The 56563-nt window shown below is 70.4% G+C and carries 56 protein-coding genes and 1 tRNA gene (2 of these 57 running past the window's edge); 24 read left to right on the top strand and 33 right to left on the bottom strand.

Annotation, left to right across the window (positions count from 1 at the left end):
• From xseA to K0817_RS14870, 7 genes are all read left to right on the top strand, one after another.
• A protein-coding gene (gene xseA / locus K0817_RS14900; protein ID WP_219982298.1) for an exodeoxyribonuclease VII large subunit crosses the window boundary here: on the top strand, nucleotides 1–663 show its 3' portion. The gene continues 642 nt to the left of window position 1, outside the view; the window shows 663 of its 1305 coding nt (coding positions 643–1305); the start codon falls outside the window, past its left edge; its stop codon occupies nucleotides 661–663.
• A 10-nt stretch (nucleotides 664–673) separates the two neighbouring features.
• A complete protein-coding gene (locus K0817_RS14895; protein WP_219982297.1) occupies nucleotides 674–916 on the top strand; it encodes an exodeoxyribonuclease VII small subunit in 243 nt (80 codons plus the stop codon).
• Nucleotides 916–1563, top strand: a complete 648-nt coding sequence (locus K0817_RS14890) for a DUF4245 family protein (RefSeq protein ID WP_219982296.1) — start codon at nucleotides 916–918, stop codon at nucleotides 1561–1563. Before K0817_RS14895 ends, K0817_RS14890 begins: the two co-directional genes overlap by 1 nt.
• Nucleotides 1560–2228, top strand: a complete 669-nt coding sequence (locus K0817_RS14885) for a carbonic anhydrase (RefSeq protein WP_219982295.1) — start codon at nucleotides 1560–1562, stop codon at nucleotides 2226–2228. Before K0817_RS14890 ends, K0817_RS14885 begins: the two co-directional genes overlap by 4 nt.
• Before the next feature lie 39 nt (nucleotides 2229–2267).
• Nucleotides 2268–3662, top strand: coding sequence for a class II fumarate hydratase (locus K0817_RS14880; protein WP_219982294.1), 1395 nt, complete (start codon nucleotides 2268–2270; stop codon nucleotides 3660–3662).
• Nucleotides 3663–3757: 95 nt separating this feature from the next.
• Nucleotides 3758–5266, top strand: coding sequence for a HAMP domain-containing sensor histidine kinase (locus tag K0817_RS14875; RefSeq protein ID WP_219982293.1), 1509 nt, complete (start codon nucleotides 3758–3760; stop codon nucleotides 5264–5266).
• Complete coding sequence (locus K0817_RS14870; protein ID WP_219982292.1) at nucleotides 5263–5919, top strand: response regulator transcription factor; 657 nt, start codon at nucleotides 5263–5265, stop codon at nucleotides 5917–5919. Before K0817_RS14875 ends, K0817_RS14870 begins: the two co-directional genes overlap by 4 nt.
• A gap of 77 nt (nucleotides 5920–5996) precedes the next feature.
• Here the strand turns inward: K0817_RS14870 and K0817_RS14865 are convergent, their stop codons facing one another.
• The 4 genes from K0817_RS14865 to K0817_RS14845 all read right to left on the bottom strand — a co-directional run bounded on the left by K0817_RS14865 (nucleotide 5997) and on the right by K0817_RS14845 (nucleotide 10607).
• Nucleotides 5997–6821 (bottom strand): hypothetical protein, encoded by an 825-nt coding sequence (locus tag K0817_RS14865; RefSeq protein WP_219982291.1) that lies wholly within the window; start codon nucleotides 6819–6821, stop codon nucleotides 5997–5999.
• Between the two features lie 149 nt (nucleotides 6822–6970).
• Nucleotides 6971–8326, bottom strand: coding sequence for a PhoH family protein (locus K0817_RS14860; RefSeq protein ID WP_219982290.1), 1356 nt, complete (start codon nucleotides 8324–8326; stop codon nucleotides 6971–6973).
• A 200-nt stretch (nucleotides 8327–8526) separates the two neighbouring features.
• Nucleotides 8527–9648, bottom strand: a complete 1122-nt coding sequence (locus tag K0817_RS14855) for an aminotransferase class V-fold PLP-dependent enzyme (RefSeq protein WP_219982289.1) — start codon at nucleotides 9646–9648, stop codon at nucleotides 8527–8529.
• Nucleotides 9649–9821: 173 nt separating this feature from the next.
• Nucleotides 9822–10607 (bottom strand): isoprenyl transferase, encoded by a 786-nt coding sequence (locus K0817_RS14845; protein ID WP_219982288.1) that lies wholly within the window; start codon nucleotides 10605–10607, stop codon nucleotides 9822–9824.
• A 75-nt stretch (nucleotides 10608–10682) separates the two neighbouring features.
• On the opposite strand from K0817_RS14845, the gene K0817_RS14840 reads away from it, so the two are divergent.
• The gene (locus K0817_RS14840) at nucleotides 10683–11426 is read left to right on the top strand and encodes a hemolysin III family protein (protein ID WP_253735413.1); all 744 of its coding nucleotides are present in this window, start codon (nucleotides 10683–10685) and stop codon (nucleotides 11424–11426) included.
• A 28-nt stretch (nucleotides 11427–11454) separates the two neighbouring features.
• Here K0817_RS14840 and K0817_RS14835 read toward each other — a convergent pair whose 3' ends face one another.
• Nucleotides 11455–11766, bottom strand: a complete 312-nt coding sequence (locus tag K0817_RS14835) for a hypothetical protein (RefSeq protein WP_219982287.1) — start codon at nucleotides 11764–11766, stop codon at nucleotides 11455–11457.
• Between the two features lie 103 nt (nucleotides 11767–11869).
• Here K0817_RS14835 and K0817_RS14830 point away from each other — a divergent pair, with 103 nt between their 5' ends.
• On the top strand, nucleotides 11870–12277 hold the full coding sequence (locus K0817_RS14830) for a DUF4307 domain-containing protein (RefSeq protein ID WP_219982286.1): 408 nt from the start codon (nucleotides 11870–11872) through the stop codon (nucleotides 12275–12277).
• Nucleotides 12278–12370: 93 nt separating this feature from the next.
• The gene (greA, locus tag K0817_RS14825; RefSeq protein WP_219982285.1) at nucleotides 12371–12862 is read left to right on the top strand and encodes a transcription elongation factor GreA; all 492 of its coding nucleotides are present in this window, start codon (nucleotides 12371–12373) and stop codon (nucleotides 12860–12862) included.
• Between the two features lie 21 nt (nucleotides 12863–12883).
• Here greA and ilvA read toward each other — a convergent pair whose 3' ends face one another.
• Together ilvA and K0817_RS14815 are read right to left on the bottom strand one after the other, a co-directional pair.
• Entirely contained in the window at nucleotides 12884–14134 is a 1251-nt protein-coding gene (gene ilvA / locus K0817_RS14820; protein WP_219982284.1) for a threonine ammonia-lyase, read from the bottom strand.
• Nucleotides 14131–15321, bottom strand: coding sequence for an AI-2E family transporter (locus K0817_RS14815; protein WP_219982283.1), 1191 nt, complete (start codon nucleotides 15319–15321; stop codon nucleotides 14131–14133). Before K0817_RS14815 ends, ilvA begins: the two co-directional genes overlap by 4 nt.
• A gap of 100 nt (nucleotides 15322–15421) precedes the next feature.
• Between K0817_RS14815 and K0817_RS14810 the strand changes: the two genes are divergently transcribed.
• Complete coding sequence (locus K0817_RS14810; protein ID WP_253735412.1) at nucleotides 15422–16699, top strand: winged helix-turn-helix domain-containing protein; 1278 nt, start codon at nucleotides 15422–15424, stop codon at nucleotides 16697–16699.
• Nucleotides 16700–16754: 55 nt separating this feature from the next.
• Here the strand turns inward: K0817_RS14810 and K0817_RS14805 are convergent, their stop codons facing one another.
• The 11 genes from K0817_RS14805 to K0817_RS14755 form a co-directional block, all read right to left on the bottom strand.
• Entirely contained in the window at nucleotides 16755–17861 is a 1107-nt protein-coding gene (locus K0817_RS14805) for a DNA glycosylase AlkZ-like family protein (RefSeq protein ID WP_219982282.1), read from the bottom strand.
• A 17-nt stretch (nucleotides 17862–17878) separates the two neighbouring features.
• Entirely contained in the window at nucleotides 17879–18445 is a 567-nt protein-coding gene (locus tag K0817_RS14800) for a LemA family protein (protein ID WP_168910826.1), read from the bottom strand.
• Nucleotides 18446–18527: 82 nt separating this feature from the next.
• A complete protein-coding gene (locus K0817_RS14795) occupies nucleotides 18528–19841 on the bottom strand; it encodes a D-arabinono-1,4-lactone oxidase (protein ID WP_219982281.1) in 1314 nt (437 codons plus the stop codon).
• Nucleotides 19838–21094 (bottom strand): alanine racemase, encoded by a 1257-nt coding sequence (locus K0817_RS14790; protein WP_219982280.1) that lies wholly within the window; start codon nucleotides 21092–21094, stop codon nucleotides 19838–19840. The genes K0817_RS14795 and K0817_RS14790 overlap by 4 nt, the downstream gene beginning before the upstream one ends.
• Before the next feature lie 55 nt (nucleotides 21095–21149).
• A tRNA-Leu gene (locus tag K0817_RS14785) sits at nucleotides 21150–21223 on the bottom strand.
• Nucleotides 21224–21285: 62 nt separating this feature from the next.
• The gene (locus K0817_RS14780) at nucleotides 21286–22707 is read right to left on the bottom strand and encodes an FAD-dependent oxidoreductase (protein ID WP_219982370.1); all 1422 of its coding nucleotides are present in this window, start codon (nucleotides 22705–22707) and stop codon (nucleotides 21286–21288) included.
• 33 nt (nucleotides 22708–22740) lie between these two features.
• A complete protein-coding gene (locus K0817_RS14775; RefSeq protein ID WP_219982279.1) occupies nucleotides 22741–24039 on the bottom strand; it encodes a S8 family serine peptidase in 1299 nt (432 codons plus the stop codon).
• Nucleotides 24036–24554, bottom strand: coding sequence for a DUF501 domain-containing protein (locus tag K0817_RS14770; protein WP_219982278.1), 519 nt, complete (start codon nucleotides 24552–24554; stop codon nucleotides 24036–24038). The genes K0817_RS14775 and K0817_RS14770 overlap by 4 nt, the downstream gene beginning before the upstream one ends.
• 83 nt (nucleotides 24555–24637) lie before the next feature.
• Nucleotides 24638–25180: a septum formation initiator family protein gene (locus K0817_RS14765; protein WP_253735411.1), complete on the bottom strand. Its 543-nt coding sequence runs from the start codon at nucleotides 25178–25180 to the stop codon at nucleotides 24638–24640.
• 24 nt (nucleotides 25181–25204) lie between these two features.
• Nucleotides 25205–26485, bottom strand: coding sequence for a phosphopyruvate hydratase (gene eno / locus K0817_RS14760; protein WP_219982277.1), 1281 nt, complete (start codon nucleotides 26483–26485; stop codon nucleotides 25205–25207).
• Between the two features lie 97 nt (nucleotides 26486–26582).
• Nucleotides 26583–27269 carry an O-methyltransferase gene (locus tag K0817_RS14755; RefSeq protein WP_219982276.1) on the bottom strand — a complete coding sequence of 229 codons (687 nt, stop codon included), beginning with the start codon at nucleotides 27267–27269 and terminating at the stop codon, nucleotides 26583–26585.
• 196 nt (nucleotides 27270–27465) lie between these two features.
• On the opposite strand from K0817_RS14755, the gene K0817_RS14750 reads away from it, so the two are divergent.
• Entirely contained in the window at nucleotides 27466–27939 is a 474-nt protein-coding gene (locus K0817_RS14750) for a DUF4442 domain-containing protein (protein ID WP_253735410.1), read from the top strand.
• A gap of 14 nt (nucleotides 27940–27953) precedes the next feature.
• Here K0817_RS14750 and K0817_RS14745 read toward each other — a convergent pair whose 3' ends face one another.
• Nucleotides 27954–28787 (bottom strand): helix-turn-helix domain-containing protein, encoded by an 834-nt coding sequence (locus K0817_RS14745; protein ID WP_219982274.1) that lies wholly within the window; start codon nucleotides 28785–28787, stop codon nucleotides 27954–27956.
• A gap of 87 nt (nucleotides 28788–28874) precedes the next feature.
• Here K0817_RS14745 and K0817_RS14740 point away from each other — a divergent pair, with 87 nt between their 5' ends.
• The 3 genes from K0817_RS14740 to K0817_RS14730 all read left to right on the top strand — a co-directional run bounded on the left by K0817_RS14740 (nucleotide 28875) and on the right by K0817_RS14730 (nucleotide 30766).
• Nucleotides 28875–29384, top strand: a complete 510-nt coding sequence (locus tag K0817_RS14740) for a glyoxalase/bleomycin resistance/extradiol dioxygenase family protein (protein WP_219982273.1) — start codon at nucleotides 28875–28877, stop codon at nucleotides 29382–29384.
• 84 nt (nucleotides 29385–29468) lie between these two features.
• A complete protein-coding gene (locus K0817_RS14735; RefSeq protein ID WP_253735409.1) occupies nucleotides 29469–29990 on the top strand; it encodes a hypothetical protein in 522 nt (173 codons plus the stop codon).
• Nucleotides 29991–30100: 110 nt separating this feature from the next.
• Nucleotides 30101–30766, top strand: coding sequence for a hypothetical protein (locus K0817_RS14730; RefSeq protein WP_219982271.1), 666 nt, complete (start codon nucleotides 30101–30103; stop codon nucleotides 30764–30766).
• On the opposite strand, the gene K0817_RS14725 is transcribed toward K0817_RS14730, so the two are convergent.
• A complete protein-coding gene (locus K0817_RS14725; RefSeq protein ID WP_219982270.1) occupies nucleotides 30685–31584 on the bottom strand; it encodes an SGNH/GDSL hydrolase family protein in 900 nt (299 codons plus the stop codon). The two genes, K0817_RS14730 and K0817_RS14725, sit on opposite strands and share 82 nt — an antisense overlap.
• Before the next feature lie 152 nt (nucleotides 31585–31736).
• Here K0817_RS14725 and K0817_RS14720 point away from each other — a divergent pair, with 152 nt between their 5' ends.
• Nucleotides 31737–32984 carry an APC family permease gene (locus K0817_RS14720; RefSeq protein WP_219982269.1) on the top strand — a complete coding sequence of 416 codons (1248 nt, stop codon included), beginning with the start codon at nucleotides 31737–31739 and terminating at the stop codon, nucleotides 32982–32984.
• Here the strand turns inward: K0817_RS14720 and hisS are convergent.
• From hisS to K0817_RS14705, 3 genes are all read right to left on the bottom strand, one after another.
• On the bottom strand, nucleotides 32968–34248 hold the full coding sequence (hisS, locus tag K0817_RS14715; protein WP_219982368.1) for a histidine--tRNA ligase: 1281 nt from the start codon (nucleotides 34246–34248) through the stop codon (nucleotides 32968–32970). The genes K0817_RS14720 and hisS overlap by 17 nt on opposite strands.
• Before the next feature lie 70 nt (nucleotides 34249–34318).
• Nucleotides 34319–34999 carry a MazG nucleotide pyrophosphohydrolase domain-containing protein gene (locus K0817_RS14710; protein WP_219982268.1) on the bottom strand — a complete coding sequence of 227 codons (681 nt, stop codon included), beginning with the start codon at nucleotides 34997–34999 and terminating at the stop codon, nucleotides 34319–34321.
• Nucleotides 34996–36192, bottom strand: a complete 1197-nt coding sequence (locus K0817_RS14705) for a Na+/H+ antiporter NhaA (protein ID WP_219982267.1) — start codon at nucleotides 36190–36192, stop codon at nucleotides 34996–34998. Before K0817_RS14705 ends, K0817_RS14710 begins: the two co-directional genes overlap by 4 nt.
• 264 nt (nucleotides 36193–36456) lie before the next feature.
• On the opposite strand from K0817_RS14705, the gene K0817_RS14700 reads away from it, so the two are divergent.
• Nucleotides 36457–39141: a phosphoenolpyruvate carboxylase gene (locus K0817_RS14700; protein WP_219982266.1), complete on the top strand. Its 2685-nt coding sequence runs from the start codon at nucleotides 36457–36459 to the stop codon at nucleotides 39139–39141.
• Nucleotides 39142–39202: 61 nt separating this feature from the next.
• The gene (locus K0817_RS14695; protein WP_219982265.1) at nucleotides 39203–39394 is read left to right on the top strand and encodes a hypothetical protein; all 192 of its coding nucleotides are present in this window, start codon (nucleotides 39203–39205) and stop codon (nucleotides 39392–39394) included.
• Nucleotides 39395–39406: 12 nt separating this feature from the next.
• Here K0817_RS14695 and K0817_RS14690 read toward each other — a convergent pair whose 3' ends face one another.
• Nucleotides 39407–40006, bottom strand: coding sequence for a gamma carbonic anhydrase family protein (locus tag K0817_RS14690; protein WP_219982264.1), 600 nt, complete (start codon nucleotides 40004–40006; stop codon nucleotides 39407–39409).
• Between the two features lie 49 nt (nucleotides 40007–40055).
• Nucleotides 40056–43700 carry a transcription-repair coupling factor gene (gene mfd / locus K0817_RS14685; protein WP_219982263.1) on the bottom strand — a complete coding sequence of 1215 codons (3645 nt, stop codon included), beginning with the start codon at nucleotides 43698–43700 and terminating at the stop codon, nucleotides 40056–40058.
• A gap of 80 nt (nucleotides 43701–43780) precedes the next feature.
• On the opposite strand from mfd, the gene K0817_RS14680 reads away from it, so the two are divergent.
• Nucleotides 43781–44446, top strand: a complete 666-nt coding sequence (locus K0817_RS14680; RefSeq protein ID WP_219982262.1) for a hypothetical protein — start codon at nucleotides 43781–43783, stop codon at nucleotides 44444–44446.
• A 4-nt stretch (nucleotides 44447–44450) separates the two neighbouring features.
• Here K0817_RS14680 and pth read toward each other — a convergent pair whose 3' ends face one another.
• Nucleotides 44451–45035 carry an aminoacyl-tRNA hydrolase gene (gene pth / locus K0817_RS14675; RefSeq protein WP_219982261.1) on the bottom strand — a complete coding sequence of 195 codons (585 nt, stop codon included), beginning with the start codon at nucleotides 45033–45035 and terminating at the stop codon, nucleotides 44451–44453.
• A 98-nt stretch (nucleotides 45036–45133) separates the two neighbouring features.
• Nucleotides 45134–45775 carry a 50S ribosomal protein L25/general stress protein Ctc gene (locus tag K0817_RS14670; protein WP_219982260.1) on the bottom strand — a complete coding sequence of 214 codons (642 nt, stop codon included), beginning with the start codon at nucleotides 45773–45775 and terminating at the stop codon, nucleotides 45134–45136.
• Nucleotides 45776–46035: 260 nt separating this feature from the next.
• On the opposite strand from K0817_RS14670, the gene K0817_RS18590 reads away from it, so the two are divergent.
• Nucleotides 46036–46158, top strand: coding sequence for a hypothetical protein (locus K0817_RS18590; RefSeq protein ID WP_277348799.1), 123 nt, complete (start codon nucleotides 46036–46038; stop codon nucleotides 46156–46158).
• A gap of 19 nt (nucleotides 46159–46177) precedes the next feature.
• Here K0817_RS18590 and K0817_RS14665 read toward each other — a convergent pair whose 3' ends face one another.
• Nucleotides 46178–46657 carry a gluconokinase gene (locus K0817_RS14665; RefSeq protein ID WP_219982367.1) on the bottom strand — a complete coding sequence of 160 codons (480 nt, stop codon included), beginning with the start codon at nucleotides 46655–46657 and terminating at the stop codon, nucleotides 46178–46180.
• Nucleotides 46658–46983: 326 nt separating this feature from the next.
• Here K0817_RS14665 and gndA point away from each other — a divergent pair, with 326 nt between their 5' ends.
• Nucleotides 46984–48432 carry an NADP-dependent phosphogluconate dehydrogenase gene (gene gndA, locus K0817_RS14660; protein WP_219982366.1) on the top strand — a complete coding sequence of 483 codons (1449 nt, stop codon included), beginning with the start codon at nucleotides 46984–46986 and terminating at the stop codon, nucleotides 48430–48432.
• Between the two features lie 96 nt (nucleotides 48433–48528).
• Here gndA and K0817_RS14655 read toward each other — a convergent pair whose 3' ends face one another.
• Nucleotides 48529–49854 carry an FAD-binding oxidoreductase gene (locus tag K0817_RS14655; RefSeq protein WP_219982259.1) on the bottom strand — a complete coding sequence of 442 codons (1326 nt, stop codon included), beginning with the start codon at nucleotides 49852–49854 and terminating at the stop codon, nucleotides 48529–48531.
• Between the two features lie 122 nt (nucleotides 49855–49976).
• Between K0817_RS14655 and K0817_RS14650 the strand changes: the two genes are divergently transcribed.
• The 3 genes from K0817_RS14650 (at nucleotide 49977) to K0817_RS14640 (ending at nucleotide 53381) form a co-directional block, all read left to right on the top strand.
• Nucleotides 49977–50966 carry an SDR family oxidoreductase gene (locus K0817_RS14650; RefSeq protein WP_219982258.1) on the top strand — a complete coding sequence of 330 codons (990 nt, stop codon included), beginning with the start codon at nucleotides 49977–49979 and terminating at the stop codon, nucleotides 50964–50966.
• A gap of 118 nt (nucleotides 50967–51084) precedes the next feature.
• Nucleotides 51085–51813 carry a response regulator transcription factor gene (locus K0817_RS14645; protein ID WP_219982257.1) on the top strand — a complete coding sequence of 243 codons (729 nt, stop codon included), beginning with the start codon at nucleotides 51085–51087 and terminating at the stop codon, nucleotides 51811–51813.
• Nucleotides 51810–53381 (top strand): cell wall metabolism sensor histidine kinase WalK, encoded by a 1572-nt coding sequence (locus tag K0817_RS14640; protein ID WP_219982256.1) that lies wholly within the window; start codon nucleotides 51810–51812, stop codon nucleotides 53379–53381. Before K0817_RS14645 ends, K0817_RS14640 begins: the two co-directional genes overlap by 4 nt.
• 11 nt (nucleotides 53382–53392) lie before the next feature.
• Here K0817_RS14640 and K0817_RS14635 read toward each other — a convergent pair whose 3' ends face one another.
• The 4 genes from K0817_RS14635 to K0817_RS14620 all read right to left on the bottom strand — a co-directional run.
• Nucleotides 53393–54958 carry an FAD-dependent oxidoreductase gene (locus K0817_RS14635; RefSeq protein WP_219982255.1) on the bottom strand — a complete coding sequence of 522 codons (1566 nt, stop codon included), beginning with the start codon at nucleotides 54956–54958 and terminating at the stop codon, nucleotides 53393–53395.
• Nucleotides 54959–54997: 39 nt separating this feature from the next.
• On the bottom strand, nucleotides 54998–55912 hold the full coding sequence (locus tag K0817_RS14630) for an FAD:protein FMN transferase (protein WP_219982365.1): 915 nt from the start codon (nucleotides 55910–55912) through the stop codon (nucleotides 54998–55000).
• 29 nt (nucleotides 55913–55941) lie between these two features.
• Nucleotides 55942–56403 (bottom strand): FMN-binding protein, encoded by a 462-nt coding sequence (locus tag K0817_RS14625; RefSeq protein ID WP_219982254.1) that lies wholly within the window; start codon nucleotides 56401–56403, stop codon nucleotides 55942–55944.
• Nucleotides 56404–56510: 107 nt separating this feature from the next.
• Nucleotides 56511–56563: the 3' end of a ribose-phosphate diphosphokinase gene (locus tag K0817_RS14620; protein WP_253735408.1), read on the bottom strand. 982 nt of this gene lie beyond the right edge of the window; the window shows 53 of its 1035 coding nt (coding positions 983–1035); its start codon lies off the right edge, out of view — the gene reads right to left on this strand; its stop codon occupies nucleotides 56511–56513.

The raw sequence follows: 56563 nt of genomic DNA, 5'->3' as shown, positions 1-56563 counted from the left end.
GCACCCGAGGTGGACGTCATCGTCATCGCCCGCGGCGGCGGCGACCCGCAGACCCTGCTGGGCTTCAGCGACGAGCGGCTGCTGCGCGCGGTCGCGGCGGCCACCACACCGGTGGTCAGCGCGATCGGGCATGAGAACGACCACCCGCTCCTGGACGACGTCGCCGATGTGCGCGCGTCGACGCCGACCGACGCGGCCAAGCGGGTGGTTCCGGATGTCGCCGAGCAGCGCGCGATCGTGGCGCAGCTGCGTTCGCGCCTGACTTCGCGCCTGACGCAGCGGCTCACGCACGACATCTCGCAGCTCGAGCAGCTGCGCTCCCGGCCGGTGCTGCGCGCGCCGGAGTCGCTGCTGACCTCGCGCTCGCACGAGATCGAGCTGCTCGCAGCCCGGGGCCGCGAGCGGGTGGACCGCGCGCTGGACGTCCAGGGGCGCCGTACCGCCGAGCTGCGCGCGACGCTCCGCGCGCTGTCTCCGGCGTCGACGCTGGCGCGCGGCTACGCCATCGCACACCTGGCGGACGGCGTCATCGTGCGCGATGCCGCGCAGGCTCCGGCATCCACGCCCGTCCTCGTGACCGTCGGCCGCGGTTCGTTCGCAGCACGTTCCGAGGGCCCGATCGAAGAGGCCGCCGCAGACGGACCCGCCGGAGCGCCGACGTAGGATGGAAGTCATGACCGAGACCAGCGGCGCCCCCACCGACGTCGCTTCGCTTTCGTTCGAACAGGCCCGCGACGAACTCGTCCGCGTGGTCGCCGAACTCGAGCAGGGATCGCCGACGCTCGAGCATTCCCTGGCGCTGTGGGAACGCGGCGAGGCTCTCGCGGCGCGTTGCGAGGAATGGCTGCTCGGCGCCAAGCGCCGACTCGAAGCCGCACGCGCCTCGACGCCTCGCGATGAAGGTGGCGAGGCCTGATGGCCCGCGATCCCCGCGTCGTCGCCGAGCTCGGCCGCCCGGAAACCCCGGACGAGACCGCCGCCCGCAAGGCCGAGTCCTCGCGGGTGTATCGGTCGAGCCAGAACACCCGCAACCTCGTCGCAGCGCTCCTGGTGACCCTCGCCGTGGTCGCCGTCGTCGTCTTCGCGGTGCCGCGTGGCACGCCTCCCGCACGCGAGCCGATCGACGTCGCCGCCGTCGCCGAACGTGTCGGGACCGCCGAGGGCCGCTCCCTGATCGCGCCGGAGCTGTCGGACGACTGGATCGTGAACAGTGCCGCTGTCGAAGACGAAGGCTCTTCGCGCGCATGGACCATCGTGATCGCCCCCGCTAACGAGGACGAGCCCGGTTTCCTGCGGGCGGCACAGGGCTTCGACGCCGATGAAGCCTGGCCCGCCCGCGTGCTGGCCGGTGCTGCGCCGGTCGACACCGTGACGATCGGCGGTGTCACGTGGGACCGCTACGAGCTGGAGCCGTCACGCCACGGCAAGCTCTCGGTCGCCCTGGCGGCGCCGGCGGGTGCTGACACCGTCCTGATCTACGGCACGGCCGACGACGACGCGCTTCAGGACGTGGCCGCCGCCGTCGCCGACGAGGTCACCGCGTTGCGAGAGGAATCGGAATGACCTCACCCTCGATCCCCGGAACCGAGTCCGCGCCCGCGAAGGCCTGGCGTGAGATGCAGCGCGGCAATGCCCGCTTCGTCGCCGGCGAGCCGCACCATCCGCGCCAGGATGTGGACCGCCGCCACGATCTGGCCGGCGGGCAGCGTCCTCGCGCGGCGTTGTTCGGCTGCTCCGACTCACGCCTGGCGGCCGAGATCATCTTCGACAAGGGGCTCGGCGACCTGTTCGTCGTGCGCAACGCCGGGCAGGTGATCTCCGACTCCGTCATCGGCAGCCTCGAATATGCCGTGGCCGTGCTGGAGGTACCGCTGATCGTCGTCCTCGGGCACGACGCGTGCGGCGCCGTACGCGCCGCGATCGACAGCACGGATCCGGATGCCGCTCCCCTGCCGCCTCACATCTGGCGGCTGATCTCCCCGATCGTCCCGGCGGTGCGCCGCGTGCAGCGGGCCGGCAAGGACCACGGGGTTACGACGAACGACATCGACGCCGAAGAGGTCGGGCGCGAGCACCTGCGCGACACCGTCGCCGAGCTGCTGCACTCGTCCGAGCTGATCAGCGACGCCGTTGCCGAAGGGCGCCTCGCGATCGTGGGCGCGAAGTACCGGCTCGCCGAAGGCACCGCGGTCCCCGATGTCATGCTCGGCATCGCCGGCCCGGTCTGAGCCCCCACCCCACCCGTACGAAACGTGAGGAACAACGACGTGACCGACATCGAGTACCGTATCGAGCACGACACCATGGGAGAAGTCCGCGTCCCCAAGAACGCGCTCTACGCCGCGCAGACGCAGCGTGCGGTGGAGAACTTCCCGATCTCGGGCGACCCGCTCGAGCCGGCCCAGATCGTCGCGCTCGCACGCATCAAGAAGGCGGCGGCACTGGCGAACAAGGAACTCGGCACGCTCGACCCGGCCGTCGCGGACGCGATCGCCGGCGCCGCCGACCGCATCATCGCGGGCGAATTCGCCGACCAGTTCCCGATCGACGTGTATCAGACCGGCAGCGGCACCTCGTCGAACATGAACATGAACGAGGTGCTCGCGACGCTGGCCACCCATTCTCTCGGCTCCCTCGTCCACCCCAACGACCACGTCAACGCGTCGCAGTCGTCGAACGACGTCTTTCCCACCTCGGTGCACATCGCCGTCACCCAGGAACTCATCGACGACCTCATCCCGGCTCTGGACCACCTCGCCGTCGCTCTGGAAGCCAAGGCCGAGGCCTGGAAGAGCGTCGTGAAGGCGGGTCGCACCCACCTCATGGACGCGACGCCGGTGACCCTCGGCCAGGAGTTCGGCGGCTACGCGCGTCAGATCCGCCTCGGCATCGAGCGGGTGCAGGCGGTGCTCCCCCGCGTGGCAGAGGTTCCGCTCGGCGGCACCGCCGTCGGGACCGGCATCAACACGCCGCTCGGGTTCCCGCAGCGCGTCATCGAGCTCATCGTGGCCGATACCGAGCTCCCGATCACCGAGGCCAAGGATCACTTCGAAGCGCAGGCGAACCGCGACGGCCTGGTCGAGGCATCCGGCGCCCTCCGCACGGTCGCGGTGTCGCTGACGAAGATCAACAACGACCTGCGGTGGATGGGCTCCGGTCCGAACACCGGCCTCGGCGAGCTACACATCCCGGATCTTCAGCCCGGATCGTCGATCATGCCCGGCAAGGTGAACCCCGTCGTGCCGGAGGCCACCCTCATGGTGTGCGCGAGGGTCATCGGCAACGACGCGACGGTCGCATGGGCAGGCGCATCGGGCTCGTTCGAGCTCAACGTCGCCATTCCCGTCATGGGCACCGCCGTGCTGGAATCCATCGAACTGCTCGCCAACGCCTCGCGCCTGCTCGCCGACAAGACGATCGATGGCCTCCAGGCCAATGTCGAGCGTGCGGCCGCATACGCCGGCATGTCGCCTTCGATCGTCACACCGCTCAACAAGCTGATCGGCTACGAGGCCGCCGCGAAGATCGCCAAGCACTCGGTCTCGAGGGGCATCACGGTCCGCGAAGCGGTCATCGACCTCGGTTTCGTGGAGCGTGGCGAGGTCACGCTGGAGCAGCTCGACGAGAAGCTGGACCTGCTCTCGATGACCCACCCCGGCTGATCGGCGCGACCGGCGAGATGCTCAGGGAGCTGCCGCAGAACGCGGCGGATCCGCCCCCGGTGCCGGACGCGCCTCTGCGGCGGGATAATCAGGAGGTGGCCCGCACCGCCCGTCCCATCCCCGCCCGTGTCAGGATCCTCGCGGCGATCCTCGCGGTGGCCTGCATCGGCCTTGCCATCGTGGGGAGCGTGACGTTCTGGATGCAGCGTGAGCAGGTCGTGAGGAGTGTGGACGACCGGCTGAAGAACCAGGTGCAATTCCTGCAGGGGCTCGCCCAACCGGATGACGCCGGGGAGGCCCCCTCCGGGGCCGAGGAGGCCACGGCCGAGGTCGACGTCGAGGACTACGTCACCGTCGACGACTACCTCAACGCGGTTGTCGCCCAGCTCGTTCCCGCCCGCAACGAAGCATCCCTGGCCCTCCTTGACGGAACTCCACGCTGGATTCCGGCGACGCTCTCGGGTTTCGACGTCTCTGAGAACCAAGAGTTCATCGACCGGATCGTGACCGAGACCCAAGGGGGCGAGACCCAGCGCGGCACCGCGGTCACCGACCAGGGGTCACTGCGCTACATCGCGATCCCCGTGACGATGCCCGGCGACCCGCAGCAGGGTCTGTATGTGCGCGCGATCGATCTGGGTGCCGAACTCGAGCCCGTCGCGATCGCGCTGACCACGTATGTCATCGCCGCGATCGCCGTGCTCGCTGCCATCGGCGTGGTCGGCTGGTTCGTCACGGGGCGCCTCCTGTCGCCCATTCGGCATCTGCGAGAGACGGCCGACGCGATCTCGATCACCGATCTGTCGCTGCGGCTGTCGCCCCAGGGAAACGACGACATCGCCGACCTGTCACGGACGGTGAACTCGATGCTGGACCGTCTGGAGGGCTCCGTCGACGTGCAGCGCCAGCTGCTGGACGATGTCCGCCACGAGCTCAAGACGCCGATCACGATCGTGCGCGGACATCTCGAGCTGATGAACCCCCGCGATGCCTCCGACGTCTCGGCAGCGCGCGAGATCGGAATCGCCGAACTCGACCGGCTGGCCCGGCTCGTCGAAGACATCGACCGGCTCGCCGCAGCGGAAGCCGACACCTATGCGACGCACGCCGTGGATCTCGGCGCCCTGACGGCGCGCGTGGGTGAGCTCGTCGCCGTCATACCGGGCCACGCCTGGACCGTGGAAGCCCACGCATCAGGGACGATCCTCGCCGACCACGACCGTCTTCTGCAGGCGTGGCTGCAGCTGGCCGACAATGCCGCGAAGTACACACCGCACGGCACGGCGATCGAGATCGGCAGTTCGCTGGATGCCGACGGCGCGCACCTGTGGGTGCGCGACCACGGCCCCGGCATCCCTCCGGCCGCTCGGCACCGCATCTTCCGCCGCTTCGACCGGGCACAGGGCAAGCGGACGGTCGGCGGGTCGGGCCTGGGCCTCGCGATCGTCGAAGCCATCACGAAAGGCCATGGAGGTCACTGCGCGGTCACCGACACGCCGGGCGGCGGAGCGACGTTCACGATCCATCTCCCCCCACACGAGGCGGAACTGCCGGCCCCGGTGCGAGCTGGGGACGTCGTACTGCAACGAGAGGCTTCCGGGTGACGAAGATCCTGATCGTGGAGGACGAGCCGCGCATCGCCTCGTTCGTCAGCCGGGGACTCGAAGCCGCCGGGTACGAGACCGTCGTGATCGAGGACGGGGCCGAGGCGCTCGCAGCGGCGCTGCGCGGCGACGCCGACCTGGTGCTGCTCGATGTCGGACTGCCCACCATGGACGGATTCGAGGTGCTGCGCGAGTTGCGGGCCCGTGGGTCGGTCGTCCCGGTCATCATGCTCACCGCCCGCTCGAGCACTCGCGACACCGTCGAGGGACTCGACGCCGGCGCGAACGACTACGTCCCGAAGCCGTTCGTGTTCGAAGAGCTCCTGGCTCGCGTACGCTCCCGCCTGCGCGAGACGGTTCCGCAGCCGGGCGTGTCGATCTCGCACGGTGACGTCGTGCTCGATGTCCTCGCGCGCCGTGCCAGCGTCGCAGGCAGGGAGGTAGACCTCTCCGCGCGCGAGTTCGCCCTCGCGGAGCAGTTCCTGCGCAACCCGGGGCGTGTCCTGAGCCGCGAACTGCTCCTCAGCCGCGTCTGGGGCATGGATTTCGATCCCGGCTCGAACGTCGTCGACGTGTACGTCCGGTATCTCCGCGGCAAGCTCGGCTCGGATCGCATCGTGACCGTGCGCGGCGCCGGCTACCGCTGGGAGTGATCCTCCCCTTCACGGGGAAGCCCCCGGTGCTGGGGGGCACCGGGGGCTGGGAATGGCCGGATTGGGGGATCCGGCCGTTATCGATCGCGCCTATCTGGGGAATCGCGCGATCGATCCTTGTTCGAGCCGCGGCCATCGGCCCGCTGCTCGTTGTTCGGACCCGCGTGGGCGGGACGAGCGTCCTGCCCGCCGGGGACGGGGTGGGAGTCCTGTCGACTGGCGACAGGACCAGCGTCCTGCCCGCCCGGGACGGGGAGCGAAGAGGGGGGTTCGGGTGCGGCGGGCACCTTCTCGGTGGCGGGGGCCAAGCGGGTGTCGTCGCCGCCGTCCAAGTGCGATCCGCCCTGCGCGCCGTCCAACTGGCCACGGCCGTGTCGCCCGGCGTCGTCCGGGGCGGGGCGCTCCTCGGACCGGCGATTCGCCTCGGCACGACGATCCGCCTCGGCACGATGATCCGCCTCGGCACGACGATCCGCCTCGGCCCGCAAGCCCTCGATCCAGGCCTCGATGCGCTCGGTGGACCACCCCTGTGCCAACGCCCAGGAACGGACCTCTCCCCACTGGCCGGCCGCGGCTGAGGCCGCGACATCCTGCTCGGGCTCGGCCGGCGCCAGAGGAATATCGGGGGTATCGGTGGCGGGGGCTGCCGGCCGCGCCTGCGGCGGATTCACGACGAGCGGCGCGAGCGCTGAGGTCGCGACGGGCGCAGGGGTGGGAACTGACGGGGATGGGGGCGCTGACGAGGTCGGCGACGCCGGCACGACCACACCGGCGGCGGAGACAGCGGAGCCGGTGGAGTCGGCGAGAGCTGCCGAGTTGCTGATCGCGACCGCGCAGATCACAGCGACGCTCGCCGCGACCGTGGACACGCCACCGATCACGAGCCCCACCCGTCCGTCCACGATCGTCCTCTCTCCGCCGACGCCAGAACGCCCTCGTCAATGGTGACAGACGGCGCACCGGTCGGGTAATCGAGGCCGTGAGACTCTTCTCATACGGACGCACGCGGGACCGGGATGCCGCAGCATCCCGGTCCCGCCTCCCCGCACTCTCAGGCGAGTTCGCCGGCCTCCAAGAGATCCGTCACGAGAGCCGCGATGGCCGAGCGCTCCGACCGCATGAGGGTGACGTGACCGAAGAGCCCGTGTCCCTTGAGGGTCTCGATCACCGAAGCGACGCCGTCATGCCGCCCCACGCGAAGGTTGTCGCGCTGTCCCACGTCGTGCGTGAGCACCACGCGGGAGTTCTGGCCGATGCGGCTGAGGACGGTCAGCAGTACGTTGCGCTCCAGCGACTGCGCCTCGTCGACGATCACGAACGCGTCGTGGAGCGAGCGTCCGCGAATGTGGGTGAGCGGAAGCACCTCGAGCATGCCGCGCTCGATCACCTCCTCGAGGACGTTGGCCGACACCACCGAGCCCAGGGTGTCGAAGACGGCCTGTCCCCACGGGTTCATCTTCTCCTGCTGATCGCCGGGCAGGTAGCCGAGCTCTTGCCCGCCGACGGCGAACAACGGCCGGAACACGATGATCTTGCGCTGCTGCTGGCGCTCGAGCACGGCCTCCAGCCCTGCGCACAACGCCAGGGCGGACTTGCCGGTGCCCGCCCGTCCGCCGAGCGAGACGATCCCGACCTCGGGGTCCAGCAGCAGATCGATCGCGATGCGCTGCTCGGCCGAGCGTCCGTGGAGGCCGAACACCTCGCGGTCTCCGCGCACGAGCCGATACTCGCCGTCGCCCACCACGCGCCCGAGCGCCGAGCCGCGCTCGGAATGGATGATCAGGCCGGTGTTCACCGGCAGCCCCTGTACGTCGTCGCTGACAGCGACCTCGCTCTCGTACAGGTCGCTGACGTCGTCGCCCGAGACGTCGATCTCGGCGATCCCTGTCCAGCCGGAGTCCACCGCCTGCTCGGCGAGGTACTCCTCGGCCGAGATGCCCAGGGATGCCGCCTTGACCCGCATCGGCAAGTCCTTGGAGACAACCGTCACCTCCTGCCCGTCCTGCGCGAGGTGCATGGCGACAGCGAGGATCCGGCTGTCGTTGTCGCCCAGACGCATCCCCGACGGAAGCACGGCGGCATCGGTGTTGTTCAGCTCGACCCGGAGGGTCCCGCCTGCGCCGACGGGAACCGGGAAGTCGAGCCGCCCGTGTTCGACGCGCAGTTCGTCGAGGTGACGCAGTGCCTGCCGGGCGAAATAGCCGATCTCGGGGTCATGCCGCTTGCCCTCCAGCTCGGTGATCACCACGACCGGGATCACGACGCTGTGCTCGGCGAAGCGGAAGAAGGCCCGCGGATCGCTCAGCAGCACCGATGTGTCGAGCACGTAGGTTCGGAGGTCCTGATCGATCCCGCCCGCCTGCTCGAGGCTCTGACTGCGCTGCTTGTGTGGTGCTCGTGTGGTCACAACCCACTCCCGCCCCGGGTGGAGAACCCGGCAGTCACGAGTCGACCAGGGTCACGAGTCGTTTCCCAACGGCCGACTCGAACGGGCGCCTTGCCCGATGTGATGAACGTACGTCCGCCCGGCGACATCCCGTGCGCACGACACGCGCGCGACGGTGACGTGTTCGTGAATTCCGGATGCCGCGGGCCCGCGGCATCCGGTCACCACACGCGAGTCGCCGAGAATGCCGCCAGGGCGTCGCCGAACAGCCGCAGCGTGTCGGCCCCGGTGCCCACGTGCGGAGCCACCCGAACCTGGCCCGAACGCGCCGTGACGGTGAGCCCATGGTTGGCGAGAGAAGCGGCCAGGGGCGCGGCGTCCTGGGGTGCGGGTTCAAGGGTCACGATGCCGGCGCGCCGCTCGGGCTCACGCGCGGTGATGACCGGAACGTCATAGCGGTCGGCGAAGAACATGACATCGGCCGTGCGCGCCGCCAGCTCGGTCTCGATCGACGCGATGCCCACCGCGGACACCTCGCGCAACGCCGTCGCCAGGCGTGCCGCCGCGAGCGCGTCGGGGCCCGCCACCGAGAATGCCTGTGCCGACGACGACGGTGGCGGCACGGTGTCGATCGGCAGATCGCCGTCGACGCCGCGGAACCCCGACAGCACCGGCGCGATGCGCTCCAGCGCCCGGTCGCCGAACCACGCGAACGCCGTGCCGCGCCCGGCGCGCAGCCATTTGTAGCCGTGCGCGCACACGACGTCGGCGATCGTGTAGTCGACATCGACCACCCCGAAGCCCTGCGTCGCGTCGACGATGAGAAGGCGGTCGCCGATGACGTCGCGCAGCGCCGCGAGATCAGCGCGATAGCCGGTGCGGAAGTCGACGAGGCTGACTGCGAGCGCACGGCTGTCGTCGGTGAGGGCGTCCCGCACGACCTCGGGGGTGATACGTCCATCCTGGGGTTCGAGCCATTGCAGCTGGATCGAACCCAGCGCCTCCGACGCGCGGGTGGCTGCCACGGTGAGACTCGGGAACTCGCCACGTCCGAGCATGAGTCCGCCGGCGAGGCCATAGATCGCGTGCATGAGGCCGTAGGTGGTGGACGGCTGCAGGACGACCTGCGTGGCATCGGTCGTCCCGATCAGCACCGCCGCCAGCTCGCGGGCCTCCCGCGCGTGGTCGCGCACCAGGTCGAGACTGGTCCGTCGGCCCGAGCCGAGCAGTTCGGTGTCGGCCTGGGCCTCTGCCCGCACCGTCGGCGAGAGCGGCCCGAACCCGGCCCAGTCGAGATAGCCGGGCTCTCCATCGAACGAGGCCGCATATGCGTCGAGATCCACGCCGTCATTCTGGCAGAGCCCGGTCCGGCGCGCGTCGCGGGCGCCCTCAGCTTCCGAATCGACGATCCCGAGACGCGAAATCTCGGATCGCCCGCAGGAAATCCACCTCGCGCAAGTCGGGGCCGAGGGCTTCGACGAAGGAGAAGCTCCGCGTGAGCGCGAGGCGGGCGCCCTCAGCTTCCGAATCGACGATCCCGAGACGCGAAATCTCGGATCGCCCGCAAGAAATCCACCTCGCGCAAGTCGGGGCCGAGGGCTTCGACGAAGTAGAACTCCGAGTGCGCGCTCTGCCACAGCAGGAAGTCGCTCAGCCGCTGCTCCCCCGACGTACGGATCACCAGGTCAGGGTCGGGCTGACCACCGGTGTAGAGGTGCTCGCCGATCTGCTCAGGGGTGAGGCTCTCGGCCAGTTCCTCGAGCGAGCCGCCCTCGCGGCGATGCGTGGCGATGATGCTGCGCACCGCATCGACGATCTCGCCGCGCCCGCCGTAGCCGATGGCGAGGTTCACATGCAGCCCGGGATGATCACGAGTGCGCTCTTGCGCATCGGCGAGCACACGCGCCAGCTCGGCAGGCAGCGCGGCGGAGCGACCGACGTGCTTCACACGCCAATCCCGCTCGTGAGAGAGCTCATCGGCCAGTTCGGCGATGATCTCGATGAGGTCGGACAGCTCGCGCGAATCGCGCTTGACCAGATTGTCGTTGGAGAGCAGGTACAGCGACACCACGCGGACGCCGACATCGTCGCACCAGCGCAGGAACTCCCGCATCTTCGCCGCGCCGGCACGGTGGCCGTGCGACGCCGAGTCGAACCCGAGCTGCTTCGCCCAGCGCCGATTGCCGTCGATCATCATCGCCACGTGCCGCGGCACGGTCTCGGGGTCGAGCCGCCGGCGCAGGCGATTGATATAGAGCCGGTAGAGCGGTCCCCTGCCCTCATTCGACGAAGCACGCGCCACATCCCTACGCTACCCCGCCGGGCCGATGCCGACCATGTGCCGACACCGGCATGCACCGGCCCCTAACCTGGGAGCATGAGCCGTCGCGCACGCCCTTCGCAGGCCCCCGAGGTTCCGGTGCTGCCGCTCATGGACGCCGCGGCGGTGGACGCCGCTGCTCCGGACCTCAAGCCCAGCTGGCGCGGATGGATCCACGCCAGCACGTTCCCGGTGGCGATCGTCGCCGGCGTCGTTCTCATCGCGATGGCGCAAGGCGCACCGGCGAAGTGGGCCTCGGCGGTCTTCATGGCCACCTCGATGCTGATGTTCGGCACCTCCGCGCTCTACCACCGCTTCGACTGGAAGCCGCGGACGAGGGCGATCCTCAAACGCATCGACCACGCGAACATCCTGCTGCTCATCGCGGGCACATACACGCCGATCGCGACGCTCGCGCTCCCGCCCGAGAAGGGCGTCCTGCTGCTGTCGGTGGTGTGGAGCGGGGCCTTGCTCGGCATCCTGTTCCGTGTCTTCTGGATCAACGCGCCCCGGTGGCTGTACGTCGCGCTCTACCTCGCGCTCGGCTGGGCGGCCGTCATGTACATGGTCGACCTCTTCGTGGCGAACGAGGCCATGATGATCCTCGTCATCGTGGGCGGCCTGCTCTATACCGGCGGTGCGATCGTCTACGCCGTCAAGCGGCCGAACCCGTGGCCCGGGCACTTCGGCTTCCACGAGATCTTCCACGTGTGCACCGTGCTCGCGTTCCTGTGCCACTGGACGGCGTGCCTGCTGATCGCGACCGACCCGCTGTCACCGTCGCTGGGGATTCCAGGCTGACGGATGCCGGGGGCCCGGGCGTCACCGGTCAGGGCCGGGAGGTCGGCTCGTCGCGTGGGCCGGTGCTCTCGTCGTCGGTGTCGGTCGCCTCGACCGCTCGCGATGCCTGATCCCGGGCGTCGAGCTCGGCCTGCAGCTCTTCGTCGATGTCGGCACGGACTCGTCCTCGGCGGATGCGGCGCATCATGTCCCACACGAGGAAGATCACCGCGACCGCGACGAGGGCGGTGATGATGAAGCCCTCCACCCCGGGTGTCACCAGCTCGGGATCGACCTGCGGCGTCGGCGTCGGCGTCGGTGTCGCCGCGGCACCGCCCAGGAGGGCGAGCACGTCGTGCATGGGTGTCCTCGTTCTGCCCGGATGGCGGGCGGTGCGGATGTCGGCGGCGACACGCGGGAGCGCATAGCCTGGAGTTCCAGCCTAATCTTCCGACGGAACCGCCATGACGACGCAGGACATGCTCGACGAGCGCTATGGACGCCGCCGCTCTCCCGCGCGACGATGGATCGTCGGGGCCGCGAGCCTCATCGCCGTCGGCCTCGTCGTCGCGTTCGGCTGGTTCACCGTGCAGGGCACCCTGGACTCCGTCGACGTCGACACCACTTCGTTCACGATCATCGACGAGCATTCGGTCGAGCTCGGATTCCAGATCACCGCTCCCCCGGGACGCGCGGTCGCGTGCGCCATCGAGGCGCAGGACGAGGAGCACGGCGTGGTGGGCTGGCGGGTCGTCGAGATCGAGGCATCCGACACCCATGCGCGGGCTTTTCGCGAGATCATCCCCACCACCGCAGAGGCGACGACGGGCTTCGTGAACTCGTGCTGGGTTTTGTCCTCGTCTGCCACCTGACATAGTCTGTCGGGACTGCAGTCGATCCGCGCCCTGGCCGTGAGCCGGGGCGTTCGGTTTATCGACGTGCCCCGCCGATCGAAGGAGTCAACCGTGTCGAATGACGCACCCGAGACCTTCCTCACCCAGGATGCCTACGACCGACTCGCCGCCGAGCTCGAACACCTCTCGACCACCGGCCGCGAAGAGATCGCCAAGCGAATCGAGGCCGCCCGCGAAGAGGGCGACCTCAAAGAGAACGGTGGCTATCACGCGGCCAAGGACGAGCAGGGCAAGCAGGAGGCCCGCATCCGGACGCTGCAGCACCTGCTGAAGTCGGCCAAGGTCGGCGAAGCGCCCGAGAGCAACGGCGTCGTTCAGCCGGGCACCGTCGTGACCGCGGTCATCGCCGGCGGCGAAGAGGTCTTCCTGCTCGGCAACCGCGAGATCGGAGCCGGCTCGGAGCTGGACGTCTACAGCGAAGCCTCGCCCCTGGGCGCGGCGATCCTCGGCCGCAAGGAGGGCGAGAAGACCTCCTACACCGCCCCGACCGGGCGTGAGATCGCGGTCGAGATCGTGAAGGTCGAGACCTACAACGGTCAGTGAGCCCGCGAGCGGTGCTCTTCGTCAGTCCGCAACCACGGTCGGCACGTAACCGGCCGCTTCGAGCACCGAGATGACGTGCGCGCGGTGCTCTTCGCCGCGGGTCTCGACGCTCAGCTGCAGGATCACCTCGCTGATCTGAAGCCCGTGGCCATGCCGGGTGTGGAGAACTTCGATGACGTTCGCACCGGCGAGCGCGAGCAGCTCTGAGACGCGTGCCAGCTGGCCAGGGCGATCGGGAAGCGGAACCTGCAGCGTCATGTAGCGACCGGATGCCGAGAGCCCGTGCGCGACGACGCGCTGCAGCAGCAGCGGGTCGATGTTGCCGCCCGACAGCACGCTCACCGTAGGTCCGGTGGCGACGATCTTGCCCGCGAGGATCGCGGCGACGCCGACGGCGCCCGCCGGCTCGACCACCTGCTTGGCCCGCTCGAGGAGCACGAGGAGCGCGCGGGCGATGTCGTCCTCGGTCACCGTGACGACCTCGTCGACCAGGTCGCTGATGATGCGGAAGGGCAGATCGCCGGGACGCGCGACGGCGATGCCGTCGGCGATGGTCGGCTTGGTGGGCACTTCGAGCGGACGCCCCGCCTTCAGCGACGCCGGATACGCCGCGGAGTTCTCGGCCTGGACGCCGATGACCCGCACCGTGCGCCCCTGGGCGGCCGCCCGGGCCTTGACCGCGGCCGCGACGCCGGCGATGAGCCCACCGCCGCCGATGCCCAACACGACGGTGTCGAGATCGGGCATTTCGTCCATGAGCTCGAGGCCGAGGGTACCCTGACCGGCGATGATGTCCGGATGGTCGAACGGGTGGATGAACACCGCACCGGTGCGCTCGGCGAAATCGGCCGCCAGCCGCAGCGGCGTCTCGACCGTCGCGCCCTCCAGCACCACGTCGGCGCCGTACCCGCGCGTGGCGAGCAGCTTGGGCACCGGCACACCCAGTGGCATGAAGATCGTCGCCGGGATGCCGAGCGACTTCGCGGCCATCGCCACTCCCTGCGCGTGGTTGCCGGCGGATGCCGCCACCACGCCGCGCCCACGTTCCTCGGCGGTCAGCCGAGACAGCCGGTAGGTGGCCCCGCGGATCTTGAACGAACCCGTGCGCTGCAGGTTCTCGAGCTTGAGATGAACCGGAACGCCCATCAGTTCCGAGAGGTGCTGGGACTCGTCGAGCGGCGTGCGCACGATGATGCCGCGCAACGCGGCCGCGGCGTCTTCGACGTCCGACAGCGCCGGCGCCGCGGCTCGATGCGAGTGCGTTGTCGTCACGGGCGGATCCTCCTCGGGCGGGGAACGGTGCTCCAGATCAGGTCACCGCTGGGTCTGACGCCGGTCTCCCACGCCCGCTGGCCGATATAGACCGCGACGACGTTGATGAAGGCCGCGAGCGGCACCGCGAACAGGGCACCGGGGATGCCGGCGATCATGGCGCCTCCGGCCACGACCAGCACGACGGCGAGCGGGTGCACCTTGACGGCCGAGCCCATGAGGAGCGGCTGCAGCACGTGACCCTCCAGCTGCTGCACGCCCAGGACCACGATCAGCATCCACAGCGCGATCCACGGCCCGTTGTACACCAGCGCGAGGAACACGGCGACCGCGCCGGTGACCACCGCGCCGACGAACGGGATGAACGCACCGAGGAAGACCAGGACCCCGATGGGGATCGCCAGTGGCACGCCGAGGAGGAATGCGCCCAGGCCGATGCCGATCGCGTCGATGGTCGCGACCAGCAGCTGCGTGCGGGCGTAGTTCACCACCGTCACCCAGCCTGCCCGGCCGGCGCCGTCGGCGGCAGGGCGCGCCCGCTTGGGGAACAGCTTGAGCACCCAGCGCCAGATGCCGGCCCCGTCGGCGAGCAGGCACAGCAGGATGAAGATCGCCAGCAGAGCCCCGGTCACCACGTGCCCGAGAGTGGAGCCGATCGCGAGCGCGCCCGACCACAGCAGTTCGGCCTGCTCCTGCAGAAAGCTCCACCCCTGGGCGAGCAGATCGTCGATCTGTTCCGCGCTGAGGTGGAGCGGACCCTCGATGAGGTACTGGCGGAACTCTCCGATCGCGTCGACCGTGCGGGCCTGCACCGAAGACCATTGTCGGGTGATCTGCCAGACGGCGAGCCAGAGCAGACCGGTGACGATGGCGAGAGTGCTCACCACCGACACGACGATCGCGATCCAGCGCGGCACGCGATGGCGCAGCATCCACGTGAACGCGGGGTACAGCAGCGCGCTCACGAGGATCGCGATCAGCAGCGGGATCACGAGGAGCTTCAGCTGGATGACCAGCCACACGGCCACCCCGATCGCAGCGGCGACCACGAGGAACCGCCAGGAGTACGCGGTCGCGATCCTGAGGCCGCGGGGCATCGAGCCGGAGAGCTCGGTCGAGACGACTCTGCTCCTGTCGCGAAGGGCGTCGAAGAGCGAGCCGCGGGGCTTGTCGTCGGAGCCGCTCATTCCGCCAGTCTAGGACGGTCGCATTCCGCGGGAGTCATGGACCGCCGCCCGGCCGGTCGCGAGGCGTGGCGTGTCGGAGCCCGTGGCTAGGCTGACGCGCGTGAAGTCGAATCTGAGCGGCGCCGAGGCGCGCCGCATCGCGCTGGCCGCTCAGGGGTTCGGACGCGCCCGTCCCACGACCGCCGGGACCCGGCAGCTGAACGCCGCGCTCTCCCGCATGGCGACGCTGCAGATCGACTCTGTCAACGTGTTCGCGCGCTCCCACTACATGCCGTTGTTCTCTCGCCTCGGCGCCTACGACACCGCCGCCCTCGACCGGCTGCTCTTCGCTCGTCGCGCGCCCTATGTCGAATACTGGGCCCACGTCGCGGCATTCATCCCGTCGTCGGACTGGGGCCTGTTCGACTTCCGCATGAAAGCGCTGCGAGACAAATACGGGTCGAAGCCCGGTGGGTGGTTCGACACGCACCGCGAGACCGTCGACTGGGTCCGTGCCGAGTTGGCCGACCGTGGGCCCCTGCGCCCTGCGCAGATCGAGCACGACTCCAAGAAGGGCGCACGCGGACCGTGGTGGGACTGGGACGTGGTCAAGCACGCCCTGGAGTACCTGTGGCTGTTCGGCGAGGTGGCGATCGCGGGCCGTCGCGGCTTCGAACGGCGCTACGGGCTCGCCGAGCACGTGATCCCGGCTGAGTCGCTCGCCGTCCGCGTTCCGCGTGATGAGGCGGTCCGCGAGCTGGTGCGCCGCGCCGCCCGCGCCTACGGTGTGGCGACCGCAGCAGACCTCGCGGACTACTGGCGCATCAGCGACCGCAAGGCTGTGTTGTCGGCGGTCGCCGACCTCACCGACGCCGGCGAGCTGCACCCGGTCACCGTTGAGGGCTGGACCAGCGGCGGACGGGCCGCGAAAGCCTGGCTGCACGCCGACGCTTCGATTCCGCGTCGTGTGGACGCCACCGCGGTCCTCACGCCCTTCGACCCCGTCGTGTGGTTCCGCGACCGCGCCGAGCGCCTCTTCGAGTTCGAGTACCGCATCGAGATCTACACGCCCGCGCACAAGCGGCGCTACGGGTACTACTCGCTTCCGGTCCTGGTGGGCGACGACCTCGTCGGCCGCGTCGATCTCAAGGCCGACCGCGCCGCGTCCACGCTCCTGGTCCAGTCGGCATGGTGGGAGCACGGCGCGCCTGTCGATGCCCCGGCACGGCTGGCCGACGAGCTGCGCATCGCGGCGGCGTGGCAGGGATTGGAATCGGTGTCCATCTCTCGCTGGGGCGATGCCGTCGAGGACCTGGCGCGCGCCATGCCCGGCGTGCGGCGCCATGAAGCCGGCGCCCGCGAACCCGTTGCGCTCGCCGCCGACGAGCCGTCCGGCTAGCGTGCGCGGGTCGATCCGCTTCTCGGGCGACGAGATGGTGCTCGCGGTGCGCTGATCACCGGCGCGCGGTCGCCGTGCCGCGCACCTCGAGTGTGAGCCATCGGGCGAGGTCGGCGATCTCGCCCTCTACCGCCGCCGTCAGATCGTCGCCGAAGGGCTCGTCCTCGTGCACCGCGAATACATGCAGCACGCCTTGCTTGCGATCGGCCTTGGCGTCGAGCTTGCCGACGAACCGGTCGCCGTGCAGGATCGGCAGCGCGAAGTAGCCCCAGCGCCGCTTGGCGGCGGGCTTGTACATCTCGAGCAGGTACTCGTAGTCGAACAGTTCCTCCAAGCGCCGCCGGTCGAAGACCAGCCGGTCGAACGGCGATAGCAGTGCCGTTCTCGGCGTGAAGGCTGCCTCGGCGTCGCGCAGGGACTGCGGGTCGACCCGCCATGTGCCGTCGACGCCGTCGACAACGGCCTCCTCGCCGACCTCCCCCACGTCGATGGGCTCCAGGGGCTGCGCGATGCCCTTCGCACGCGCCAGACCCAGCGATGCCAGGCGACGCTCGGCCCGCTCGCGGGCGGCCTCCTCGGCGGACAGCTCTGCGACGTCGGCCGGGTAGACGCGTTCTGCCAGGTCGAATCTGCGGCCCGCCCGATCCCTGGACGCGATGGCGACGTCGCCTCGGAGCACGAGCATCTCGAGCATCTGCAGGGTGTTGCGATTGTTCGTCCAGCCGGATGACCGCCACGAGACCTGAGCGGTGTCAGGGATGTCCGCCGGACGCAGCGGACCATCGCTGCGCAGCCGGTCGAGCACATCACGCCGGAAGCGGTCATTCGCCGACAGCCACGCCCGCGCCTCGGCCGAATATGGCCGCTCGCGCATCTCGGGAAGAAGCAGCGGGAGGTCCGTCATGGTGCGATAGAAGCCGCCCCATTCGAACACCGCGCGGTCCTGTTCCACGAGCCTCGCGAGGTCTGCCGGCTGGTACGGCCAGCCGAGGCGACTCCACAGGATGTGGTCGGCGCTCGGGGCGACCGCGGCGGTGGGCTCGATGTTGACGATCGTCAGCGCGTCGATCGTCTCCACGATCCCCGCCGGCCGCTCCTGGCTGAGCAGCTGCGCGCGCACCGCGATGCGACGCGCCTGCTCACGCGAGAGGCGGTGAGGCATGGTGCGAGGTTGTCGCGTCAGAACTGGACGCGCGGCGGCTCGGAGATGGCGGCGCCGTCGATGACCTCGAAGAACTCGCGCTCGTGGAAGCCCAGGTTGCGGGCGAACATGTTGTTCGGGAAGACCTTGATCTTGGTGTTCAGCTCGCGCACGCCGCCGTTGTAGAAGCGGCGTGACGCCTGAACCTTGTCTTCGGTGTCGACGATCGACTGCTGCAGCTGCAGGAAGTTCTGACTCGCTTGCAGCTGGGGGTACGCCTCGGCGACCGCGAACAGCGACTTCAACGCCTGCTGCATGTGTCCTTCGGCGACTCCCGCCTCGGCAGGGCCGGAGGCCGACAGCGTCTCGGCGCGTGCGCGCGTGACGTTCTCGAAGACCGCCTTCTCATGAGCGGCGTACCCCTTCACGGTCTCGATCAGGTTCGGCAGCAGGTCTGCGCGCCGCTTGAGCTGCACCGTGATGTCGCTCCAGGCCTCGTCCACGCGCACGTTCAACTGCACGAGCGAGTTGTAGGTCGCCCACAGGTAGATGCCGGCGATCAGCACGAGTGCCACCACGATGATGACCGCGATCAGCCATTCCATACCGAGACTCCGTTCGAGGTTTGCCCTCATCCTAGCCACGCGCGCCGACGCGGAATGCGCCCCCGACCAGGACTCTCAGCCGTTACCCACCGAGGACGCGATCCAGATGGGGGTTGCGCAGCAGCCGATCGGGGTCCAGGCGATCCCGGAGCGCGACGAACTCGTCGAAGCGCGGATAGCGCTCGCGCAGCACACCGGCGTCGAGTGTGTGCATCTTTCCCCAGTGCGGCCGACCGTCGTGGCTCACCATGATCTGCTCGACCGCCTCGAAGTACTCCGTCGGATCGTCCCGCCAGTACCGATGAACGGCGATGTAACCGGTCGCCCGTCCGTAGGCGGTCGACATCCATACGGCATCCGCCGCGGCGAACCGCACCTCGACCGGGAACGAGATGCGCCAGCCGCGTTCATCGACCAATTCACGAAGCTCGTCGAAGGCGGATCGCACGTTCTCGACCGGCAGTGCGTACTCCATCTCGCGGAATCGCACTGCTCGTGACGTCGCGAAGACGCGCGCCGAGGCATCCGTGAACTCGCGATCCCCCCACATCCGCACCGAAAGCCGGTTGATGGCGGGGATCGCGACGGGAACAACCCGTGCCACGCTGCACGCGACCTGGTGCAGGCCCGTGCCGACGAGCGCGTCATCGATCCACTTGCCCACGGGCGTGAGCGGATGCCGCGGCGCGTCGGCGGGCAGCCGCGTGTTGGTCTTCGTCATCGCGCGGTCGGTGTGCGGGAACCAGTAGAACTCGAAGTGGTCGGCGGCCGCTGCCCGGTCCTCGAGCGCGTCGAGCACCTCGTCGAGCGGCTCGGGCTGCTCCACCGCGTGGAGCACGAACGACGGCACGCACTGGAGAGTGACTTCCACCAGGATGCCGAGGGCACCGAGCCCGAGCGCCACCGCCGGCACGAGCTCGGCATTCTCCTCGTCGTCGACTCGCAGCAGCTCGCCCTCGGCCGTGACGATCGTCGCCCCCACCACCTGGGTCGCGATGCCACCGAACCGCGCGCCGGTGCCGTGCGTTCCGGTCGAGATCGCGCCGGCGATCGACTGCTGATCGATGTCTCCCAGGTTCTCCATCGCCAGCCCGTAGGGCGCGAGGAGCGCCGGGACCTGGTGCAGGCGCGTGCCCGCCAGGAAGGTCGCCCTGCTGCGGTCGGCGTCGACCGAGACGAGTCCGGTCATGTCGCGAAGCTCCAGGAGTAGGCCGGGCGCCACCGCAATCCCGGTGAAGCTGTGCCCAGCGCCCACTGCCTTGACCGGCATCCCTCGTTCCGACGCCGCCATCACCGCTCGCTGGACGGCCTCGATCGTCCGCGGGAACTCCACACGCCGGGGACGCACGCGCTCGGAGCGTCCCCAGTTCTGCCACGTGCCACCTGGGCGGGTCACAGGAACGCCTTTCCGTCGCCGCGATAGGTCGAGACCGTGCCTACCGTGCCGTCTGCGACGACACCGTCCACGAGGTGGTAGCGCTCCACGCGCTCGGCGAGCTCGCCACTCTTGGCATGGCGGAACCACACGCGGTCGCCGACCCGCAGTGCTCGCGCCGCCTCTCCTCGCAAGGGCGTCTGAACCTCTCCCGCCCCCTCACGCGCCGCCATGCGGAGGTCAGGCGGCCAGACGGCCCGCGGCTGCCGCGACTCCAACGCCGGCCCCGACGCGATCCAGCCGCCGCCGAGCACGGTTGCCACATCCGGCGCCGGCTTGCGCACGACTTCCAGCGCGAACGCGGCCGCAGGAGCCGGGTCGAAGACCCGGTAGCCGTCGAACAGGTGGCCGGCCAGCAGTCCGCTCCCCGCGGTGAGCTCGGTGACCGACAGGTCGGATGCGGTCAGCTCGAGCGAACCGGTTCCCCCGCCGTTGACGAACTCCAGCGGCGCGATGTCGCGCAACGAAGCGACGATCGCGGCGCGCCGGTCGAGCAGCTCCGCGGCGGAGCGGCGCTGCATCCAGCGGATCACGGCGTCGCCGGGGCCGGTCGCATCCCCCTGCCCGGCGATCTGCGCCTCGTACATCATGAGGCCGACCAGCCGGAATCCGTCGCGCGCGGCGATGATGCGTGCGAGCGCGGCAACCTCACCCGGTTCGTGGACCGGCGAGCGGAGGACGCCGACGTGTCCGAGTCCGGGGGCGCGCCACGACGCGTCGGCGTCGATCGCGACGCGGATCTCGGGCCGGGATCCGGGCGCGGCTACGGTGTCGACGAGGTCGAGCTGCGCGGGGTCATCGACCATGAGCGTGATCCGCGACAGCGCATCCTCGTCCGCGACAAGGGCGGCGATCGCCGCTCGGTCGGCGGTCGGGTAGCCCAGAACGATGTCGTCGTGAGCGGGCATCCCCCCGTGCGGCCGAGCCAGCCACAGCGCCTCGGGCAGTGTGAAGGCCAGGATGCCGCGGTAGCCGGGCAGCGCGAGCACAGCGTCCAGGACGGCGCGCACGCGCACCGACTTGCTGGCGACGCGGATCGGGACGCCCCCGGCCCGCACGACCATGTCGAGCGCGTTGTACCGCAGTGCGTCGACGCTGAGTGCGGCCACCGGGCCGCTCAGGGCCGCGACGGCGCGCGTCATCGATCTCCAGAACGACGGGGGATCTTCCCATGGCTTCGTCGCCGGAGGCGTGGACAGCAGGTCGAGATTCATACGTCCCGCTTCGGGTGCGCGCGCATGCGCTACAGCCTAGAGCCCGCCGGACCCGTACCCCCGCTGGGACTCGAACCCAGACTGAAGCGATTTTAAGTCGCCTGCCTCTGCCGATTGGGCTACGGGGGCGCCGTCGACCCGCGACGGATCGACAGACCCCACGGTACCGTCAGGGCCGGGGTACGCGGCGGTCAGCGCCTCGCCGACACCTTGTCGGCTTCGACCTTCTCCGGCTGATCGGCCTGCTTGCCGGCTCCGCGCGGCTCCGCGGGCGGCGTGACGGCGGGCTGCGCCGGACGCGGGCGCGCCGCGAACTCCTCGAAGACGTAGCGGGGGCTCTGCACCGTCGACAGGTTGACCAGGTCGCGGCCGAGCCAGAAGTTGTTCCACCATCCCCACAGCACGCGCCACTTGCGCTCCCACGACGGCATCGCCAGGCCGTGGTAGCCGCGGTGGGCCAGCCACGCGATCGGTCCCTTCAGCGCGAGCTTGCCGGATTGGAAGACGCCGACCCACAGGCCCAGGCCGGCGACGGCGCCGAGGTTCTTGTGGAAGTACTCGCGCGGGAGCTCGCCACGCAGCACGCCGACGAGGTTCTTCGCCAGCAGCTTCGCCTGACGTACCGCGTGCTGCGCGTTCGGCACGCAGTAGCCGCCGACTCCCCCGCCCGACAGGTCCGGCACGGCCGCGACATCACCGGCGGCCCAGGCGCCCTCGACGAACTCCTCCGCCGTGCCGACACGCAGATCTGCGCGAGTCTGGATGCGGCCGCGCTCCTCGACGGGAAGGTCGCCGCCACGGACCACCGTGGGGTTGGCCATCACGCCGGCCGTCCAGATGATCAGATCGGTGGGGAGAACCTCGCCCGTCGACAGCTCGACGTTGCCGTCGATCGCGCCGGTGACCTGCGTGTCGAGGTGCACATACGCTCCGCGCTTGGCGAAGTTCTTCAGCACCCACTCGCTGGTCTTGAGCGAGACCTCGGGCATGATGCGCCCCATCGCCTCGATGAGGTGGAAGTGCGTGTCGTCGAACGTGATCCCCGGGTAGCTCTTGACCAGCGACGACGCGAGCGAGCGCAACTCACCGAACACCTCGATGCCGGCGAAGCCACCGCCGACGACCACGACGGTGAGCAGCCGGTCGCGCTCGGGGCCCGGGGGCAGCACCGAGGCCTTGTCGAAGTTCGACATGAGCTTGTCGCGGATCGCGACGGCCTCTTCGATCGTCTTGAGCCCGATCGCGTTGTCGGCGATGCCGGGGATCGGGAAGGTGCGCGAGACCGCACCGGCGGTCACCACGATCTGGTCGTAGGCGAACTCGTACGGCTCTCCGGCGATGGGCGTGATCGTGGCGACCTTGTGCGCGTGGTCGATGCCGGTGACTTTGGCCGCGACGACGTGGGTGCGCTTGAGGTGCCGCCGCAGCGCAACTACGGAGTGGCGCGCCTCGATCGAACCGGCCGCGACCTCGGGGAGGAACGGCTGGTACGTCATGTACGGAAGCGGGTCGACGATCGTCACGTCGGCCTCGCCCTTGCGCAGATGCTTCTCGAGCTTCCAAGCAGTGTAGAAGCCTGCGTAGCCGCCACCGACGATGAGGATCTTGGGCACGGTGTTGGTCACGAGTGGAGAACTCCTCCTGTGTCAGCGGCTCGGCGCGCGGGACGCCAATCGGATGCGTCGGACAGCTGCGGTGACGCCGAGCGCCACCAGTATAGCCGCCGCGGTGGCGGCGGTGAGCGGCAGCGTCCCGTACAGCAGGGTGTCGGAGTCGGGAAGGAGCGGCGAGGAGGCGCGCTCGATCGGTTCGGCGGGAGGAAGCGGCGGAACCTCGATCGTCGGGACCGGCTCGGCCGGGCGGGGATCGCTCGGCGCGCGACGATAGACCAGCACCCACTCCTCGAGGCTCCCCATAGGGTTGGAGTCCACCTCGGGCACAGACGCCGAGACCGCGGCGGCGGCATCCACCAGTCCGTTGCCGTAAAGAAGCGGATCGGATGCCGTCGCCCCGGCGGGCGGCCGAGCCGTGCTGACGATGCGGTTGATCACGTTGTCGGCGTCGAGATCGGGGCGGGCGGCGCGCACCAGCGCGGTGATGCCCGCGACGATGGGCGCGGCACCGCTGGTGCCGTTCCACACGACGATCTGTCCGTCGGCCGACACTCCCAGCAGCTGCTCGCTCGGAGCTGCCACCCCGAGCGTGATGCCCTGAGTCGACGCGTCGACGCTCGCCTTGCCCTGCGGGTCGACACCGGCCACCGTCAGAACACCCGGAATGGTCGCCGGCGCCCCGACGCGTGTGGTGCCGCTCGCGCGGTTACCGGCGGCGACGACGACGACGACGTCGTTCTCGAACGCGTAAAGGAAGGCGTCGTCCCAGCTCTCGGGCCAGTCGGGCACGTTCGTCGTGAGAGACATGTTGATGACGTCCGCGCCGTGATCGACGGACCACCGGATCGCCTCGGCGATCTGGTCGGCGAACGGGCGGGTCGCCGAGGAGCCGAATCCGACCGATACCGACAGCAGTTCGGCCTCGGGGGCGACGCCGATCATGCCGGTGTCGGGCCCGGTCCCCCGGCCCGCCGCCAGCGAGGCGACCCAACTGCCGTGGTCGGCATCCACGGCGCCGACGGGGGTGCGGCCGTCGTCGGAGCCGACCCCCGACACGTCGGTTCCGCCGGTGACGGCTCCGGTGAACTCGACGGGGCCGCGCGCGATGCCGGTGTCGATGACGGCGATCGTGACACCTTCGCCCCGCGTGGTCTCCCACGCCTTGTCGATTCCGTAGTCCTTCAGCCAGTACTCGGCGGCGCGGACCGGGTCCTCGGCCGGCGGCGTGGGCGCCACGGCGGGTGGCGCCGGCGCCTGCGCGGCCGCCGACGGCGCCACCGCCAGGCTGAGCGCCAACCCCGCGGCGGCCGCAGCCAGCAGGCGCCGGGTCATCCTGCCGTTCCCGGCTGCGCGCACACGCAGCGCTCCGGCGACCACGTCGACAGCGCGAGCGCGCGGTCGCCGATCGGGTTGACGCCCGGCCCTGCCGCCAGGGCATGTCCGGCGAGCGCGTGCAGGCACTTCACGCGGGTGGGCATGCCCCCCGCCGAGATCCCCGCGATCTCTTCGACCTCCCCGTACTCCGCCCGATCGCGCAGATACGCGCCGTGAGCCGCGGCATAGGCCGTCGCGAGCTCGTCATCGTCGGCGAGCTCGTCGTTGAAGGCCCGCATCGCGTGATCGGCCTCGAGCACCGACATCGCCGCCGTGGCGGCGGGGTGGGTCAGGTAGTAGAACGTGGGGAACGGCGTGCCGTCGGGCAGACGGGGCGAGGTGGCGACCACGGTCGGATTGCCGCAGACGCAGCGCGCCGCGACGCCGATGACGCCTCGGGCCGGCCGGCCGAGCTGCTCGCGCAGGACGGCGAGGTCGGCCTCGCTGACCGCGGGGAACGGCGGGGTCGTCACAGGGTCCTCCAGGTCGAGGGAGTCAAGACAGTCGAGGTCAGAGTAGCGGCGGCGCCTGGGACGGGGCTGGACCGCATGGGGATTCAGGGAGTCGGGGTGGACCCGGGATCAGGCACGCCGACCGTGACCGGCACAACAGTCTGCGCCAGCCCTGCCTCGGTCACCGACCGCACCAGCTGCGACATCCAGTCGGTGCGGGTCTGCTCGACGTCCTCGCTCACCGTCGCCTGCTCCTGCGGCTCGAGCTCAGGCGGCAGGTCGTCGTCGACGAGGAAGATCACCTCGCCGGGCTTGACGTAGTACAGGCGCTCCCGCGCCTGGGTGGTGATGTACGCGGGATCGCTCCAGCGGTCACGCTGCGACTCGAGCTCTTCGACCTCTTCCCTGCTCAGCTGCACCGCCGCTTGCAGCGCGGCGATCTGCTGACGCTGGTCGACGTACGTGCCGATCGTGGGAACCAGGACGAAGGCGGCCAGCACGACGAGACCGAGCATGATGACCATGAAGCCCGACAGGCGGATGCCGCCGAGCCATTCCCGCACATCCACCGGGCGACGAGCCGCCCGGTGCCGAGCTGGACGCGACGCACCGGTGGAACGGGAAGGGGGAGCCGTCGTCTTCGCCACGGCTCCCCCTCTCCTCGGTCGAACTCAGCCCTTGTAGCGCGGGAAGGCGGCCCGGCCGATGAACGTCGCGGCGTCTCCCAGCTCTTCCTCGATGCGCAGAAGCTGATTGTATTTCGCCACGCGCTCGCTTCGGGCGGGCGCGCCGCTCTTGATCTGACCCGCACCCGTCGCGACCACGAGGTCGGCGATCGTGGTGTCCTCGGTCTCGCCGGAGCGGTGCGAGATCATCGCGGTGTACCCGGCGCGGTGCGCCATGTCGACGGCATCCAGCGTCTCGGACAGCGTGCCGATCTGGTTGACCTTGACCAGCAGCGAGTTGGCGACGCCACGCGCGATGCCGTCGGCCAGACGCGTGGGGTTGGTGACGAACAGGTCGTCCCCGACGAGCTGGATCCTCGAGCCGAGCGCGTCGGTGAGAGCCTTCCAGTTGTCCCAGTCGTCCTCGGCGAGCGCGTCCTCGATCGTCACGATCGGGTAGTCGTTCACGAGGCCGACGTAGTACTCGGTGAGCTCGGCGGCCGTCCAGTCCTTGTCGTCGAGGCGGTATACGCCGTCGTGGAAGAACTCGGTTGCCGCGACGTCCAGGCCCAGGGCGATCTCGGTGCCGGGCGTGAAACCCGCCTTCTCGATCGCCTTGAGGAGGAAGTCCAGACCTTCGCGGTTGTTCGGCAGGTCGGGGGCGAAACCGCCCTCATCGCCGAGCCCCGTCGCGAAGCCGGCTGCCTTGAGCTCGCCCTTGAGGACGTGGTAGACCTCGGTGCCCCAGCGCAGCGACTCCGAGAACGTCTCGGCGCCGATGGGCGCGAGGAAGAACTCCTGCATGTCGATGCCGTTGTCGGCGTGCGATCCGCCGTTGATGACGTTGAACAGCGGCACGGGCAGGACGTGCGCGTTGGGACCGCCGAGGTAGCGGAACAGCGGCAGGTCGGCTGAGTCTGCGGCCGCCTTCGCGACGGCGAGCGAGACGCCGAGGATGGCGTTCGCGCCGGTGCGCGACTTGTTCTCGGTCCCGTCGGTCTCGAGGAGGATCTCGTCGATGACGCGCTGCTCGCTCGCCTCGACGCCCTCGATCGCCGGGCCGAGCTCGTCGATGACGGCGGCGACGGCCTTCAGGACGCCTTTGCCCCCGTAGCGGCTCTTGTCGCCGTCGCGAAGCTCGTACGCCTCGAAGGCTCCGGTGGACGCGCCGGATGGAACGGCGGCGCGCTGGACGATCCCGTCATCGAGCAGCACCTCCACTTCGACGGTCGGATTTCCGCGCGAGTCGAGAATCTCGCGCGCGCCTACAGCCTCGATCAGTGCCACTGAGGGACTCCTTGCTTGTGGAGGGTGGTTCGTCGGAGCATCGTCGGTCCGCTCCCGAGTCTAGTGATGCCGGTCTCCGCACCCACAGACGCGTCCTTCACACCACGAGCGCGATCGCGATCCCGTCGTAGCCCTTCGCATCGAGCGTCTGGATGGCGGTGGCGTCGAATCGCGGGTCACGTCCGAGCATCTCGAGCCCGCGCTGGACGCCGATGATCTGCGCGTTCTCCGTGGCGGGGTTGGCCACCTCTCCCCCACGCACCGTGTTGTCGACGACGACGACCGTTCCCGAGCGCCCGAGCCGTGCGGCCCAGTCGAGGTAGATCGTGTTGGACTCCTTGTCGGCGTCGATGAAGACCAGGTCGAACGGGTCGGAGCCTCCGTCGCGGATGGGGCCCTCGAGCGTGGGCAGCACGTCGACGCCGCGGCCGAGCCTGATCTCCACCTTCGGGCCCACGCCGGCTCGGTCGAGATTGGCGCGAGCGATGTCCGCGATGCGCGGCTCGGCCTCGATCGTCACGACGCGGCCGTCATCAGGGATGCCACGGGCCAGCCAGATCGTCGAGTAGGCGCCGAGCGTGCCGATCTCGAGCACCCGCCTCGCGCCGGTCATGCGCGCGAGGAGGTGGAGGAGCTTGCCGTTGACAGGCGCCACCTCGATCGGAGGAAGGCCGGCGGCGTTCTGGTCGGCGACCGCCCGTTCCAGGTAGGGATCGTGCCCGACGAGCGTGTCGGTCAGGTAGGCGTCGACACGTCGCCATACGTCAGGGGTCGGCTCGCTCATGAGCCCAGCAAACAAGCGGCGGGCGTCGCCGTCAAGGCTGCGGATGCGTCCGCGCGGGCCGCGAGCGCCGACCGGCGCGCACGGTCCACGTCGGCTGCGGATGCGTCCGCGCGCACCGTGCGCGGGTGCGATTGTGGAGCGTCGACAATCGATTCGGAGCGGACCAGGCTGATGCGCGAACATTCTGCTCATGCGCATGACCCCTCGCCGTCTGGCCGTCGGAATGAGCCTGTGGGCGCCGAACCTGTGGAGCGGCATCCGCGTGCGAAGGTTCGCCGAGGACTGGACCAGCGCGACCGTCGAGCTGCACGTGAATCTCATCACCCGCAACTACGTCAAGACCGCGTTCGGCGGATCCATGTCGGCGATGACCGACCCGTACTTCTTCATGCTCGTGATGCACCAGCTCGGGCGCGACTACATGGTGTGGGACACCCGCGGTGAGATCGAGTTCGTCAAGCCCGGCCGCGGCGTGCTGACCGCGCACTTCGAGGTGCCACGAGAAAAGGCCGAAGAGCTGCGGGAACGGGCCCGCGGGGGCGCGAAGGTGCTCGAATGGTTCGAGACCGACATCACGGACGCCGCGGGAGATGTGGTGGCGCGCGTGCGGCGTGAGGTGTATGTGCGCGAGAAGAAGCGGGTGACGGCGCCCCCGACGAGCGCCGACTGAACGGAGTCTCGATCTCAGGTTGCGGCGCGATACTCCGAGGGCGTGAGGCCGAGGACCCGGCGGAAGTCGTTCGCGAGATGCGCGTGGTCGACGTATCCCAGCTCGGCAGCCACCGCCGCCAGCGTGACGCCGGGATCGTCGCGCAGTCGCTGCGCCGCCTCTTGCAGCCGCCGGCGTCGGATCATCGCCGCGGGCGAGACCCCCACCGTACGGTGTGCGAGTCGCTGGAGCGTGCGCACCGAGACCCGTAGCTGCGCCGCGGCATCTTCGACCCGCAGGATCGCGGTCGTGCTCCCGGCGGCGTGGTGCGACGCGTCGACGATACGTGGAGCGGGAACGGGCGTCGTCATGAACAGGTCCGCCATATCGTTCGCGAGCCGGCCCTCCGGCGTCGGCGCTCCGACCCGCTCGACCAGCCAGGATGCGACCACGTACGCCGCCGCCCCTTCATCGGGCATCGCCGCCACCACCGCCGCGTGCAGCTCGGGTTCGTCGAGCGGGACGGATCCGTCCACCAGTTCGCTCGGGGACGACGTCAAACGCCCCAGTGCCGCGGGCCGCAGCAGCGCTCCCACCGCCCAGCCCGTGCCCGTCAGCACGCGCTCCGACGCCCTCGTCGTCGCACCCCAGAGTGTGACGCCGTCGGGTTCGACGGCGAGGTTGGCGGCGGGATAGCCCAGGATCGGCTGGCGCGTCTCGACGCCGTCGGGCAGGTTCCACTGCGGGATCCAGAACCACGAGACGAGACCGGATGCCTCGTCGGGCGGCGGCAGCCGCGTGAAGCGGGGCAGGCGGCCCGGGTAGAGCACGCCGCGGGTGGGATCGATCGCCCGCGAAGCCTCCGTCACGCCGCCCACGCTAGCGCGCCGCCCAGACACCGCAGGTTGTCGCGAATCTCCAAGCCGGGCCACCGCGCCGCGGCGCACGATGAGGACATGACAGATAAAGAGAACACCACCGGCGTGACCGGTGCCCACACGACCGACGGCCGGCCGAACGCCGCCACAGCGCTCACCCCGTTCCTCGCGATCCGCGACGCCAAGGCGGCGCTGGAGTTCTACCGCGATGTCTTCGGCGCGCGGGTGAGCGACGTGACGGAGTTCGATGGCCTCGTGGTGCACGCCGGCCTGGACTTCGGCCTGGGCCTGCTGCAGATCGGCGAGCCGAGCCCTGCCTACGGCACCGTGCCCGCGCCCGAGGGCGATCAAGACTGCTACTCGATCGGCCTCTACGTGCCCGACGTCGACGCGGTCACCGCGCGAGCTGTCGCCGCCGGCGCCACCGTACGCGAGGAGCCGTCCACCTTCGTGTCGGGCGACCGGTACGCGAGCATCCGGGACCCGTTCGGCGTGCGCTGGTCGATCATGACCCGCGTCGAGGACCTGTCGGAGGAGGAGAGCGCCGCCCGAGTCGCGGAGTGGGCGGCGTCCGTCAGCGCCGGCTGACCCCCTCGGCCGCGGCCGGGAGACCTGTGGATAACTCGGCGGCGGCGCGGCGGGCGCCGGTACTTTGGGGGTGTGAGATCCCGCATGACACCGGCGCTGGGAGCGGCCCTGTTGCTGCTCGCGCTCACGGGATGCACGGTGCCCCAACCCGAGCCGACGCCCACCGCCCCGTTCACGAGCGAAGAAGAGGCCTTCGCCGCCGCCGAGGAGACCTACCGCGCGTACGTCGACGCCCTCAACGAGGTCGACCTCAGCGACCCGGAAACGTTCGAGGAGGTCTACGCCTGGACCACCGGTGAGGCGAACGCCAGCGAGCGGAAGTCGCTGTCCGAGATGCACGCCGATGGGTGGGCTGTGTCTGGCGAAACCCGGACCCGAGCCATTTTCGGAGAGGAGCTAGGTGAGGACGGCGGAGTGCGGATCCTCGTCTGCAGCGATGTGAGCGCCGTGGTGGTAACAGACGCCGCGGGAACCTCGATGGTGGCGGCTGACCGGCCCGACGTGTATCCCCTCAGAGTCGAACTCTTGCCTTCCGCTCAAACTTCCACAGGCCTCGTCATAAGCGCCAGCAACGCAGTCGAGGAGGACCGGTGCACCACGTCATAGCCGGCATCGTCCTCCTCACTGGCTTGCTTTCCGCATCAGCGGGCTCGACAGAGCTCTCCACCGGAGGAGCAACCTGCACCGGGGCATCCAGTTGGACCGGTTGTCCTGGCGTGTCCAACACTGGAGATGGCGTCGACGTCGCGGCCGGCGGCACGCGCCCAGGAGGTGGCGCGCCAGGCAGCGGCGACCGCGGGCCAGGACCTGGGACGGATGCCGCTCCGGCTCCCGCGCCCGCGCCGGAGGACTGCGGTCCACTGGACCGGTGCGGGGGCTTCGCGGTCGAGACGGTCCCCGACGTGACGCTGGCCGACCTCGCCTCGTTCCGGCCGGCGACGCCCACGCTCACGGGAGAACCGTCCGGGTTCGGCGTGGTGGGCATGCCGGCGAATCTGGTGGCCACGGCATCCGAGCAGCACATCCCCGGCACGGTCCTGGACTGGGACGTCACCGTGCGCTTCACCCCGACGGTGTTCGTGTTCGACCACGGCGACGGCACGTCGGGCCGCGCCACGACGGGTGGCGCGTCGTGGGCCGCGCTGCGGCAGGCGCAGTTCACCCCGACCGCGACCAGCCACGTCTACCGCGAGCGCGGCATCTACCCCGTCTCGGTCACCGTCGAGTACGCCGCAGCCGTCGACTTCGGCAGCGGCTTCTGGCGCCCGGTGGCCGGGGTCGTCCGGGCGACCGCGACGGGCTACGACGTCACCGTCGTCGAAGTGCGCACCGCACTGGTGGACCGCACGTGCACCGAGGACCCGTCCGGCCCCGGCTGCTGAGCGCCACTCGGCCACCCGTGCTCCCGCAGCGCCTCGAGCGCCGCGGGCAGCAGCGCGTCGGCCGTACGCCGGTAACCGAGCGCGCTGGGATGGAACCGATCGAGGCTGAACATCTCGTCGGGCTGCGTGATGAAGAACGGCCCCACTGCACGCCGCAGAGAGACCGCCCGCGCGCCGTGGCGCGCCGCTGCCCGTGCCTGCGCCTCGGCCAGCGCCCTCGACAGCCGCGACCCGAGCGACCGCAGCGGCTGCGGCACCGGCCGCAGCGCGCCGAGGTCAGGACACGTGCCGACGACGACCCCGGCCCCGAGCCCCTGCAGCCGCACGATCGCCTCTTCGAGATGCCCGACCGCAACCGGTATCGGCACTCGGTGCGTGACGTCGTTCCCGCCGACGATGACCACCGCGACGTCGGGACGATAGTCCTCGGGGAGCTCGGCAAGCTGCACCCGAAGAAGGGACGATTCCGCCCCGACCATCGCGAGGGTGCGCAGTCGCACCGGCCGGTGCGCGGCCCGCGCGAGTCCTTTGGCCAGGCGCGCGCCGAGGGTGTCCTTCCGCCGTTCGGCACCCAGGCCGGCGGCGATGGAATCGCCGAGCACGAGCAGCTCGACCGGCGGGCCGTCGTAACGGCGGCGCCACACCCGGTCGGCGTCCAGCGCCTCCTCGCCGAGCGGCTTGCCGATGCGCCGGCGCGCGACCGCCGCCTGGCGCCGTAGAACGGCGCGAGCCATGACGAGGGCGGCACCCCCGCCGACAAGGACGCCCGCAGCGCCGATCACGACGCTGCGCGGCCGGACGACGCGCACGCGAGCCATGCTCGACATCCCACAACGGCCGGGTGAACGGATGCCGTCGCGCCGGTGACGCTCCGTGACACCCGACACGCCGCGCGCCGGCGCATAGTGACGGGCGAGAGCGCCCCCGCTCTGCGTCCGAGAGGGAAACCACGACCCGATAAAGTGCGCGCATGGCGTCTCCTTCGCTGCAGCGACGGCTTGGTCTGACCGACGCGGTGTTCATCGGCTTGGGCGCCATGATCGGCGCCGGCGTGTTCGCGGTGTGGGCGCCGGCAGCGGACGCCGCGGGCGCGGGGCTGCTGATCGGCCTGGCGATCGCGGCCGTCGTCGCCTTCGGCAACGCAACGTCGTCGGCACAGCTGGCCGCCGCCCACCCGACGTCGGGCGGCACCTACGCGTACGGGCGTGCCGAACTCGGCCCGTGGTGGGGGTTCACCGCCGGCTGGGGATTCGTGATCGGCAAGACGGCGAGCTGCGCCGCGATGGCGCTGACCTTCGCGGCGTATGCGGCACCGCCCGGGTGGGAGCGACCCGTCGCGCTCGCAGCCGTCGCGGCACTGACGATCGTCAACTGGTTCGGCGTGACCCGCACCGCGCAGGCCGCCCGGGTCATCGTGGTCGCGGTGCTGCTCACGCTGGCTGTGGGCGTGGCAGCGAGTGTCTCGGCTCCGGACTCCCCCGGCTGGCTCACCCCCGACGCGCTGGGCGCGGGCGGCGTGTACGGCACCCTGCAGTCGGCGGGCCTGCTGTTCTTCGCGTTCGCCGGCTACGCGCGCATCGCGACGCTCGGCGAGGAGGTGCGCGACCCGCAGCGCCTCATCCCTCGCGCGATCGTCGTGGCATTCGCGATCGCACTGGCCCTCTACGTCGTCGTGGCGATCGCTGTGCTCAGCACTCTCGGGCCCGACGGTACGGCGGCATCCGCCGAGCCCGTCGCCGATGCCGCCGTCGCGTCGGGCTGGGGCTGGGCGGGCCCGGTGGTGCGCATCGGGGCGGCGGCGGCATCGCTCGGCGCCCTGCTGGCGCTCATCGCCGGGGTCAGCCGCACCACGTTCGCGATGGCGCGCGAGCGCGACCTGCCGGTGGCGCTGGCCACTGTGCACCCGCGCTGGCATGTGCCGCACCGCGCCGAGCTGGCCGTGGCTGTTGCCGTGCTGGCGCTGGTGGCCTTCGTCGACCTGCGCGGGGCGATCGGCTTCTCATCCTTCGGCGTGCTGCTCTACTACCTGGTGGCGAACGTCGCCGCCTTCCGCCAGCGCGGCCCGGCACGGCGCTACCCCGCGGTCTTGCAGGTGATCGGAGGCGTCGGCTGCCTCGTGCTGGCCGTCACCCTGCCGTGGCAGTCGGTCGTGGCCGGCGTGATCGTGGTCGCCGTCGGCATCGTCTACCGGGCGGTGCGGGTCACCCGAGCGGCCTGATCTCGAGGGCGTCGCGTGCGGTGTCGGCCGCGACTGTCGCGAACGCCGTGTAACCGTCGGATGCCGCGCGCTCGAGCAGCGCCTTGAGGTTCTTGGTGCGCTGCTCCAGCCGCACCCGCGACCCCTCGGCGATCAGGGCCGTCTTGAGCGCGAGCAGCCGCGGCTCGGGCACGTCGCGGTCGTGGACGAGCACGACGGCCGGGTGGGCAGCATCCGTGCCCTCGTCGACCAGGTCCACCAGGCGCTCGAACCCGATCGAGAAGCCCACGGCCGGCACGTCCTGGCCAAGGAAGCGCCCGATCATGCCGTCGTAGCGACCGCCTCCGCCGAGCGAGTACGCGACGGAGGGGTGCGCCAGCTCGAAGATCGTGCCGGTGTAGTACCCCATGCCCCGCACCAGGAACGGGTCGAAGACGAGCGGGATGTCGCCGGGGACCCCCTCGTCGGAGCTCTCGGACACGCGTGCCGTGGCGACGGCCTCACCGATGCCGACCAGATGGGCGACGATGTCGTCGGGGGCAGCATCGGGCAGCGCCTTGCGAATCTGCCGCTCGCCGTACGCGTTGTACTCGAGGGTCTGGGGCCGGTTGAGGAACGCCTCGAACGCGTCCACCGCTGCCGGCGTGGCATCCCGCTCGCGCAGCTCGGCGACGATGCCCGCCGGTCCGAGCTTGTCGAGCTTGTCGATCGTGATCAGCACCCCGGGTCGCTCGTCGGGCGTGAAGCCGAGGCTGTCGAGCATCCAGTCCAGGACGCGCCGGTCGTTGATGCGCACCTGTCCGCCCTGGAGCCCCAGCGCGTCGAGGGCGTCGAGCGTGGCGACGATCAGCTCTGACTCGGCACGCGCCGAGGCATCCCCGATCACGTCGATGTCGCACTGCAGGAACTGGCGGTACCGGCCCTTCTGCGGCCGCTCCGCACGCCATACCGGGGCGATCTGGATCGAGCGGAACACCGCCGGCAGCTGCCCCCGGTTGGTGGCGTAGAAGCGCGCGAGAGGCACGGTGAGGTCGTAGCGCAGTCCCAGGTCGGTGAGCTGCGCGGGGTCGTCGGCGGCGGCGCGGATAGCGTCGGCGTCGAGCCCGCGCTTGAGCACGTTGTAGGCGAGCTTCTCGTTGTCGCCGCCGATGCCGGCGTGCAGCCGGCCGTGCTCCTCCATCACCGGGGTCTCGATCTCGTCGAATCCGTGGGCGCGATAGCGCTCCCGGATCACGGCGAGCACGCGTTCGCGGCGTGCCTTGTCAGCGGGGAGGAAGTCGCGCATGCCGCGCGGCGGATTGACGGATGCCACGCAGCTATCCTTCCAGTGCGCCGGCCCGCTCGCGCACAGCGTGTCACCGTTCGGCAGCGCGAATCTCTGCCTGGAGCAGCCGCAGGCGCTCGCGCAGGGCGCGCTCGGCATCCCACCCGTTCGCTCGCGCGGTCGAGACCAGCGCGAGGAGGGCGTCTCCGAGCTCGGACTCGGTGGCCGGTCCAGGGTGTTCGGTCGCGTCGCCGCGCTCGTCACTCGACGACCGGGGGGCGGGCGCGACGCCGGCCTGTGCCGCCTTGCCCACGAGTTTCTGCGCGAGCGCGAGGGACGGCATCCGCTCGCTCACGCCGTCCAGCACGCTGGTGCGCTCGTGCTTCTCTGCCGCCTTCGCGGCGTTCCAGTGCACGAGCACTTCTTCGGGTGTCGTGGCGACCGCGTCGCCGAAGACATGCGGGTGCCGCCTGACCATCTTGTCGGTGAGCCCACGCGCGACGTCGTCGATGTCGAACGGATCGTCGGGGTCGCGCGAGGCGATCTCGGCGTGGAACAGCACCTGCCACAGCAGATCACCAAGCTCTTCTCGGAGTTCGGCCCGCGACCCCTCCTCGACCGCGTCGATCAGCTCGGCGCTCTCTTCCACGAGATACGGCACGAGCGCGCGGTGATCGATCTGCTGCGTCCATACGCATCGATCCCGCACCGCTCGCATCGTGTCGGCCGCTTGGCGCAGGGCATCCGAGGACGGGCCGACATCCTCGGTCATGCGATCTGCCCCTCGTGCTCTCCTGTGGGTGGCAGCTCGTTCCCGCGCGTGGCGGGATTCGTCCTGCGGTAGTGCCGCGCCCGCATCGCGACCAGGATCGCCGCGAGGACGATCGAGATCGCGGACCCGCCGAGGACGCCCAGCGTCGCCTCGTCGCGGATGAGCGGGGCACCGGCGAAGGCGAGTTCCGAGAGCAGGAGCGACACGGTGAAGCCGATCCCGCCGAGCGCGCCGGCGGCGAGGAGGTCGAGGAACGACAGATGCGGGGCCATGCCTCGATTCCCCATGCGCAGCGAGATCCATCCGGCTGCCGAGATACCGATGATCTTGCCCACCGGCAGCGCCACGAGGATGCCCCAGAATGCCGGCGAGAGCTCGGACGGCGAGACGGCGGGGATCACGACGAGCGCCGCGGAGAACGCGAACAGCGGGAGCACGATCCCGTTCACCCACGGCTCCAGCTCATGACGCGAGCGCAGGGCGGGCTGCTGTGCCATCGCCAGGCCCAGCGCCACGCCGGCGATGGTCGCATGCACGCCCGAGAGGTACACGAGCACCCAGGTGGCGATCGCGAGGAGAACGAGCGCGATCGCGAGCGGGATCCGACCGCGCGTATCGAGCTGCCGGCTGAGGACGCCGAAGACGAGCACCGCCACGCCGGCGAGGGCGAGCAGGCCGACGTTGACGTCGTCGGTGAAGAGCACGGCGATGAACACGATCCCGACGATGTCGTCGAGGATCGCGAGCGCCAGCAGGAAGATGCGGATGCCCGAGGGAAGGTCCTTGCCGAAGACGGCGAGGACGCCCAGCGCGAAGGCGATGTCGGTCGCCGTGGGGATGGGCCAGCCGTCCACGGCGTCAGATCCGGCAGCGAACACAAGGAAGACCGCGATCGGGACGAGCACGCCGCCCGCGGCAGCGATCGCGGGCTGCAGCGCCTTGCGGGCCGAGTTGAGCTCGCCGTTGGTCAGCTCGAACTGCAGTTCGACCGCCACGATGAAGAAGAAGACGGCGAGAAGACCGTCCTGCACCCAGTGGCCGACCGACATCTCGAACACGCCCGGGATGCCCAGATACGCGTCCTTCACGGCGGCGATCCCGGGTCCCGCCGGGGAGTTGGCGAGGATCAGGGCGAGGACCGCCGAGATCAGCAGGATGATCGCGGGAAAACGGGCGGAGCGGAGCAGGGACACACAGGTCCTTTCGTCGGGGGCGGCAGGTCGCGCCACAGCGCATCGCCGACCAGACTTCCCGGCACACCAGTCCCGAGAGTCTATCGACGTCCGCTCCGACATGCCCTCTCCCGCCGCGGTCCGTCACCCTCGACGCGCTCCGTCACTCGAACGCGCTCCGTCACTTGATGCACTCCGTCACTTGATGCGCTCCGTCACTTGATGCACTCCGTCACACAACGACCACCGTGAATGGGCCCCGCGGCGCGCCGTTAGCCTGGAGGGATGCGCGAACTCACCCAGACCGAAGCGATCGACGTCGTCGGACGATTCGAGGCGGAGCAGGAGATTCCCGAGCGCATGCGGGCCGACGTGCGCATGCTCGGCACTCTCCTCGGTCGGGTCCTGCGCGAGAGCGGATCGTCCGGGCTGTACGAAGACGTCGAGCGGTTGCGCACCGCGACGATCCAGGCCTACACCGACGAGACCCCCGAGGCGTTCGCCCGTGCGGCGGCGATCGCCGACTCGTTCACGATCGAACGGGCCGATGAGGTGGCGCGTGCGTTCACCGCCTACTTCCATCTCGTCAACCTCGCCGAGGAGCACCAGCGCGTGCGCATCCTGCGCGAGCGCGATGGCCGCCCCGACCGTGAGCGCGCGACCGACTCGGTCGCCGCGGCCTTCATGCGGCTGGCCGCCGAGGTCGGCGACGACACCGCGCTGGCACACCTGCAGAAGATGCGCTTCCACCCGGTCTTCACCGCGCACCCCACTGAAGCGCGTCGCCGGGCGGTCTCGTCCAGCATCCGGCGCCTGGCGACCCTTCTCGAAGAGCACGACGCGTCCCTGCGCAACGGCGCCGATGAGCGGCGCGCCGAGCGGCGCATGCTCGAAGAGGTCGACACCCTGTGGCGGACCGCGCCGCTTCGTCCTGAGAAGCCCTCGCCCGTCGACGAGGTGCGCGCCGTCATGGCGGTCTTCGACGAGACGCTCTACACCGCGGTGCCTCACGTCTACCGGCGCGTCGATGACGCGCTGCAGGGCCCCGCGGCAGGGGGCCGGGCACCCGTGATCCGACCGTTCGTGCGCGTCGGCTCGTGGGTCGGGGGCGACCGCGACGGCAACCCGTTCGTGACGGCATCCGTCACGCGCAAAGCGGCGAAGATCGCCAGCGAGCACGTCCTGCTGGGCCTGGAGCGCACCACCAGCCGCATCGGCCGCACACTGACGCTGGACGCCGCGACGACGCCGCCGAGTCCGGCGCTGCTCGCGCTGTGGCAGCGGCTGCGAGCCGCCGACGAGGAAGCGGCGAAAGAGATCGCCAAGCGCTCCCCCGACGAGCCGCATCGCCGCATCCTCCTGCTCATCGCCCGCAAGATCGACGCGACCCGGGAGCGGAACGCCGACTTGGCCTATCGCGATCCCGAGCACCTGCTCGCCGATCTGCGCGTCGTTCAGGACTCCCTCGTGCAGGCCGGCGCGCCGCGACAGGCGTACGGGCACCTGCAGCAGCTGCTGTGGCAGGTCGAGACTTACGGCTTCCATCTCACCGAGCTCGAGGTGCGCCAGCACTCCGCCGTCCACGCGAAGGTGCTGGCGGAACTGGATGCCGCGGCCTCCAGCGGCGCGCCCCTGAGCGAACTCGCCGAAGAAGTGCTCGAGGTCATCCGCACGGTCGCCTTCGTGCAGGAACGCTACGGCCCCCGCGCCGCCGGGCGCTATGTCGTCTCGTTCACGCAGTCCGCCGACGACCTGGCCGCCGTGCATCGCCTGGCCCGTCACGCGGTCGGCCCGGACGACACCCTTCCCGTGCTCGACGTCGTGCCACTGTTCGAGACGTTCGCCGATCTGCAGGCAGCGCCCGGCATCCTCGCCGAGATCGTCGATCACCCCGAGTTCGCCGCGCGGCTGGAGGCCACCGGTCGTCGCCTGGAGGTCATGCTCGGCTACTCGGACTCGTCGAAGGACGTCGGTCCGGTCGCCGCCAACCTCGCCCTGTACCAGGCGCAGGCGGCCATCTCGGCGTGGGCACGCGAGAACGGCATCGAACTGACCCTCTTCCACGGCCGCGGCGGCGCCCTCGGCCGCGGCGGCGGGCCCGCGAACTCGGCGATCCTCGCACAGCCGCCGCATTCGGTGGACGGCCGGTTCAAGCTCACCGAGCAGGGCGAGGTCATCTTCGCGCGCTACGGCGACCCCGCCATCGCGATGCGCCACATCGACCAGGTCGCCGCGGCGATCCTGCTCGCCTCGGCGCCATCGAACGAGGAACGCAACAGTGCCGCCGCCGAGCGGTACGCCGAGGTGGCGGCGACGATGGATGCGGCATCCCGCGAGCGCTTCTTCGCCCTCGTCAAGGCGCCGGGCTTCGCCGCCTGGTTCGCGCGCGTGACGCCCATGGAGGAGATCGGCCTCCTGGCGCTCGGCTCGCGGCCGGCACGGCGGGGGCTGTCAGTGGAGTCGCTCGAGGATCTGCGCGCGATTCCGTGGGTGTTCGCATGGACGCAGGCGCGCATCAACCTCGCCGGCTGGTTCGGCCTGGGCACGGCTCTCGAGGCGGTCGGCGACGAGCCGCTGCTGCAGCGTGCGTACGAGGAATGGCCGCTCTTCCGCACGCTGGTCGACAACGTCGCGATGAGCCTCGCGAAGGCCGACGACCGCATCGCACGCCACTACCTCGAGCTGGGCGACCGCGACGACCTCGCCGCACTCGTGCGCGACGAGATGGCGCTCACCCGCTCGTGGGTGGTCCGCGTCACGCGCGGAACCGAGTTGCTCGGCAACAAGCCCGTGCTGCAGCGCGCCGTGAAGATGCGCAGTCCGTACGTCGACGCGCTGTCGCTTCTGCAGCTGCGGGCACTGCGCGCACTGCGCGACGCGCCCGAGGACGCCCCGGTGGACCCCGAGCAGCAGCGACTGCTGCTGCTGTCGGTCTCGGGAGTCGCGGCGGGGCTGCAGAACACCGGCTGACGTCCGGGCCGACACGCGCGTCGCTCCCAGCCCTGTCGGCGGCCGGCGTTACCGTCGGGGCATGGGCAGAGGATGGGATGACGCGACGCTGACGCTCGCGATCGACGTGTGCCCGGTGTGCGCGTCGTCGGATGTCCGCATCGCCGAGGAATGGTTCGTGCTGGAGTTCGATCGGGGCGATGAGGTGCGCCGCGGCGATGCCGATGCGGCGCCCGAGTTCGGCTGCCGCGACTGCGGCGCGAACTGGAGCTGACGATCGGGCGCGTCAGTCGACGCGACGGTCGTCCGCGTGGCGCGCGAGACTGCGACCGTACCGCTCGGTCAGCTGCACCATGAGGTCGGGCGTCTCGCGGTCCAGGCCGAAGACATAGCCGGGGAAGTCGAGTTCACGCTGGGCCGCCCAGATCTCGTCGTGACGGTCCGGCGGGAGGATCTGCACCGGATCCCCCACGGCGACCCAACCGATGGGCACCGTGCTCTCGGCGGGGAGGGCCGTGCGCAGGTGCACGACGGCGTTGATGCGCACCTCGCTGCGCCGGCCGACGCGGGCCCCGTTGAAGATGCGCGTGCCCGTGGCGAGGAAGACCTCGTCTTCGATGACGGCGCCCGAGACGCTCGCCATCGGCCCGACCAGCACGTGGTCGCCGATGTGCACGGCATTGGTCGCCGTGGCGCGAACGAGCGCGTTCTCCATCACGATGACGTTCGCACCGAGGGTGATCGGCCCGCCTTCCGCGGTGATCACCGCACCGTGCAGGATCTGGCAGTCGGCGCCGATCTCGACATCACCGCTGATGACCGCGGTCGCGGCGATGACCGCATCGGGATGGATGCGGGGCTGTGCCCCGAGGTGCTCGAATCGCATCTGTCCTCCTGGTCGGCGCCAGCGTAGCGCGGGTGGGCGCCGAGCGGGCTCAGCCGGCCGCGGCGGCGTCCGGCGCAGCCGACTCGGACTTGACGGGCCACAGCTGGTCGAGCAGCTGCCGGACCCATGCGATCAGATCGGCGTCCGACACCCGCTCGCCCCCGGCCGTGGGCAGCGGCACCACGACGGCCTCCCCGCCCGAGAGCATCTTCGCCTTGGGGTAGAGCCGCTGCAGGCGCACCCGCATCGAGTCGGGCAGGTTCGCGGGCGCGATGCGCAGGTTCGGCCCCATCGCCACGACGTCGGCGAGACCCGCCTGCGCGGCGCGATGCCGCAGCCGCGCGACGGCGAGGAGTCCCTCGACCTCGGCCGGCGGCTCGCCGTAGCGATCGGTGAGCTCGTCGACGACGAGGTCGAGTGCGTCGGCCTTCGCCGATGCGGATGCGGCGGCCGAGAGCTTCTGGTAGGCCTCGAGCCGCAGTCGTTCGCTGTCGATGTAGGACTCGGGGATCCGCGCCTGCACGGGCAGCTCGAGCCGCAGCTCGGTGGGGCCCTCGGTCTCTTCGCCGCGGAACGTCGCGACCGCCTCGCCGATCATGCGCAGGTACAGGTCGAACCCGACACCGGCGATGTGCCCGGCCTGCTCGGCGCCCAGCAGATTGCCAGCCCCGCGCAGCTCGAGGTCCTTCAGGGCCACCTGCATCCCCGAGCCGAGATCGTTGTTCACGGCGATGGTCTCGAGGCGGTCGGCGGCGGTCTCGCTGAGCGGCTTCTGCTCGTCGTACAGGAAGTACGCGTACGCGCGCTGGCGCGCCCGCCCCACGCGGCCGCGCAACTGGTGCAGCTGCGAAAGCCCGTACTTGTCGGCACGATCGATCATGATCGTGTTCGCGTTGGAGATGTCCAGGCCCGTCTCGACGATCGTGGTGCACACCAACACATCGAACCGGCGCTCCCAGAACGCGTCGACGACCTCTTCGAGCGCGTGCTCGCCCATCTGCCCGTGCGCGACCGCGATGCGCGCTTCCGGCACCAGCTCGGCGAGCTCCGACGCCACACGCTGAATCGACTGCACGCGGTTGTGGACGTAGAAGACCTGCCCCTCGCGCAGCAGCTCACGGCGTATCGCGGCGGCGATCTGCTTGTCGTTGCGGGGCCCGACGTAAGACAGGATCGGATGCCGGTCCTCGGGCGGCGTCTGCAGCGTCGACATCTCGCGGATGCCGGTCACCGCCATCTCGAGCGTGCGCGGGATGGGCGTCGCGCTCATCGCGAGGATGTCGACGTTGGTCTTGAGCTTCTTCAGCTGGTCCTTGTGCTCGACGCCGAAGCGCTGCTCCTCGTCGATGATCATGAGGCCGAGGTCTTTGAACAGCACCTTCTCGGTGAGGATCCGGTGGGTGCCGATGACCATGTCGACGGTGCCGTCGGTGAGCCCCGCCAGGATCTCGCGCGCCTGCTTGTCGGTCTGGAAGCGCGAGAGGGCCTTGACCTTCACCGGAAAGCCGGCGAACCGCTCGGTGAACGTCTCGAGGTGCTGCTTGACCAGCAGCGTCGTCGGCACGAGCATGGCGACCTGTTTGCCGTCCTGGATCGCCTTGAAGGCGGCGCGCACGGCGACCTCGGTCTTGCCGAACCCGACGTCGCCCGACAGCAGCCGGTCCATCGGAATCGGCTTCTCCATGTCGGCCTTGATCTCGTCGATCGTCTGCAGCTGATCGGGGGTCTCGGCGAACGGGAACGCCTCTTCGAGCTCACGCTGCCAGGGGGTGTCGGGGCCGAAGGCGTGCCCCTTCGCAGCCATGCGGGCCGAGTAGAGCTTCACCAGCTCGACCGCGATGTCGCGCACCGCGCGACGCGCCTTGCTCTTGGCCTGGGCCCAGTCGCTGCCGCCCATCTTCGACAGCGACGGCGCCTCACCGCCGACGTACCGCGAGAGCAGGTCGAGCTGGTCGGTCGGCACGTACAGCTTGTCGCCCGGGTAGCCGCGCTTGGACGGCGCGTACTCGAGGACGAGGTATTCACGCACGCTCTTGACCGCGTTGCGGCCGCCGCTGGAGACCTCGCGCTGCGTCAGCTCGACGAATCTGCCGATCCCATGGGTCGCGTGCACCACGAGATCGCCGGCCTTGAGCTGCAGCGGATCGACGACGGCCTTGCGGCGCGACGCGAGCTTCTTGACCACACGCTGGTCCCCGCCGATGGTGCGGCCGTAGAACTCCGACTCCGTGAGTACGGCGAGCTTGGCGTCGGGCGCCTCGAAGCCCCGCTCGAGCACCGAGACCACGACGTGGGCGACGCCCCGCTCGGGCGGCTCGATCACGTCGTCCACGCGGCGTGCGGCGATCCCCCGCTCGGCCAGCACATCGCGCGCGCGCTCGACGAGGCCGGTTCCGGATGCCGCCACCACGACGCGCCAGCCGTCGGCCAGCAGCGCGCCCACGTGCTCGGTGGCCCCATCGACGTTGCCGTGGAACGCCGGCACGGCGGTGCCCGGCACGCGGATGGTCGCCGCGTCCTGGAGGGCGACATCGACGTCTTCCTCATAGCCCGGTTCCCGAGCCTGTCGAAGGGCGGCGGCGGCATCCGCCTCACCCGAGTCGAAGGCGCTCAGCGTCCACCAGACACCGCCGCGCTCACGCGTCGCCTCGCGCAGGCGCGGCAGCGTCAGGAAATCACCGGCGCCGAGGTCGACGGGCGTCGAGGCCCCGGCTGTCGCGGCACTCCATGCCGCGTCGAGGAACTCACGGTTGGTGTCGCCGAGCGTGAGCGCCCTCGTGACAGCGCGCTCGGGGTCGGCCAGCGCGACCGCTGTGCTCTCGGGAAGGTAGTCCACGAGCGTCACGAGCCGGTCGACCACGGCGGGCAGGAGCGACTCCATGCCCTCGACCGGGATGCCCTCGGCCATCTTCTCGAGCATGCCCGAGAGCCCGGGAAAGTCGTCCCTCAGCTGGCGGGCCCGTCCGCGGACGGCATCCGTCAGCAGCAGCTCGCGACTGGCCAGCAGCGTCACCTCGGGCACGTCACCGGGCAGAGAGCGCTGATCGGCCACCGAGAACGCGCGGATCTGGTCGACCTCGTCGCCGAAGAACTCGATCCGGTAAGGATGCGCGGCCGTGGGCGGGAAAACATCGAGGATGCCGCCGCGCAACGCGAACTCGCCGCGCCGCGAGACCATGTCGACGCGGTGATAGGCAAGCTCGACCAGTCGGGTCGCGACCTCGCCGAGGTCGTGGCCGCGACCCCCGGCGGCCAGCTCGACCGGCGCAACGTCGGTCAGGCCCGCGGCGAGCGGCTGGATCGCGCCGCGCACCGAGGCGGTGACGATCAGCGGGGTCGACGCGTCCCATCGCGCGATCCTGGTCAGGACCTCGAGCCGCGTGCCGACCGTCTCGGCGCTGGGGCTCAGGCGTTCATGGGGCAGGGTCTCCCATGCCGGGAAGTGCAGCACCTCGGCGCCGGGCAGCAGGGCGCCCAGCGCCGGCCCCAGCGACTCGGCCCGGCGCCCCGTGGGCGCGACCAGCAGGACGACCGGCGGCTTGCCCGCCGCGCGACGTCGCTCGACCAGAGCGGCCAGGAGCGGCGCCCCGAGCCCCTCGACGAGGGAGAAGTCGGCGTCGACGGATGCCGCGGCAACCGCGTCCCGGAATGGTTCAGCCTGCTCGAGGGCGCGCACGATCCCGGGAACTGTCACCGCACGAGTCTACGTCGCACGACGGACACCGGCGCCCGTGGCCCCGGCGGGCGGCGGGCGCGACTCCTAGGATGAGACGCGTGAGCGATCCCGCCGAGCACGCACCCCGCACCGCGCCGTCGAGTACGGACCCGCACGACGGCCCGGATGCCGCACCGCATGGCGGCTGGGCACCGCCGGCCGCGCCCCCTTTCGGGGTACCCGCCGCCGCGCACCCCGACGGCAGGTCCAGCACCGCGCGGTTCGCTCCCCCGCCCGGCTACGCGGCGCCCGCCGGGTATCCGTCGCCATCCGGGTACTCACCGGCACCCGGGTATCCCGGTGCCGGCGGGCCGTACGCCACATCTGCTCCCCCGCGCCGCAGCCGCACGCTCGGCATGATCGCGCTCGTCCTCGCGCTCCTGGCCGCCGTGGGTGCGAGCCTGTTCGCGGCGCTCGCGTCGTTCAACGTCGGGCTGGGTACCGGGCGCCAGATCGCCATGGGCGCGCTCGGCGCCGACTTCGACTGGTCGATCCTCACTCCCGTTCGGGATTGGGTGCTGATGGGTGAGATCGCGTTCTGGGCGGGCACTGTCATGGGCGTGTGGGCGCTGGTCCAGGGGATTGTGGCGATTGCCACGCACCGAGGGCGGGGGCCCGGAATCGCCGCCGTCGTGATCGCGGCCGTCGGACCCGCGATCTTCGGTGCCGTCGTGCAGGGATTCCTCACCGCCGGCTTCGCGGCCGGGAGCGGCATCGCCGGCTGAGGCGTCAGACGCGCGGGGCGTGGTGTTTCTGCTGCGCGGCCAGAAGGCCCTCGTCGACGAGCTGCTCGACCGCGTCGGCGGCGTCGCCGACGAGGATCGGCAGGTTCTTGCGCTCGGCCGGGCCGAACGGGTCGAGCACCCAGTCGGCGGGGTCCTGCCGCCCGACCGGACGGCCGATGCCGACCCGGACACGTGCGAAGTCGCCCGAGTCGAGTGCCTTCGCGACATCGCGGACCCCGTTGTGACCGCCGTGCCCGCCGCCCGTCTTGAGCTTGATGGTGTCGAAGGGGATGTCGAGTTCGTCGTGCACGAGCACGACGTTCTCGGGCTCGACCCCGTAGAACTTGACAAGGCCGGCCACCGGACCGCCCGAGACGTTCATGAACGTGTTGGGCTTGGCGAGCACGAGCTTCGTCCCGCCGGGGCGCAGCCACGTCTCGACCACACGGGCGTTCGCCTTGTGCGCGCGGAACGACTCACTGCGCCGCGCGGCCAGCTCGTCGACCACGAGCTGTCCGACGTTGTGGCGGGTCGCCGCGTAGCGAGGCCCCGGATTGCCCAGTCCCACGATCAGCCAGACGTGTGCCATGTATCCATCCTGCCCGACCCGGACCACCACGATCGGTCGTGAGAAGACGAACGAGGGGGTGCGGCATCCGCACCCCCTCGCCGTACGCGCTGCGTCGGTTACTCGCCTGCGTCGCCGGTCTCTGGGGTCTGCTCGGCCTGTCCGGCGGCGACTTCGGCATCGGCCTGGGCGATCTCGTCCTCGGCGGCCAGCGCGGCGGCCGGAACCGAGATCGCGACGATCAGCACCTCGGGGTCGGCGACCAGCGTCGCACCCTTGGGCAGCTTGAGGTCGGCCGCGGTGATGTGCGTGCCGTCCTCGAGGCCCTCGACGTCCACCTCGACGTTCTGCGGGATGTGCGTAGCCTCCACCTCGAGCGTGATCGTCTGTGCGTCGAGATTCACGATCGTGCCGGGCGCGGGCTCGCCCACGACGTTGACGGGGATCTCGACCTGGACCTTCTCGCCCTTCTTCACGACGAGGAGGTCGATGTGCTCGATGACCTGGTGCACCGGGTCCTTCTGCACGTCCTTCACGAGCGTCAGCTGGTGGGTGCCGTTGACGTCGAGCTCGAGCACCGCGTTGGCACGGCGGATGAGGAGTGCCGTCTGGTGACCGGGCAGTGCGACGTGCACGGGCTCGGTGCCGTGACCGTAGATCACGGCGGGGATCTTGCCGGCGGCACGGAGGCGGCGGGCGAAGCCCTTGCCGAAGTTCTCGCGAAGCTCGGCGTGGACCTTGGTGTCGGGTTCGGTCGACATGGGTTCTCCTTGCGGGCACGAGGCCCGGATGAATCGGCCTGCGGTGGCAGGCCCGGGATTGTGGGATCTGTTTCGACTCGAACGCACACGCGTGAGGAAAGCCAGTGGCCTGCATCACCGCGTCGATCACGGATGTCGCAACCCGCCATGCTCGACAGGCGCGAGGCATCCCTCGCCGAAGTTCGACCCCGAGTCTACCAGCGCCCCCGCTACCATGGAGAACGCCCCGGATTCACGACCGCCGGGCGACGGAGGAACCCATGGAATACGGCTTCTGGTCTCACGCCCTGCTCTGGCTGATCGGTGCGATGGCAGCCATCGGGGGCCTCGGCGTGGTGCTGTCGTTCTGGGGTCTCGGGCGCCAGGCCTACCGCAAGGACTGAGCGGCCGTTCTCGCCCCGGCTAGTCCCGCCGCCGGGTCTCCAGCGCCCGCACGATCTCAGTGACGACGTCATGCGGGGCGCGGTCGTTCTCGACCACCACGCCCGGCTCGTCCTCGCCGAGGTGCTCCAGCGCCTGCAGCTGCGAGGCGAGCAGTGCGGGCGGCATGAAATGCTGACGCGTGCGCATGCGCCTGGCCAGTTCGTCTGCCGAGACGCGCAGCTCCACGAAGACGGCGTCGGGCGCACCCTGGAGGATGCGGTCGCGGTACCGGCGCGCGAGGGCCGAGCACGCCACGACCGCACCGCCGGGTGCTGATACCAGTGCTTGTGCGACGATGTCGAGCCACGGCATCCGGTCGGCATCGTCCAGCGGCGTGCCTTCCGCCATCTTCGCGAGGTTCTCCGCCGGATGCAGGTCGTCGGCGTCGATGAAGGCCAGCTCGAGCCTCTCGGCGAGCACCGCCCCCACCACGGACTTGCCCGAGCCACTCGGGCCCATCGCCACGATGCGTCGTGCGGTCGATGTCTGCAGTCCCTCGCTCACGCGGCCACGTTAGCGGACGTGCCTCACAACACCCCCGCACCGCGCGTGAGCACCTCGCCACGCGGTGTAACACGGATGGGCCAGACTCTAGGCTGGATGTGACCCCGACCCCAGGAGCATGTGTGTCTTCGAACGATCCTTCGCGCAGCGGCGACCAGGCCCAGACCAGCATCTCGACCGATCAGGACCAGGCTCCTGACGAGGCGACGACCGCGCATGAGGCCACGCCGGCGCCGGAGGATGTAGGGCGCCCGACGCCGGAGCCGGAGGGTCCGGATGCCGTGGTCGCCGCGACGGCGAACATCGGCGTGGTGGGGCTGGCGGTGATGGGATCGAACCTCGCCCGCAACCTCGCCAGCCGTGAGGGCAACACCGTCGCGGTGTTCAACCGCAGCCGCTCGAAGACCGACGAGCTGGTCCAGGCCCACCCCGAGGCCGACTTCGTGTCGACGTTCTCGTACGAGGAGTTCGCGGCATCGCTGACCGCTCCGCGCACCGCGGTGATCATGGTCAAGGCCGGTACGGCCACCGATGCCGTGATCGACGCACTCGTGCACGTGTTCGAGCCGGGCGACATCATCGTCGACGGCGGCAACGCGCTGTTCACCGACACCATCCGCCGTGAGAAGGCGGTGCGCGAGACCGGCATCAACTTCGTCGGCATGGGCGTCTCGGGCGGCGAGGAGGGCGCACTGCTGGGCCCGTCGCTGATGCCCGGAGGTTCGGACGAGTCGTGGCGCACGCTGGGACCGATCCTGCGCTCGATCGCCGCGGTCGCCGAGGGCGAGCCGTGCGTGACCCACGTCGGCCATGACGGCGCAGGGCATTTCGTGAAGATGGTGCACAACGGCATCGAATACGCCGACATGCAGCTGATCGCCGAGGCGTACGACCTCATCCGCCGCGGCACCGGCAAGACCCCCGCCGAGATCGCCGAGGTCTTCGCGGAGTGGAACCGCGGCGAGCTGGAGTCGTACCTGATCGAGATCACCGCCGAAGTGCTGCGACAGGTTGACGCGGCCACCGGCAAGCCGCTCGTGGACGTGATCGTCGACCAGGCCGGCGCGAAGGGCACCGGCGCGTGGACCGTGCAGACCGCACTGTCGCTGGGTGTGCCGGTCTCGGGCATCGCCGAGGCCACCTTCGCCCGCTCGCTGTCGAGCCACCCCGAGCAGCGCGAGGTCTCTCGCGCCCTGCCCGGAGCGGAAGAGGAACTCGAGGTCGAAGACGTCGACGCGTTCATCGAAGACGTGCGCCTGGCCCTGTACGCATCGAAGATCGTCGCCTACAGCCAGGGTTTCGACGAGATCCGCGCCGGCGCCGCCGAGTACGGCTGGAACATCGATCTCGGTGCGATCGCCAAAATCTGGCGCGGCGGCTGCATCATCCGGGCGCAGTTCCTCAACCGCATCACCGAGGCGTATGCCGAAGCCCCCGACCTCGCGGTGCTGCTGACCGCCCCGTACTTCGTCGACGCCCTCGGCCGCGCCCAGGAGGCGTGGCGCCGCATCGTGTCGACGTCGGCGACCGCCGGCATCCCGGCCCCCGCGTTCTCGTCGTCGCTGGCCTACTACGACGGTCTGCGCGCCGAGCGCCTCCCCGCCGCGCTCATCCAGGGCCAGCGAGACTTCTTCGGCGCCCACACCTACAAGCGCATCGACAAAGAGGGCACCTTCCACACACTGTGGTCGGGCGACCGCACCGAGATCGAGGCCGAAGACACCCACTGACCCGCCCGTGCGGCGCCGATCGCACCGGGCTTGACGGTATCGGACTGCACCGAAGGCCGGGCCTCCGCAAGGGGCCCGGCCTTCGGCGTGCGCGGCTCAGGCCGGCGCGATGTTGTGGTTTCGGCGGAACACGTTGTGCGGATCCCACTCGCGTTTGACGGCAGCCAGACGCGCGAGCGCCTCGGCGCGGTACATGCGCTGCACCCACGACGCCTCGGTCGAGGTCGTGAAGTTGCCGTAGACACCGGCGCCGAGTGCCTCGATCGCGTCCCACGCGGCCAGCGCGCCAGCACGGCCCGCGTCATCGAGCATGCCGGGCACGTCGAACGCGCCCGCCATCGCGAACCAGGTTGCATCCCGCGCGGGGAAGGGGGTGTCTTCCTGCGCGACGTCTGCGTACGCCCCGCCGAGAGAGCGCAGGAATGCCACGGACGCCGGATTCTGCTCACGGAAGGCGACGATGCGCTCGATCGCGTCGTCACCGAGTTCGCGCAGCAGTGTGTTGCCGCCGACGAATCCGGGCATGGGGTGGTCCGGGTCGAACTCGGGCGTCTCCAGCAGGATGTCGGGATACGACTGCACGCCGAACTCGCGCTCAGCCAGGCCAGGCGTCTCGAAGAGCGGGGCGAGGGCGCGCCGTGCCGCGTCTTCGTCGTCGCCGATCCACACCGCGGTGATGGTCGCGCCTGCGGGCGCATTCGGGTCCATGGCGGGGACGTCCATGTACGTCACCGTGAGATCACGGGGCGCGTCGGCCATGACGTCACGCAGGGCGCGGAGCACCGGACGTGCGTCACCCTCGACACCCAGCACCGCCACGACGACCCGCTCCAGGGGGTGCGCCTCGAAGTCGAACCGCGTCACGACACCGAAGTTGCCGCCGCCGCCGCGCAGCGCCCACATCAGGTCCGGGTGCGAGGAATCCGTCGCCTCCACGACCTCGCCCTCCGCCGTGACGACCTGCGCGCCGACCAGTTGATCGGCGGCGAGGCCCCACGCGCGGACCATCCATCCGATGCCGCCGCCGAGCGTGAGGCCGCCGACGCCGACCGACGCGGTGTCGCCGGAACTGATACCGAGGCCGTGCTCGGACAACGTGTGCGCCACGGCGCCCCACTGCGCGCCGCCGCCGACGCGCACGCGCGTGCCCTCGACCGAGATGTCGTCGAGGGCTGAGATGTCGATGGTCAGGCCTCCGGCCACGGTGCCCCACGCGCTGTGCCCGCCGCTGCGGACCAGGACGTCGAGCCGTTCGGCGGCGGCGTAGCGGACGGCGCCGCGCACGTCGTCGACGGTGCTGGCGCGGATGATGAGGGCAGGTTCTCCGATACCGGAGTGGAAACGGCGGGCGGACTCCCAGTCGGAGTCGCCCGGGCGGATGACGGTACCGCCGATGGCGGTGGTGAGCTCGTCGATGGTCATGATCGCAAACATAGAGCGCACCACCGACACGCGGTACCGTGTTCGCCCTCAGCGAGCCAGAGGCGTCGGCGCCCCTCCCGCGTCATCGCGCGCTGTCGGGCGGTCCGCGTAGGCTCGGCGCTGTGACCAGCATCCTGTACATCGGCGGAACCGGGACCATCAGTGCGGCGTGCGTCCGGCGGTCCGTCGCACGCGGCCATGCGGTCACCGTGCTCAATCGAGGAACGGCCCGGCGCCCGCTTCCGGACGAGGTCGAGGTCGTCGAGGCCGATGTGCGCGACAGCGGTGCGGTACAGGAAGCGCTCGGGGGCCGGGAGTTCGACGTCGTCGCCGAGTTCCTCGCTTTCACCCCGGATCACGTCGCCGCCGACCTCGAGCTGTTCGAGGGACGCACGGGTCAGTACGTCTTCATCAGCTCCGCGTCGGCGTACGAGAAGCCGCCGCGCCGCGTGCCGGTGACCGAGTCCACACCGCTTCGCAACCCGTTCTGGCAGTACTCGCGCGACAAGATCGCGTGCGAGGACCTGCTGGTCGCCGCTCACCGCGAGCGCGCGCTGCCCGTCACCATCGTGCGCCCTTCGCACACGTACGACGAGCGACTGCTGCCGACACTCGGCGGCTGGACCGACATCGCACGCATGCGCGAGGGACGCCCCGTCATCGTGCACGGCGACGGCACCACCCAGTGGACGATCACGCACAGCGACGACTTCGCTGTCGCCTTCACAGGGCTGCTGGGCAACCCCGCCGCCATCGGCGACGCGTTCACGATCACGGGCACCCATGCGCCGACCTGGAACCAGATCTACGGCTGGCTGGCCGAGGCGGCGGGCGTCGCCGAGCCCGACCTCGTACACGTCGCCTCCGACACGATCGCGGCTTTCGCGCCAGACCTCGGTCCCACGCTCGTCGGCGACAAGGCCCACTCGATGGTGTTCGACACGTCGAAGGTCACGGCGCTGGTGCCCGAGTTCCGCACCACGATCACCTTCGACGAGGGAGCCCGGCGCATCCTGGCCCACTACGACGCTCATCCCGAGCAGCAGCGGGTGAACGCGGAGCGCGACGCGCTGTTCGATCGCATCGCCGCCCACGCCAGCACCGCCGGCTGAGGATCGGGGGCGGCATCGGTCGTCGTCGACCCCCCGCGAGTCCCCGTCGTCCGCCATTCACAGCGCCCGCATAGGCGGCTCCATAGGAACCACATAGATAGCGGGCCATGATGGACGCATGACCTCCCCCGCGCCTGCGCTTCACCGCCCCGACGGCTCCGCTCTTCGCGTCCTGGTGGTCGACGACGAGCAGATGCTCACCGATCTGCTGTCGATGGCGCTCCGCATGGAGGGCTGGGAGGTGCGATCGGCCGGTTCGGGGTTCGAGGCGCTGCAGGCGGCGCGCGAGTTCGCGCCCGACGCGATGGTGCTCGACATCATGATGCCCGACCTCGACGGCATGGCGGTGCTGCAGCGACTGCGTCAGTCCGGCGATGACGTGCCGGTGCTCTTCCTCACCGCGAAGGACGCCGTGGGCGACCGCGTCGCGGGCCTCACCGCCGGTGGCGACGACTACGTCACGAAGCCGTTCAGCCTCGAGGAGGTGGTCGCTCGCCTGCGCGGCCTGATGCGTCGCGCCGGCACGGCCCATGCCGCAGGGGCCGAGCCGATCCTGCGCGTGGGAGAACTCACCCTCAACGAGGACAGCCACGAAGTCGAACGTGCCGGCGACGAGATCGAGCTGACCGCGACCGAGTTCGAGCTGCTGCGTTATCTCATGCGCAATCAGCGCCGCGTGGTCTCGAAGGCGCAGATCCTCGACCGCGTGTGGAACTACGACTTCGGCGGACGCTCCAGCGTCGTCGAGCTGTACATCTCGTACTTGCGCAAGAAGATCGATGCGGGGCGCGAGCCGCTCATCCATACCGTGCGCGGCGTCGGGTACATGATCAAGGCTCCGCAATGACGGACGGCTCGCGCGAGCCGCACCACGGCACCCAGCTGGTGACGGATGCCCCGGAGGCGGCGACCGCCCAGGTTGCGACCCCACCGGAGCCGAGCGCGCAACGGCCGCGACACGCGCCGTGGACACTGCAGCGGAAGCTGATCGTCACGGTGGTGTCGATCACGTCGTTCATCCTCGTGCTGGTGGGCGTCGCCACGAGCGCGATCCTCGGCGCCGTCGTCGAGGACGGGCTCACGAGCGAACTGCGCGAGCAGACCCAGAGCACCGCCAGCCACGCCCGAACATACCTGATCGCCGGGATGTCGGCGGAGGACATCCTCGCCAAGCAGCCGATGCGGCCCGGCACCCTGCTCGTCGTCCAGACGCTCCCCGCCGCGGCCACCGCGGCCTACGTGGGTGAGGACGGCTCGATCGTCGCCCTCACCGACGAGCAGCTCGCGCAGCTCGTCGCGACCGTGCCGCGCGAGGGTCCGCTCATCGTCACGATCGACGAGGTCGGCACGTTCCGTGTGGACGGCGAGTGGATCGGCGAGTCGTTCATCGTCGTCGGGCTGTCGCGCGACAAGGTCGCCAACACGATCGCGCAGATGCTCACCGCCATCGGACTGCTCACGGCAGGAGGACTCGTCCTGCTCGCCACGGCGACGGCCTGGACGATCCGCGCGGGACTCGCGCCGCTGCGCGCCGTGGCCGACACGGCAGCACGCGTCTCCACGCAGCGACTGGATCAAGGCGAAGTCTCCATCGCGGAGCGCGTCCCGGCCGCCCAGGCCGATCCCCGGACGGAGGTCGGGCGCGTGGGCGAGGCGCTGAACTCGCTCCTGGACCACGTCGATGAATCGCTCACGGTCCGCCAGCGCAACGAGGAGCGCATGCGGGCGTTCGTCGCCGACGCGAGTCACGAGCTGCGCACGCCGCTGGCATCCATCCGCGGATACTCCGAGTTGTCGCTGCGCGCGCTGGGCCGCGACCACGCGCCCGCGACGATCGAGAACACCCAGACGTCGCTCGAGCGCATCCAGGCGCAGTCGCTGCGCATGACCTCTCTCGTCGAAGACCTGCTGCTGCTGGCACGCCTGGACGAGGGGCAGGAGCTCGTCTTCGGAACCGTCGACCTGACCCGGCTCGTGATCGACGCGGTCGGAGATGCCCGCCCGACCGGCCCTCGCCACAGGTGGGTGCTCGACGTGGGCGACGAGCCGGTGCTGGTCGCCGGCGACGCAGGCCGGCTGCACCAGGTCGCGGCCAATCTGCTGGCGAACGCGCGCACGCATACTCCGGAGGGGACGACGGTCACGGTGAGTGTCGCCCGTGAGGGGGCGAAAGCGGTGCTGCGCGTGCACGACGACGGCCCCGGCATCGACCCGGCGATCACGGACGAGCTGTTCGAGCGCTTCTCGCGCGCCGACAGGTCCCGCGCGCGTCAGACCGGCGGCACGGGGCTCGGCCTGTCGATCGCGCGCGCGATCGTCGATGCCCACCGCGGCACCCTCACTGTGACCAGCTCGCCCGGCGACACGCTGTTCGAGGTGCGCCTGCCCGCTCGGCCGTCCGACCCGGCGGCCTGAGGCATCTCGGGTCAGTAGCCGCTGAAGGCGTCGGTCGTGATGGAACGGGCGCGCTCGAGCGCGGGTGCCAGGTCGGCGATGAGCGCCGCCGGCCCCGAGATGTACGCGTGGCGTGCCCCGATGTCGGGCACCACGCGCAACAGGCCGTCCGCGTCCAGCCGCACGCCGCGCGCCCACTGCCAGTGCGGGGGGAGGTCGGCGGGGCTGTCGCGCGAGAAGACCACGACGTGGACCCCGGATGCCTCGATCTCATCGCGGTACGCCAACTCGGCGGCACCCGACACGACGTAGACGAGCACGACGTCGCGTTCCTGGCCCGTGAGACGGGTGTGACGCAGTTGCGAGACGAACGGCGTCACCCCGATCCCCGCCGCGACCATCAGGATCGGCGCGGAGTCGCGCTTGGGCAGCAGGAAGTCGCCCCACACCCCCGTGATCGCCAGTCCGTCGCCTTCACCGACCTCGGCGAGCGCCTTCTTGTACGAGCTCAGCGGCTTCGAACTCGACCCGTCTTTGAAGGCGACCTTGAGCTGCGGCAGGTCCCCCGGTGCCGAGGCGATGCTGAACTCCCGTCGTGTCCCGCGGGCGTCGGGATGCCGGTGCGGAACCTCCAGCTCGAGGTACTGTCCCGGCACGAACGACAGCCGGTCGTGCACGCGGAAGGTCAGCTCGCGCACCGTGGGGGTCGGCGCGGCGCGTGACACGAGCGTCAGCCGGACCGCGGTGCGCACCGCGAACGCGAAGGCGACGAGGTTGCCGATGAGCAGTGCCCGCTCCTGGCCGAGCGTGATGTCGCCGACGGGGATCGGCCAGCCTGCGAGCACGCCGACCACGGCCGCCACGGCGAACTGCTGCCACCGGCGCGGTGGCAGGGTGAGCGGCTCGGAGAGCATGAACGCCCCGAGGAACAGGAACGGCGAGGACCACAGGAGCGGCGAGACGATGTCGAGCACCTCGACCTCGACTCCCGCCGCCTGGTACTGCGCAGCCGTGCGCAGCACCGCGACGGCGACGGCGATCACGACGAAGCCGGTCACCACCCGCAGCTTCTCGGTGCGCACCAGCACGAGGATCCCCAGGACGATCACCGGTGCGGCCATCGCCGGCGTACCGACCCACCAGGACGATGAGCCCAGTGCCGGCCACGGCACGCTCAGCAGGGTCAGCACGGTCGCACCGACCGCCGCCGGGTTGAAGATGTGGCGGCCGCGCCAGGCGAGGACGTACTTCGACAGCGACGCGGCGAGGGCCGCGATCGCCACGCCGGCAAGACCTCCGAGCTCCAGCGTGGGACGCAGCACGAACAGCAGGATGTGCGCGGTGATCAGCGACGACTCGATGCGCCAGGGCAGCCCCAGCACGCGCTGCATCGCCGCATCCACCCCGACGCAGACCGCCGACAGCACGGCCAGCGTCACCACGAGCTCGAGCGGCGCCGGGCCCACGAGTCCGAAGAACGACAGCAGCAGCGCGATCACGGCGAGCGCGGCCAGTGCGAGATAGGCCAGGCGGTACATCGACACACGACCGAGGACGGCGAAGACCCGGTTCCAGGCAGAGGTCAGCGTTCCGAGCATGTCACACCGCCCGCAGCGGCTCGAGGGCGAGGAAATCGGTCACTGTGCAACGGTATCCCTTCGCACGAACAGGTCGGCTCCGCATCCGGGAGACCATTCCAGCCGGCCGTCGGTCGTCATGCGCACCCACTCCACCTTCCACTCATGGGCGAGCCGAGGGCCGCCGTCGAAGAACAGCGCGGTCGCGATCGCGTCCGCTGTCATGGCGTCGCCGGCGACAGCCCACGTGGCGGCGATCGTGCGCACGGGCTCCCCTGTGCGCGCGTCGAGCACATGGTGCAGCCCGGCGCCCGTCGACGCCGGCCACGCACGCCGGTTCGTCGCCGACGCGCAGAGCGCGGCATCCGTCACCTCCCACAGCCCGATCGCACGCCGGGAGTCGAACGGATGCTCCAGCCCGATGCGCTGCGGCGCCCCGCGCACGGCCAGGTCACCGCCGGCGTCGACGATCACGTCGCCGGTCGCGGCAGCCCCGACCACGGCGAGTACGAGGTCGACCAGACGGCCCTTGCCGAGTGCGCCCACGTCGATCGTCGCCGGCTGATGCAGCTCGAGGACGCCCTCGCGCCACGAGAGCAGCTCACGCCAGTCCGGCGGTGCCGGCACGGCGCCGTTGTCGCGGAACGAGTACGAGGCGTCGTAGCCGCGACTTTCGAGCGAGCCGCCGACGAGCGGATTGACCGCGCCGCCAGTGGCCTCCGACAGCGCGGCGAACGCGTCGAGCATGGGGACCGCGTCAGGCGGCGCGGTGACCGCCCGCGGCCTACGGGCGAGCCCGCGCACCGTGGAGTCGCCGCGGAATCGGGACCATGCGCGGTCGAACGCGTCGATCACCCGCAGCACCTCGGCGCGAGCCGGGCCGGGCAGCTCGAGTGCCGTGACGACCTCCCACCCGGTGCCGATCGCGTCGAATCGCCACACGGCCGGCGCCGCGCCGACACCTCCGCCGGTCACGGCCTCACCGGCCGCCTCACCGGACCGCCTCACTCGGCAGCGTCGGCCTTGATGGTCTCGATCGCCTCGTTGAATCCGCCGCTGGTGAGCGAGGATCCTGCCACGCGGCTGACCTGGATGTCGTCGATGTTCTGCCCCACCACGACCTCGGCGATTCCGCCGATGAACTCGCCCTGATACTGCTCCGACTCGCTGCGCTGCGGCTCGCCGGTGACCTCGACATCCGTGATGACATCGCCCTCGAGGGTCACCGTGACCGAGATGGTCTCGACCGTCTCGGGTGTCGCGTATGTGCCGTCCGCCGTGTACGTGCCGTCCGCGTACGAGCCGGATCCCGTGGCCTCGGACTCGTTCGAGTTCGCTTCCTCCGACGGCTCGTCGGCGGCGCTCTCGGTCGCGGGAGCGCATCCGGCGAGAAGGGCGATTCCCGCGACGGCCGCCAGGGTGGCGCCGGCGCGGACGGGACGGGGGGCGAGGGCGGTGCGGATCATGGATGGTCCTCCTGGCTCGTGACGTCGAGGCCGTGATGCCACGGCCCCGAAAGCATCCTGACAACCAGTCCTATGAAGCACCTCTGAAATGCGACGCCTCGTCGCGCTCAGGCCGCCCCGTCGAACATGCTGGTGACCGAGCCGTCTTCGAAGACTTCGT

The organism is Microbacterium sp. HD4P20 (assembly GCF_019449275.2).
Taxonomy (GTDB): Bacteria; Actinomycetota; Actinomycetes; order Actinomycetales; family Microbacteriaceae; genus Microbacterium.
This window is presented reverse-complemented; position numbering and strand designations above follow the sequence as displayed.

What these genes read in the sequence shown, in the direction of transcription:
- K0817_RS14840 (WP_253735413.1), top strand. Translation starts at nt 10,683, where the DNA reads ATGAGCCGTCGCGCACGCCCTTCGCAGGCCCCCGAGGTTCCGGTGCTG.
- K0817_RS14755 (WP_219982276.1), bottom strand. Translation starts at nt 27,269, where the DNA reads ATGAGCGAGCCGACCCCTGACGTATGGCGACGTGTCGACGCCTACCTG.
- K0817_RS14895 (WP_219982297.1), top strand. Translation starts at nt 674, where the DNA reads ATGACCGAGACCAGCGGCGCCCCCACCGACGTCGCTTCGCTTTCGTTC.
- K0817_RS14815 (WP_219982283.1), bottom strand. Translation starts at nt 15,321, where the DNA reads ATGAGCGGCTCCGACGACAAGCCCCGCGGCTCGCTCTTCGACGCCCTT.
- K0817_RS14670 (WP_219982260.1), bottom strand. Translation starts at nt 45,775, where the DNA reads ATGTCGACCGAACCCGACACCAAGGTCCACGCCGAGCTTCGCGAGAAC.
- K0817_RS14830 (WP_219982286.1), top strand. Translation starts at nt 11,870, where the DNA reads ATGACGACGCAGGACATGCTCGACGAGCGCTATGGACGCCGCCGCTCT.
- K0817_RS14645 (WP_219982257.1), top strand. Translation starts at nt 51,085, where the DNA reads ATGACCTCCCCCGCGCCTGCGCTTCACCGCCCCGACGGCTCCGCTCTT.
- K0817_RS14625 (WP_219982254.1), bottom strand. Translation starts at nt 56,403, where the DNA reads ATGATCCGCACCGCCCTCGCCCCCCGTCCCGTCCGCGCCGGCGCCACC.
- K0817_RS14655 (WP_219982259.1), bottom strand. Translation starts at nt 49,854, where the DNA reads ATGACCATCGACGAGCTCACCACCGCCATCGGCGGTACCGTCATCCGC.
- K0817_RS14835 (WP_219982287.1), bottom strand. Translation starts at nt 11,766, where the DNA reads ATGCACGACGTGCTCGCCCTCCTGGGCGGTGCCGCGGCGACACCGACG.
- K0817_RS18590 (WP_277348799.1), top strand. Translation starts at nt 46,036, where the DNA reads ATGGAATACGGCTTCTGGTCTCACGCCCTGCTCTGGCTGATCGGTGCG.
- K0817_RS14710 (WP_219982268.1), bottom strand. Translation starts at nt 34,999, where the DNA reads ATGACCGAGGATGTCGGCCCGTCCTCGGATGCCCTGCGCCAAGCGGCC.
- K0817_RS14695 (WP_219982265.1), top strand. Translation starts at nt 39,203, where the DNA reads ATGGGCAGAGGATGGGATGACGCGACGCTGACGCTCGCGATCGACGTG.
- K0817_RS14750 (WP_253735410.1), top strand. Translation starts at nt 27,466, where the DNA reads ATGACCCCTCGCCGTCTGGCCGTCGGAATGAGCCTGTGGGCGCCGAAC.
- pth (WP_219982261.1), bottom strand. Translation starts at nt 45,035, where the DNA reads ATGGCACACGTCTGGCTGATCGTGGGACTGGGCAATCCGGGGCCTCGC.
- K0817_RS14775 (WP_219982279.1), bottom strand. Translation starts at nt 24,039, where the DNA reads ATGACCCGGCGCCTGCTGGCTGCGGCCGCCGCGGGGTTGGCGCTCAGC.
- K0817_RS14720 (WP_219982269.1), top strand. Translation starts at nt 31,737, where the DNA reads ATGGCGTCTCCTTCGCTGCAGCGACGGCTTGGTCTGACCGACGCGGTG.
- K0817_RS14725 (WP_219982270.1), bottom strand. Translation starts at nt 31,584, where the DNA reads ATGGCTCGCGTGCGCGTCGTCCGGCCGCGCAGCGTCGTGATCGGCGCT.
- K0817_RS14700 (WP_219982266.1), top strand. Translation starts at nt 36,457, where the DNA reads ATGCGCGAACTCACCCAGACCGAAGCGATCGACGTCGTCGGACGATTC.
- K0817_RS14640 (WP_219982256.1), top strand. Translation starts at nt 51,810, where the DNA reads ATGACGGACGGCTCGCGCGAGCCGCACCACGGCACCCAGCTGGTGACG.
- hisS (WP_219982368.1), bottom strand. Translation starts at nt 34,248, where the DNA reads ATGCGCGACTTCCTCCCCGCTGACAAGGCACGCCGCGAACGCGTGCTC.
- K0817_RS14740 (WP_219982273.1), top strand. Translation starts at nt 28,875, where the DNA reads ATGACAGATAAAGAGAACACCACCGGCGTGACCGGTGCCCACACGACC.
- K0817_RS14805 (WP_219982282.1), bottom strand. Translation starts at nt 17,861, where the DNA reads ATGCCTCACCGCCTCTCGCGTGAGCAGGCGCGTCGCATCGCGGTGCGC.
- K0817_RS14800 (WP_168910826.1), bottom strand. Translation starts at nt 18,445, where the DNA reads ATGGAATGGCTGATCGCGGTCATCATCGTGGTGGCACTCGTGCTGATC.
- K0817_RS14690 (WP_219982264.1), bottom strand. Translation starts at nt 40,006, where the DNA reads ATGCGATTCGAGCACCTCGGGGCACAGCCCCGCATCCATCCCGATGCG.
- K0817_RS14635 (WP_219982255.1), bottom strand. Translation starts at nt 54,958, where the DNA reads ATGCTCGGAACGCTGACCTCTGCCTGGAACCGGGTCTTCGCCGTCCTC.
- K0817_RS14735 (WP_253735409.1), top strand. Translation starts at nt 29,469, where the DNA reads ATGACACCGGCGCTGGGAGCGGCCCTGTTGCTGCTCGCGCTCACGGGA.
- K0817_RS14790 (WP_219982280.1), bottom strand. Translation starts at nt 21,094, where the DNA reads ATGAATCTCGACCTGCTGTCCACGCCTCCGGCGACGAAGCCATGGGAA.
- K0817_RS14890 (WP_219982296.1), top strand. Translation starts at nt 916, where the DNA reads ATGGCCCGCGATCCCCGCGTCGTCGCCGAGCTCGGCCGCCCGGAAACC.
- K0817_RS14885 (WP_219982295.1), top strand. Translation starts at nt 1,560, where the DNA reads ATGACCTCACCCTCGATCCCCGGAACCGAGTCCGCGCCCGCGAAGGCC.
- K0817_RS14665 (WP_219982367.1), bottom strand. Translation starts at nt 46,657, where the DNA reads ATGGGCCCGAGTGGCTCGGGCAAGTCCGTGGTGGGGGCGGTGCTCGCC.